Annotated in this window: 33 protein-coding genes and 1 pseudogene; 8 read left to right on the forward strand and 26 right to left on the reverse strand. The window is 68.0% G+C overall.

All coding sequences use genetic code 11. The features are described from left to right. The 19 genes and pseudogenes from VLK61_RS21510 to VLK61_RS21600 form a co-directional block, all read right to left on the reverse strand. Positions 1-499 (reverse strand): annotated as a pseudogene (locus tag VLK61_RS21510) (glycosyltransferase family 1 protein); the annotation flags it as partial. Then, the gene (locus VLK61_RS21515; protein ID WP_325423770.1) at positions 499-1,863 is read right to left on the reverse strand and encodes a hypothetical protein; all 1,365 of its coding nucleotides are present in this window, start codon (positions 1,861-1,863) and stop codon (positions 499-501) included. The pseudogene VLK61_RS21510 and the gene VLK61_RS21515, both read right to left, overlap by 1 nt. Before the next feature lie 198 nt (positions 1,864-2,061). Continuing rightward, the gene (locus tag VLK61_RS21520; RefSeq protein WP_325423772.1) at positions 2,062-3,126 is read right to left on the reverse strand and encodes a protein-glutamate methylesterase/protein-glutamine glutaminase; all 1,065 of its coding nucleotides are present in this window, start codon (positions 3,124-3,126) and stop codon (positions 2,062-2,064) included. Continuing rightward, positions 3,123-3,938: a CheR family methyltransferase gene (locus VLK61_RS21525; protein WP_325423774.1), complete on the reverse strand. Its 816-nt coding sequence runs from the start codon at positions 3,936-3,938 to the stop codon at positions 3,123-3,125. Before VLK61_RS21525 ends, VLK61_RS21520 begins: the two co-directional genes overlap by 4 nt. Positions 3,939-3,959: 21 nt before the next feature. Further along, entirely contained in the window at positions 3,960-4,448 is a 489-nt protein-coding gene (locus tag VLK61_RS21530) for a chemotaxis protein CheW (protein WP_325423776.1), read from the reverse strand. A 77-nt stretch (positions 4,449-4,525) separates the two neighbouring features. Further along, positions 4,526-6,655, reverse strand: coding sequence for a methyl-accepting chemotaxis protein (locus VLK61_RS21535; protein ID WP_325423778.1), 2,130 nt, complete (start codon positions 6,653-6,655; stop codon positions 4,526-4,528). Further along, entirely contained in the window at positions 6,652-8,877 is a 2,226-nt protein-coding gene (locus VLK61_RS21540; protein WP_325423780.1) for a chemotaxis protein CheA, read from the reverse strand. Before VLK61_RS21540 ends, VLK61_RS21535 begins: the two co-directional genes overlap by 4 nt. Continuing rightward, entirely contained in the window at positions 8,874-9,227 is a 354-nt protein-coding gene (locus tag VLK61_RS21545; protein ID WP_325423781.1) for an STAS domain-containing protein, read from the reverse strand. Before VLK61_RS21545 ends, VLK61_RS21540 begins: the two co-directional genes overlap by 4 nt. Positions 9,228-9,246: 19 nt before the next feature. Further along, on the reverse strand, positions 9,247-9,618 hold the full coding sequence (locus tag VLK61_RS21550) for a response regulator (RefSeq protein ID WP_325423782.1): 372 nt from the start codon (positions 9,616-9,618) through the stop codon (positions 9,247-9,249). 14 nt (positions 9,619-9,632) lie between these two features. Then, the gene (locus VLK61_RS21555; RefSeq protein ID WP_325423783.1) at positions 9,633-10,739 is read right to left on the reverse strand and encodes a methyl-accepting chemotaxis protein; all 1,107 of its coding nucleotides are present in this window, start codon (positions 10,737-10,739) and stop codon (positions 9,633-9,635) included. Between the two features lie 193 nt (positions 10,740-10,932). Next, on the reverse strand, positions 10,933-11,907 hold the full coding sequence (locus VLK61_RS21560; RefSeq protein WP_325423784.1) for a dipeptide ABC transporter ATP-binding protein: 975 nt from the start codon (positions 11,905-11,907) through the stop codon (positions 10,933-10,935). After that, positions 11,904-12,902 (reverse strand): ABC transporter ATP-binding protein, encoded by a 999-nt coding sequence (locus VLK61_RS21565; RefSeq protein WP_325423785.1) that lies wholly within the window; start codon positions 12,900-12,902, stop codon positions 11,904-11,906. The genes VLK61_RS21560 and VLK61_RS21565 overlap by 4 nt, the downstream gene beginning before the upstream one ends. Continuing rightward, the gene (locus tag VLK61_RS21570; RefSeq protein ID WP_325423786.1) at positions 12,899-13,807 is read right to left on the reverse strand and encodes an ABC transporter permease subunit; all 909 of its coding nucleotides are present in this window, start codon (positions 13,805-13,807) and stop codon (positions 12,899-12,901) included. The genes VLK61_RS21565 and VLK61_RS21570 overlap by 4 nt, the downstream gene beginning before the upstream one ends. Then, positions 13,800-14,810, reverse strand: coding sequence for an ABC transporter permease subunit (locus VLK61_RS21575; RefSeq protein ID WP_325423787.1), 1,011 nt, complete (start codon positions 14,808-14,810; stop codon positions 13,800-13,802). The genes VLK61_RS21570 and VLK61_RS21575 overlap by 8 nt, the downstream gene beginning before the upstream one ends. A gap of 25 nt (positions 14,811-14,835) precedes the next feature. Continuing rightward, the gene (locus VLK61_RS21580; protein WP_325423788.1) at positions 14,836-15,189 is read right to left on the reverse strand and encodes a DUF86 domain-containing protein; all 354 of its coding nucleotides are present in this window, start codon (positions 15,187-15,189) and stop codon (positions 14,836-14,838) included. Beyond that, complete coding sequence (locus VLK61_RS21585) at positions 15,182-15,490, reverse strand: nucleotidyltransferase family protein (RefSeq protein ID WP_325423789.1); 309 nt, start codon at positions 15,488-15,490, stop codon at positions 15,182-15,184. Before VLK61_RS21585 ends, VLK61_RS21580 begins: the two co-directional genes overlap by 8 nt. Before the next feature lie 29 nt (positions 15,491-15,519). Continuing rightward, on the reverse strand, positions 15,520-15,798 hold the full coding sequence (locus VLK61_RS21590; RefSeq protein WP_325423791.1) for a type II toxin-antitoxin system RelE/ParE family toxin: 279 nt from the start codon (positions 15,796-15,798) through the stop codon (positions 15,520-15,522). After that, positions 15,795-16,088, reverse strand: a complete 294-nt coding sequence (locus VLK61_RS21595; RefSeq protein ID WP_325423793.1) for a CopG family ribbon-helix-helix protein — start codon at positions 16,086-16,088, stop codon at positions 15,795-15,797. The genes VLK61_RS21590 and VLK61_RS21595 overlap by 4 nt, the downstream gene beginning before the upstream one ends. Before the next feature lie 73 nt (positions 16,089-16,161). Further along, entirely contained in the window at positions 16,162-17,772 is a 1,611-nt protein-coding gene (locus VLK61_RS21600; protein WP_325423795.1) for an ABC transporter substrate-binding protein, read from the reverse strand. A gap of 191 nt (positions 17,773-17,963) precedes the next feature. Here VLK61_RS21600 and VLK61_RS21605 point away from each other — a divergent pair, with 191 nt between their 5' ends. Beyond that, positions 17,964-19,046: a BMP family ABC transporter substrate-binding protein gene (locus VLK61_RS21605; RefSeq protein WP_325423797.1), complete on the forward strand. Its 1,083-nt coding sequence runs from the start codon at positions 17,964-17,966 to the stop codon at positions 19,044-19,046. Positions 19,047-19,219: 173 nt separating this feature from the next. After that, entirely contained in the window at positions 19,220-21,529 is a 2,310-nt protein-coding gene (locus VLK61_RS21610) for a putative bifunctional diguanylate cyclase/phosphodiesterase (RefSeq protein ID WP_325423799.1), read from the forward strand. On the opposite strand, the gene VLK61_RS21615 is transcribed toward VLK61_RS21610, so the two are convergent. Continuing rightward, positions 21,504-22,367: a dioxygenase gene (locus tag VLK61_RS21615; RefSeq protein WP_325423801.1), complete on the reverse strand. Its 864-nt coding sequence runs from the start codon at positions 22,365-22,367 to the stop codon at positions 21,504-21,506. The two genes, VLK61_RS21610 and VLK61_RS21615, sit on opposite strands and share 26 nt — an antisense overlap. Before the next feature lie 94 nt (positions 22,368-22,461). Here VLK61_RS21615 and VLK61_RS21620 point away from each other — a divergent pair, with 94 nt between their 5' ends. The 6 genes from VLK61_RS21620 (at position 22,462) to VLK61_RS21645 (ending at position 35,947) form a co-directional block, all read left to right on the forward strand. Further along, positions 22,462-25,035: an ABC transporter permease gene (locus VLK61_RS21620; RefSeq protein ID WP_325423803.1), complete on the forward strand. Its 2,574-nt coding sequence runs from the start codon at positions 22,462-22,464 to the stop codon at positions 25,033-25,035. A gap of 103 nt (positions 25,036-25,138) precedes the next feature. After that, complete coding sequence (locus VLK61_RS21625) at positions 25,139-31,369, forward strand: AAA family ATPase (protein WP_325423805.1); 6,231 nt, start codon at positions 25,139-25,141, stop codon at positions 31,367-31,369. Between the two features lie 86 nt (positions 31,370-31,455). Then, a complete protein-coding gene (locus tag VLK61_RS21630) occupies positions 31,456-32,481 on the forward strand; it encodes a sugar ABC transporter substrate-binding protein (RefSeq protein WP_325423807.1) in 1,026 nt (341 codons plus the stop codon). Beyond that, on the forward strand, positions 32,433-33,434 hold the full coding sequence (locus tag VLK61_RS21635; protein WP_325423809.1) for an ABC transporter permease: 1,002 nt from the start codon (positions 32,433-32,435) through the stop codon (positions 33,432-33,434). Before VLK61_RS21630 ends, VLK61_RS21635 begins: the two co-directional genes overlap by 49 nt. Then, positions 33,431-34,957: a sugar ABC transporter ATP-binding protein gene (locus VLK61_RS21640; RefSeq protein ID WP_325423812.1), complete on the forward strand. Its 1,527-nt coding sequence runs from the start codon at positions 33,431-33,433 to the stop codon at positions 34,955-34,957. Before VLK61_RS21635 ends, VLK61_RS21640 begins: the two co-directional genes overlap by 4 nt. Positions 34,958-34,966: 9 nt before the next feature. Beyond that, on the forward strand, positions 34,967-35,947 hold the full coding sequence (locus VLK61_RS21645; RefSeq protein ID WP_325423814.1) for an ABC transporter permease: 981 nt from the start codon (positions 34,967-34,969) through the stop codon (positions 35,945-35,947). Between the two features lie 16 nt (positions 35,948-35,963). Here the strand turns inward: VLK61_RS21645 and VLK61_RS21650 are convergent, their stop codons facing one another. From VLK61_RS21650 to VLK61_RS21675, 6 genes are all read right to left on the reverse strand, one after another. Next, the gene (locus VLK61_RS21650) at positions 35,964-36,212 is read right to left on the reverse strand and encodes a hypothetical protein (RefSeq protein WP_325423816.1); all 249 of its coding nucleotides are present in this window, start codon (positions 36,210-36,212) and stop codon (positions 35,964-35,966) included. Positions 36,213-36,266: 54 nt separating this feature from the next. Beyond that, positions 36,267-36,788: a chemotaxis protein CheW gene (locus VLK61_RS21655; RefSeq protein ID WP_414636841.1), complete on the reverse strand. Its 522-nt coding sequence runs from the start codon at positions 36,786-36,788 to the stop codon at positions 36,267-36,269. 83 nt (positions 36,789-36,871) lie between these two features. Continuing rightward, entirely contained in the window at positions 36,872-38,203 is a 1,332-nt protein-coding gene (locus VLK61_RS21660; RefSeq protein WP_414636842.1) for a methyl-accepting chemotaxis protein, read from the reverse strand. 83 nt (positions 38,204-38,286) lie between these two features. Beyond that, positions 38,287-39,840 carry a methyl-accepting chemotaxis protein gene (locus VLK61_RS21665; RefSeq protein WP_325423818.1) on the reverse strand — a complete coding sequence of 518 codons (1,554 nt, stop codon included), beginning with the start codon at positions 39,838-39,840 and terminating at the stop codon, positions 38,287-38,289. Then, entirely contained in the window at positions 39,837-41,411 is a 1,575-nt protein-coding gene (locus VLK61_RS21670; RefSeq protein WP_325423820.1) for a methyl-accepting chemotaxis protein, read from the reverse strand. The genes VLK61_RS21665 and VLK61_RS21670 overlap by 4 nt, the downstream gene beginning before the upstream one ends. Positions 41,412-41,504: 93 nt before the next feature. Further along, a partial coding sequence (locus tag VLK61_RS21675) for a chemotaxis protein CheA (RefSeq protein WP_325423822.1) occupies positions 41,505-42,459 on the reverse strand: 955 nt, incomplete at its 5' end.

The following is a 42,459-nucleotide window of genomic DNA, read 5'->3' on the forward strand; positions in this document are numbered from 1 at the left end:
TCGTCGTGATGCCGGAATCGCATGCGCGCAAGGTGGTGCCAAGGCTGCCGATGTAGTGGAACCAATGCACCCACGCAGCAGCATCATGTGTGGGCACGGCGAGCGTGTTCATGATGAGGTGTGCGAAGTCACTATTGAAAACGAAGTCGTCGATATCGAAGATGATCGTTCTGCCGCGAGCGCGGAACCGTGCAATCAGCGTGGCAACAGTGTGGTCATAGCCAGAACGGCAGATTACCAGGACGGTCGCGAGATCTGCGATTTCATCCACACGATCGAGATCGCTACGGAAGAAGTAGCTGGCGCCAAACTGGCCATCGCCATCTGACGTCAGGGCTTGGACCATGTTGTAAGCGCGATAGCGAAAGGTGCTGTTGTTGGCGCTTTCGTAGTAGTACGCTACACGCCGATGGCCTGCCGCAAGCATGCGCAACCGCTCTTCCAGCGGTTGCAGCCAAGGGTCAGCGTAGGCAACGCTCGGCGTTTGCAGTGCATGCATCATCGCGCTCCGGCGATCTGTTCGACGACCTCACCCAGGCTCACTCGCCAATCCCGTTGCAGGGTATTGGACTGATGGTTTGCCTGACGCTGCCGCGCATCGCGGGCCAGAGCCACGCCTTGCGCCAATGCGCGCACAAGATCTTCACAACTCGGCTCGCAGCAAATAATGTTGGCAGAGAGGTGACTAAGATCTTGCTTGAGCCCATGGCGATTGGTCACGACTACAGCACCGCTGGCTGCCATGTCCAGTGGTGGATAGCTCGGATGAGGCGTGTACATCAGGCTCAGACCCAGATCGGCACCGCCAAGGAGATCGGCATAGTCCCCCCAACTTAGGTTCTCGCGCTTGACTGGTATGCAATCAGTTCCGTACTGCAGGTCAGGAACGTCGCGGCCAACAAATATCAGTTCCCACTCCTTCGGATCGAGCACTCCACGCGCTACGGCGGCAGTGATGACTTCGTGGCCTAGGAAGAAGAGATTGCGAGGGTTCAGCGGTCGTGCGTAGAAGACAAAGCGCATCTTTGACCCCGGAGTCTTGGCCCTTGGGTAGTAGACCGAAGCAGGAAATGCCGGCTCGAAGCTGCAAGCTTGGCGCTGCAGATGGGACAAGCCATCATTGATCAGATGTTGCTTCAAGACTTGCGTGTTGATGACGAAACGGATGCCCTGGTTTCGAAACACGTTTTCACAGCTCAACCGGACGTCACCAAACAAGTAGAACATCCGCTCGTCCTCTTGCAACAGATAGACGATTTGGGCCGGAGGTATCGTCAACAACGCAGCCGCAGTCGTCCACCAGGATGTCGTGACGATAAGCTCATCAGGTAGCAAGTCGATTTCTTTGTTCGTGTCGCCGCGAGGAGCGAACACGAACTGGCTCTCCCCATCAAGTTCAATATTGTTGATACGCCAGAGTTGGTCGACGTTCGAAGGTGCCGGCGGCGCTGTCCGCGTGATGATTCGCAGGTCAGCGCCACGACGGTTCGCAAGCAACGCCGCCAGTATCAATGCGGTACCCGCGCCGCCGAAAAGGCTTCCGCGCGCGATGCTGTCGATGACCAGGGTCACGCGTTGACGGCTTCTTGCAGCGACCCAGTACGTCCGCAGTGGTGCAACAGCCTCGACGAGCTGCTCCGCCCCTTGGGGAGAGGGCATGAGTTGCGATGTGTGTTGCCTTGGTGGTCTGGCCATTGTTGCCAACGGTGGTTCAGCGATCTGAACTTCAGCAACCCCACCACGGCGTCTCTGGAGTTCAACGTGCAGGCGGATGATCGTCGCGCGCCATCCGAAGCGGCGCCAGTAGGAAGCTATCCGGCGTGCCGCATTGCCTGCGCGCGCCATTGTGTTGAGAATCGGCATGGGAGTCGTCATCGCTTGCGCGCATACCTCGAAGAGTGGGTTCGGCCACAGCGGTGGGCGTGAAGCGGCCAATCAGTGCGGGTATCGCGCTGAAATTGCATACACGATAGGGGTTGCGCAGCGCAAGGCGACGGGCGGTTACCGCCGAACCGAACCGCTGACACGAACGTGCAGAATTATCGCTGACGCAACGAGGGCTCACCCCCGCGCATCAAACCCCAGCACCGCCGCCGCCACCCGCCCGATCGGCAGCACCTCGTCCACCGCGCCGAGCCGGATCGCTTCCTTGGGCATGCCGAACACCACGCAGGAGGCTTCGTCCTGCGCCACGGTGCGCGCGCCGCGCTGGTGCAGCAGCTTCATGCCGCGGGCGCCGTCGTCGCCCATGCCGGTGAGCAGGATGGCCAGGGCGTCCGGGCCGGCGCAGTCGGCGGCCGAGCGGAACAGCACGTCGACCGATGGTTTGTGGCGGTTCACGTGTGGGCCGTCGGCCACGACTGCGAAGTACTGGCCCGCGGCCTTGCGCAGTTGCAGGTGGCGGCCGCCGGGGGCGATGAGCACCAGGCCACGTTCGAGCCGGTCGCCGTCGCGCGCTTCGCGCACCGTCATCGCACAGACCTTGTTCAGCCGCTCGGCATACATCGCGGTGAACTTCTCCGGCATGTGCTGCACGATGGCGATGCCGGGGCTGTCGGCCGGCAGCGCCAGCAGCACCGATTCGATGGCCTGCGTGCCGCCGGTGGAACTGCCGATCAGCACTGGCTTGTTGACCGACAGCGTGCGCCGGCCGGCCGGGGCGGGTGGCGTTGTGGGGCGTGCCGTCGAACGGGCGCAGCCGCTGGCGCTGGCCACCGCGGCGCGGGGCCGGGCCCGCGCCGCGGCCTTCAGTGTCTGCACCAGCTCGCGCCGCGTGTCTTCGAGGTACTGCTTGAGCCCCAGTCGCGGCTTGGCGATGACGGCCACCGCGCCAGCGGCCAGCGCCTCCAGGGCCATGCTGCTGCCGGCGCTGGTGAGCGTGGAGCAGATCACTGTGGGAATCGGCGCCTCGGCCATGATCTGGCGCAAGAAGCTCAGGCCGTCCATGCCGGGCATCTCGATGTCCAGCAGCAGCACGTCGGGCCGATGCTTGCGGATCGCCGGTGCGGCGATCAGCGGGTTCGGCGCGCTGCCGATCAGCGCAATCGTCGAGTCGTCCTGCAGCAGGTGCTGCAGCGCCTGCCGCACCACGGCTGAATCGTCGACGACGTAGACCTTGATCGTCATCGCACCCCGGTCTTGCGGAACGCGCCCGGGGCGATGACCTGCAGCGGCGTGCGGCAGGGCACGCGGCCTTCGGCGGTGCCGATGAACAGCAGGCCGCCGGGGCGCAGCTGTTCGAGCACGCGGTCGACCACGGCGGCCTTGGTCGGCGCGTCGAAGTAGATCAGCACGTTGCGCAGGAAGATGATGTCGAACGGGCCCAGCGGCTCGATGGCCTGGCACAGGTTCAGCTGGCCGAAGCGCAGCTTGCCCTGCAGCCGCGGGTGAATCTGCACCAGGCCTGCCGACTCGCCTTCGCCGCGCAGGCAGTGCCGCCGCAGCCGCTCGGGCGTGACATGGCGCAGCCGCTCCTGCGGGTAGATGGCCCGCTGGGCGCTGCGCAGCACACGGTCGCTGATGTCGGTGGCCAGGATGGACCAGCCGCTGTCGACGCGGCCCTGCTGCTGCAGGTCGGCCAGCAGCATCGCGACGCTCCAGGCTTCGTCGCCGAAGGACGCGGCGGCGCTCCAGACCTGCGGTGCGCGTTGCCGGGCTTGGCCGATCTCCCGTGCCAGCAAATCGAAGTGCGCCGGCTCGCGAAAGAAGTAGGTCTCGTTGGTGGTCAGCAGGTCCACCGCCATCTGGAATTCGCCGCCGTCGTCGGCACTGCGGATCAGCGCGGCATAGTCCTCGAAACTGTCCAGCCCCAGGTGGCGGAGGCGCGGGCTCAGCCGCGACAGCATCAGCGGCTTCTTGCTGTCGGGAAAGCTCAGGCCGATCGCCGCGTGCATCAGCCCGCCGATCTGGCGGAAGGTGTCGTCCCGCAGCGTGTGCATGGGGGCTCCGGTGCGGGCGGGTCAGGCCGCCAGAGCGTGCGGCGCCAATTCGCAGCTCGACTCGCACAGCTGCGCCATCTCGTCGATGTCCAGCGCCTTGTCGGGCTCGAGGATGATCACGAAGCGCTGGCCCAGCTTGCCCATGCCGCGGATGAAGTCGCGCCGCACCGAGCTGCCGAAGGCCGGCGGCGGCTCGATCTGCTCGGCGGCGATGTCGATCACCTCGCTCACCGCGTCGACCAGCAGGCCGAGTTCGACGCGTTCGCCGTCTCGCACCGCGTCGAAGATCACGATGCAGGTCTTTTTGCCGACGCCGGCCGTCGGCCGGCCGAAGCGCGCCTGCAGGTCGATCACCGGCACCACCGCGCCGCGCAGGTTGATCACGCCGCGCACGAAGTTGGGCATCAGCGGCACGGTGGTCACCGGGCCGAACTGGATGATCTCGCGCACGGTGCGGATGTGCATCGCGAACACCTCGTCACCGAGCGAGAAAGTGAGGTACTGGCTCATGAAAGTGGCTCCATCATCCTTGGCGCAAGTTCGTCCCCCGTTGAGGACAGGTCGTCGAAGGCGGCCGGTGCTAACACTCAATAAGGGCGGAAGTTGCCGTGCGTGCCAGTGGCCTTGGCCTGGGCTCCGAGGGCGGGCTTGGCCGTGCCGCGCATCGGCGAGTTGGGTGCACGCCGCTCGGTGAAGCCGGTCGACTCGGCCTTGCCGGCCTTGCGCTGCACCGTCGGCGCTTCCTGCGCGCCGCCGCTGAAGAAGGACACCGAGTGCTGCAGCTGCTCGGCCTGGGCCGACAGTTCCTCGGCGGTGGCGGCGAGCTCTTCGGAGGCCGATGCGTTCTGCTGCGTGGCCTTGGACAGCTGGCCCATCGCGCTGCCGATCTGCGTCACCGACTGGCTCTGCTCCTGCGAGGCCGCGGCGATCTCCTGCACCAGGTCGCTGGTCTTCTGGATCGAGGGCACGATCTCGTCCAGCAGCTTGCCGGCCCGCTCGGCGGTGGACACGCTGTTGCCGGCCAGGTCGCCGATTTCCTTGGCCGCTTCCTGGCTGCGCTCGGCCAGCTTGCGCACCTCGGCCGCGACCACCGCGAAGCCCTTGCCGTGTTCGCCGGCGCGTGCCGCTTCGATCGCCGCGTTCAGCGCCAGCAGGTTGGTCTGGTAGGCGATGTCGTCGACGATGCTGATCTTGCGTGCGATCTCCTTCATCGCGCCCACGGTCTGCGTCACCGCCTGGCCGCCGTCGCTGGCTTCCTTGCTGGCCTTGGTGGCCATGCTGTCGGTGACCTTGGCGTTGTCGCTGTTCTGCGTGATCGAGGCCGACATGGTGTCGATCGAGGACGAGGTTTCCTCCACCGACGCGGCCTGTTCGCTGGCCGATTGCGACAGCGACTGCGCGGTGGCGCTGACCTGGTTGGCCGCGCCGGTCAGTGCGTCGGCGGCGGCGCGCACTTCGTCGATGATGCCGGCGAGTTTGTCGCAGCTGCTGTTGGCGTCCTGCTTGACCTGGTCGAAGACGCCGTCGGCCTCGCGGGTGATGCGCTGCGTCAGGTCGCCCGCTGCCAACGCGGAAAAGACGCGTCCCACATCGTCGATGATGCCGGCCAGCGCTTCGCTGGTGGCGTTGGCATCGTTCTTCAGCTGGCCGAAGGTGCCGGCATAGTCCCGCGTGATGCGCTGCGACAGGTCGCCCGCGGCCAGCGCGCCGAAGCTGCGGCCGACGTCGCCGAAGATCACCGAGGTGGTTTCCATCAGCGTGTTGACGCCGCTGCACAGTTCGGCGATCGGGCCGCTCTTGCCTTCCAGCGGAATGCGCTGGGTCAGGTCGCCTTCCTTGGCGGCGGCGGTGACGGCTTGCGCCTGCGCGACGGCCTGGCGCAGCATGTTGTTGGCGTTGACCTCGGCGGTGACATCGGTGGCGTACTTGACGACCTTGAACGGCTTGCCGTTCATGTCCAGGATCGGGTTGTACGAAGCCTGGATCCAGACTTCCCGGCCGCCCTTGCCCAGGCGCTTGTACTGGCCCGCGTCGTATTCGCCGCGGTTGAGCTTGTCCCAGAACAGCCGGTACTCGACGCTGTTGGCGTAGCCCGGTTCGGCGAACAGGCTGTGGTGCTTGCCGCGGATCTCGTCCAGCGTGTAGCCCAGCGTCTTCAGGAAGTTGTCGTTGGCGCCCAGGATCGTGCCGTCGAGCTTGAACTCGATCACTGCCTGGGCCTTGCTCACCGCCTGCAGCTGGCCTTCGAAGTCGGCGGCGCGCAGCTTGGCCTCGGTGATGTCAGTGGCGTACTTGACCACCTTGACCGGCTTGCCGTTCTCGTCGAGCACCGGGTTGTACGACGCCTGGATCCAGACTTCCTTTCCGCCGCGGCCGATGCGCTTGTACTGGCCTGCGTCGTATTCGCCGCGGCCCAGCTTGTCCCAGAAGCTGCGGTACTCGTTGCTGGCACGGTCAGCCGGCTCGACGAACATCGAGTGGTGCTGACCCTGGATCTCGACCAGGGAGTAGCCCAGCGTGTCGAGGAAGTTCCGGTTGGCCGTCAGGATCTTGCCGTCGAGGCTGAACTCGATGGTGGCCTGCACCTTGTCGATCGCGGCCAGCCGCGCCTTCATGTCGGCCAGGTCGCGCTGCTGCGCACGCTGCGCCTGCAGCTCCTGTTCGGTTGGCTGGGGCGTGAACAGGCGCTGCAGCCAGGGGGTGCGATGGGTGGTCATGAGGGCTCCCTTACATGGTTGGTCTTGGCGGATGGGGCTGCGGCAGCGAGTTCGCCGAGCGCAGGGATGTCGAAGATCAGCGCTACCTCGCCATTGCCGAGGATCGACGAGCCCGAGATGCCGCGCAGGCTGCGGAACAGGCGGCCCAGCGGCTTGATCACGGTCTGGTGCTGGCCGTGCAGGTGGTCGACCATCACGCCGTAGCGGCGTGTGCCGGCCTGGATCACCACCACGCTGCTGCGTTCGGGCGCGGGCGAATCCAGCGCATACAGCGTGCGCAGGCTCACCACCGGCAGCACCTGGCCGCGCAACGCCACCACGCTGCGGCCGCGCGCGTCCAGCGCGGTGGCGGTGGGCCGGTTCTCCAGCACCTCGACCACGCCGTCCAGCGGCAGGATGAACTTCGAGCTGCCGACACCGACAAGAAAGCCGTCGATGATGGCCAAGGTGAGCGGCAGGCGAATCTCGATGCGCGAGCCCTGGCCGGGCTGGCTGTGGACGTGCACCGAGCCGCGCAGCGCCTCGAGGTTGCGACGGACCACATCCATGCCGACGCCGCGGCCGCTGAGGTTGGTGACCTTCTCGGCGGTGGAAAAGCCGGGCTCGAAGATCAGGTTCAGGATCTCGTCTTCCGGCGGCACCACGCCGCGCTCGACCAGGCCGCGGTCCCAGGCGCGCTGCAGCACCTTGTCGCGCTGGATGCCGCGGCCATCGTCGACGATGCGCATCAGGATGCCGCCCGATTCATGGCAGGCCGAGAGCGTCAGCCGGCCCTGGGCCGGCTTGCCGGCGGCCAGGCGCTCGGCCGGCGTTTCCAGGCCATGGTCCAGCGCGTTGCGCACCAGGTGCATCAGCGGGTCGGCGATGCGTTCGACCACCGACTTGTCCAGTTCGGTGTCGGCGCCGATGATCTCCAGCGCCACGTCCTTGTCCAGTTCGGCCGCGGTGTCGCGCACCACGCGGCGGAAACGCGAGAAGGTCTCGCCGATCGGCACCATGCGCAGCTGCAGCGTGCCGTTGCGGATCTCCTCGATCAGTTGGCCGATCTGCGCGTTGGCCTCGATCAGCGCGCCGCTGCGCGTCTGGCGGGCCAGCAGCGCGGCGCCGGCGCCGGCGATCACCAGCTCGCCGAGCAGGTTGATCACCGCGTCCAGCCGGTCGGCCTGCACGCGGATGTAGCGGTTGTCGTTGCCGGCCGGTGCCGCGGCGGCGGCCGCTGCCGCCCGCGGCTTGGCCTGTTTTTGCAGCGCGGCGGCCACCACCTGCTGGCTGAGGCCGCTCTTGGCCTGCAGGATCTCGCCCAGCGGCGGCGCCTGGCCGCCGGCATCGACGGTGGCCGACTGGGCCTGCAGCGCCTGCTGCAGCTGCGCGCGGGTGACGGCGCCGGCGGCGATCAGGATGTCGCCCAGGCGGATGTTGTCGGGCAGGGCCTCGATGCGCGCCGAGACTTCGTTGGGCCGCGGCTCGGGCTCGGTGATGCGCAGCTCGCAGTCGTCGCGCACGAAGCTGAAGGCGGCTTCGATCTCGCTGCGCGTGGCGTCGGTGTCCAGCGTGAAATCGAAGGCCAGGTGGCAGGACTCGGGGTCGATGCTGTCCAGTGCCGGCACGGCCGCGATGTCGCACACCGTGCGGCTGATCGTGCCCAGGTTGCCGGCGTAGTTCAGGATCGCCAGCGGGTCCATGCCGTTGCGATAGGTGTCGCTGCCGAAGCGCACCGAGATGCCCCAGCGCCGGCCACCGGTCGCCGGCGGGTCGGCGGTGTGCGCCTGCGGGGCCGTGGCGGCGTCCGGCGCCAAGTCGCCACTGGCGGCGCGCAGTCGCGACACCAGCGCGGCGCGGGTGGCTTCGTCGGTGGGCAGGGCCTGCTCGGCCTCGGCCGGGGTGCCCGCGGCCAGCGCCACCAGGCCGCGAATCTGATCCTTGCTCTGCAGCAGCAGCGTGCTGACTTCGGGTGTCAGCGCCACCTGGCCCTGGCGCACGGCATCGAGCAGGGTTTCGACATGGTGGGTGAAGCCCACCACCTCGTCGAGGCCGAACAGGCCGGCCGAGCCCTTGATGGTGTGCGCGCAGCGGAACAGCGTGTCCAGCAGTTCGCGGTCGTCCGGCGCGTCTTCCAGCTGCAGCAGCAGCAGCTCCAGCAGGTCCAGCTGTTCTTCGGCCTCGCTGATGAAGGCCGGCAGCGCGGCGGCGATGTATGCGCTGTCCAGGTAGTCGTTGCTCATGCGGCTGCTCCGGTCTGGCGTTCGGCGGCGAGCAGGTGCTCCGCGCCCAGCACGCGGCAGGCCGCGGCCAGCGGCCGGCTGGCGTGCACCAGCTGCAGTCGCCGCTTCTTCTGGCTCAGGGCCTGGGCCAGCGAGAGCAGCAGCTGCACGCCGGCAGCGTCGACCTGGTCGACGGCCGCGCCATCGACACGGAAGTCGGCCTTGCCGTCCGTGCTGGATGAGGTCTTGCCGTTGGCATCGGTGGTGGCCTTGCCGCCGCGCACCGCGCCGACCCAGTCCAGCCAGGTGGGCCGCAGCTCGCCGACGGCGTAGATCGTCAGCTCGGCGGGCAGGGTGAGAGCTTTGCGCATGGCGGATTCCAAACCGAGCCTAAGGCGCAATCAGCTTGGAGACGGCGTCCAGCAGCTGCGGCGGATTGAAGGGCTTGACGATCCAGGCCTTGGCACCGGCGGCGCGGCCCTGTTCCTTTTTCGCGTCCTGGCCTTCGGTGGTGAGCATGATCACCGGCGTGAACTTGTGGCGCGCGTGCTTCTTGACCGCCGCGACGAAAGCGATGCCATCCATCTTCGGCATGTTCACGTCGCTGACGATCAGGTTGACCTTGGCCGCCTTGTCCAGCTGGGCCAGGCCTTGTTCGCCGTCGCCGGCTTCCAGCACCTCGTAGCCGGCACGCGCCAGCGCCAGCTTCACCACGGTGCGCAAGGAACTGGAGTCGTCGACGATCAGGATGGTCTTGGGCATGAGGATATTCCGTATTAGAAGAATGTGGTGGCACTGCCGGCCTGCACTGTGGCGCGCCCGCTGGCGTGCACCGCAGCGCGGCCGCCGGGCTGGGCCAGCATGCGTTGTTCGTCGGTGGTGTAGCCCTGGCTGAGCAGGGCCTGCCATTCCTCAGGTCCGGGCGCGGCGCCCGTGGCCAGCGACTGCTGCAGCCGGCTGACCGCGCTGCCGATCGACTGCGTGACCTGGTCCACGATCTGATGCACGCGGTCCTGGAACTGGAACGCGATCATCAGCTGCTCCACCTGCAGGCGCACGGCCTGGCCACGCTGGCGCAGATCGGCAGCGCGCTGGTTCAGCTGCGACACCGCGCCGTCCACCTGCTGCACCACCGCGCTGATGGTGTCCTGCGAGCTGCGGATCACGCCGGCATCGTGCGCGCTGCGCTCGGCCGCCTGGCCCAGCGTGCTGCGCATGCGTTCGCCGAACTCGCCGACCTGGTCGCCGATGCGTTTGCCGGTGTCGCCCGATTCCACCGAGAGGCGCCGCACCTCGGCCGCCACCACCGCAAAACCGCGGCCGCTGGGCCCGGCGCGGGCGGCTTCGATCGCGGCATTGAGCGACAGCAGATTGGTCTGGCGGGCCAGCTTGGCCACGTCCTCGGCCATCGTGCCCAGGCTGGCCGAGGCGCCGCTGAGCGCGCGCACGGAGCCCAGGATCTGTTCACGCGATTGCACGAAACCCTGGAAGTTCTCGATCAGCCCGCGCAGCTGCGATTCGCAGTGCGCCAGCACGGTGGCGCGGTCGTCCAGCACGGCGTCGCCGGCGCCGCGGCCAGCGGCGGGCTCGACGATGGCATCCAGCTGTTCAAGGATCTGCGCAAAGCCGCCCAGCAGCTGCTCGGTGGCTTCGCGCATCTGCACCTGTGCCGTGCCCAGGTGGCTGGACCAGATGCGGCCGGCCTCGTCCAGCCGGGCGGCGATGGCGCCGGCCTGCGCTTGCTGCTGCTGCCGCAGCGCGGCGCCGGCCGAGCCGGGCAGCAGGCGCAGCAACAGCCGACCGGCAGCGGACCAGGCGGCGCCGGCCTTCGAGGGGCGGCTGTCGGCGAGGGCACGAGGGTCTTGCAGCAAGGCAGTGGCCATGGGTGTCATCGCAAAGTGAAGGCGGATGCGAGACGGGCCTGTCGGACCCGCTCAACTCAGGGCACAAAGCCCATCAGATGAGCGGTTATCGGACTGCGCAAAACGCTGCTGTAGGGCGGGTCATGCCGCCGGCTGCTGTCGTGATTCCTCGACCTGGCGTGTCAAGAACACCGGACAAGCCCGGTTGCCGTGTCTAGCCGGGATGGCGCAGCAGACAGGACACGCGCTGCGTTGCCGGTGCCTTCATCGGCAGCAACTCCGGCGTCTCGGTGCTGCAGCGGGCCACCGCTTCCGGGCAGCGCGTATGGAACGCGCAGCCGCTGGGCGGCCTGATCGGCGAGGGCAGTTCGCCCTGCAGGATGATGCGCTGGCGCCGGGCTTTGGCATCCACCGTCGGCGTGGCCGACAGCAGCGCCTGGGTGTAGGGATGTTGCGGTTCGGCGAAGACCTGCTCGCGCGGGCCTTGCTCGACGATGCGGCCCAGGTACATCACCGCCACGTCATCGGCCACATGCCGCACCACGCCCAGGTCGTGCGAGATGAACACATAGGCCACGCCCAGCGCCTGCTGCAGGTCGACCAGCAGGTTCAGCACCTGCGCGCGGATCGACACGTCCAGCGCCGACACCGGTTCGTCCAGCACCAGCACGCGGGGTTTGAGCATCAGCGCGCGGGCAATCGCGACGCGCTGGCGCTGGCCGCCGGAGAACATGTGCGGATAGCGGCTGAAGTGCTCGTCCCGCAGGCCGACCTGGCGCAGCATGTCGCGCGCGGCGTGTTCGCGGTGCGCGGCGTCCTTGTCGCCGTTGACCAGCAGCGGCTCCATCAAGGCATCCCCCACGGTCTGGCGTGGGTTCAGCGAACCGTAGGGGTTCTGGAACACGATCTGCACCGCGCGGCGCAGCTGGCGGCGCAGTGTGGCGTCGGCGGCCACCACGTCGGCGCCGTCGATCAGCAGCCGGCCTTCGGTGGGCAGCTCGATCATCGTCAGCAGCCGCGCCAGCGTGCTCTTGCCGCAGCCCGATTCACCGACCACGGCCAAGGTGCGGCCGGCCTCGACGCTGAACGACACGCCGGCCAGCGCGCGCACGGTGGCCGGCCCGGCGAACAGGCCGCGCCGTACCGCGTAATGGCGGTGCAGGTTGTCGGCGGTCAAGACGACGGTCATGCCGACGGCTCCGCTGACAGCGTGACGGCTTGCCCTTGCCGCAATGGCGTGATGCACAGTGCCCGGCCCAGGTCCGCACCCGCCGGCTTCGGGGCCACCGCGCAAGCCGCTTGCACGAAGGCGCAGCGCGGCGCAAACAGGCAGCCCGGCGGCCGGTCGAACTGTCCCGGTACCACGCCCGGAATGGCGGCCAGCCGCCGGCCGTGCGCATGTTCGGGCAGCGCGGCCAGCATTGCCGCGGTGTAGGGGTGGTGCGGGTCGGTGAACAGCGCGTCGGCGGCTGCGGTTTCCACCTGCCGGCCGGCGTACTGCACGATCACGCGGTCGGCGGTTTCGGCCACCACGCCCAGGTCGTGGGTGATCAGCACCAGCGCCATGCCGCTGCTCTTCTTCAGGCCCAGCAGCAGGTCGAGGATCTGCGCCTGGATGGTGACGTCCAGCGCGGTGGTCGGCTCGTCGGCGATCAGCAGGCGCGGCTTGCAGGCCAGCGCCATCGCGATCATCACGCGCTGGCACATGCCGCCCGAGAGCTGGTGCGGGAAGGCCGAGGCGCGGCGCGCGGCGTCGGGAATGCCCACCAGATCCAGCAACTCCATCACGCGCTGCCGGCGCGCCTTGCGGTCCATCTGCAGGTGCGTGGCCAGCGCCTCGCCGATCTGGTAGCCGACGGTGAAGCAGGGGTTCAGCGAGGACATCGGCTCCTGGAACACCATCGCGATGTCGCGGCCGATCAAGGCCCTGCGCTGTTTGGGCGTCAGCACTTTCATGTCCTGGCCGTCGAAGGCCAGGCGCTCGGCGGTGACGGTGGCCGTCCACGGCAGCAGGCCCATGATCGCCAGCATCGCCACCGACTTGCCCGAACCCGATTCGCCGACGATGGCCAGCACCTCGTCGCGCTCGACGACGACGTCGATGCCATCCACTGCCGTGAACGCGCCGCCCCGTGTCGCGAAGCGCACGCGCAAACCGCGGATATCCAGCAGGGGTGTGCTCATGACCGGCGCATCTTGGGGTCGAGCGCGTCGCGCAGACCGTCGCCGGCCAAGTTGATCGACACCACGGTGACCAGGATCGCCAGGCCGGGCAGCGTCACCAGCCAGGGGTTGGAGCGGATGAACTCGCGGGCGTCAGCCAGCATCGTGCCCCACTCGGCGGTGGGCGGCTGTGCGCCCAGGCCGAGGAAGCCCAGCGCCGCGGCTTCGAGGATGGCGTCCGACACGCCGAGCGCGGCCTGCACGATCAGCGGCGACAGGCAGTTCGGCAGCACCGTCGTGAACATCAGCCGCCACGGCCCGACGCCGGCCACGCGCGCGGCGATCACGTAGTCCTTGCCCAGTTCGGCCAGCGCCGAGGCGCGCACCAGCCGCACATAACGCGGCAAGTACACGATGGTCACCGCGACGATGGTGTTGGTCAGGCTGGGCCCGAGCACGGCCACCACCAGGATCGCCAGCACCAGGCTGGGCACGGCCATGATCAGGTCCATCAGCCGCGTGATCAGCACGTCCACGGTGTTGCCGAGGGACACGCAGGCCAGCCCCATCAGCACGCCGACGATGAAGGACACGCCCATCACCGCCACGCCGATGAACAGCGAGATGCGCGCACCGTGGATCAGCCGCGACAGCATGTCGCGGCCCAGGCTGTCGGTGCCGAGCACGAAGCGCGACGAGCCGCCTTCGGCCCACATCGGCGCGGCACGCACGGCCTCGCGGAACTGCTCGTTCGGCGCATGCGGCGCGATCAGGTCGGCCAGGATCGCCACCGCGACGATGAATAGCACGACGATCAAGCCGGCCAGCGCACCACGGTTCTCGCGGAAGCTGGCCCAGAACGCACGCAGCGGGCTCTGCGGCGGCGGTGAGGCCGTCACGACGGGGAGGGTGGTGGCGTCAGCCATGGCGGATCCTCGGGTTGATCAGGCCATAGGTCAGGTCGACCAGCAGGTTGACGCCGATCACGATCGAGGAGATCAGCATCACGCCGCCTTGCAGCGCCGGGTAATCGCGGCGGGAGATCGATTCGATCAGCCACTTGCCGACGCCCGGCCACGAGAAGATGGTTTCGGTGAGCACCGCGCCGGCCATCAGCGTGCCGACCTGCAGCCCGATGATGGTGACCACCGGGATCAGCGCATTGCGCAGCGCATGCAGGCCCACCACGCGCCAGGCCGGCAAGCCCTTGGCGCGTGCCGTGCGCACATAGTCTTCACTCAGCACTTCCAGCATCGCCGAACGCGTCATGCGCGCGATCACGGCCAAGGGAATGGTGCCGAGCACGATGGCCGGTAGCACCAAGTGGTGCAGCGCGTCCTTCACCGCACCCGCCTGGCCCGACAACCAGGCGTCGATGACCATGAAACCGGTGGTCGGCTCGAAGTAGAACTTGATCAGGTCGATGCGGCCGGACACGGGGGTGAGGCCCCAGCGTTCGGCGACGAACATGATCAAGAGCAGCCCCCACCAGAAGATCGGCATCGAATAACCGGTGACCGACAGGCCCATCAGCGTCTGGTCGAACAGCGTGCCGCGGCGCGCGGCGGCGATGGTGCCGGCGGGAATGCCCAGCAGCACCGCGAACAGCATGCCGGCCAGTGACAGTTCGATGGTCGCCGGGAACAACGCGGCAAACTCGGTCAGCACCTTCTGGTTCGTGGCCAGCGAGGTGCCGAAGTCGCCATGCAGCAGCTGCCAGGCGTAGTCGGCGAACTGCTTCCACACCGGCTGGTCCAGCCCCAGCTCATGGCGGAACATCGCCAGCCGCTCCGGGCTGATGCCGCGCTCGCCCACCCGCACCTCCACCGGATCGCCCGGCACCAGCCGGATCGCCACGAAGGTGACGAACATCAGTGCGATGAAGGTCGGGATGGTCAGCGCCAGGCGGCGCAGCAGGAAGCGGAACATGGGCCGACTCGAGTACCGGCTGGATTCAGCCGGCGCGCTCCAGTTGGCTCAACCAGAGCTGCAAGGTAGCGCGCAGTCCAGGCAAGTCGTCCTGTACCGTGCGGAAGACGGTTTCGTCGTCCACGGCGTCGTACCCGTGGATGATGCGATTGCGCAATCCCACTGCCAGGCGCGTCGCTGGGATCTCGTTGAACAGGGCATCGTGCTCCTTGACCAGCCGAGCGCAGGCCTCGCCCAGGATTTCGAGCTGACGTTCAACGCCAGAGCGCAGAAGCAGGTCAGCCTCGTACGACTCGAGCGATTTGCCGATGGCGAATGACATGGCGGCGTCGATCGCACCGAGCGCGTCAACCAACAGCTTCGGACGGCGGTCAAGCATAGATCGGTACGCGAGTGCGGGCCACTTCGGCCGCGAAGTACGGGTTGCGGATGTAGCGCGGATTGACCAGGTCGACATGGGCACCGAGCAGGGCCTCGAGCCCTTCGGCGAAGTCCACCAGACGCGCTGCACGCGATCCAGGCGCTGCCGGGTCGAGTTCGATCAGGAAGTCGTAGTCGCTCGCGCCTGGTTTGAATTCGCCCCGCGCGGCCGAACCGAACAGGGCCAGGCTGGCGACGCCGTGGCGACGGCACAGCTCCGCGATGGCGGAGCGGTAGGGTGCGAGGGGGAGCGGATCCATGGCCGGATTATTGACAGTGGCCGGGTGCGTCAGCGCCGACGTTCACGCGCCACGTGCCAGATCTGCAGCAGCTGGATTTCATCGGCGCGCAGGCGGTACGTGACGAGGTAGTTGCGGTGCACGATCAACTCGCGTGTGTCTTCGTAGGCGCCGGCCCGCCCAAGTAGCGGGAACTCTTCGAGCCGGCTCAGTTTGTCGACCAGCGCATCGGTGAAGGCCTGCGCCGCCAGGGGCTTGTCATCCGCGGCAATCTTGTCGGTCAGGCGCCGCAGGTCTGCCAGCGCCCGGCGGCTCCAGCGCAGCTTCATGCGCGGCGCTTGATGCTCGCCTTCTTGACCGGCGTCTTGACAACGGCATGTCGCTTCAGCACCGCCTGCACCTCTGCGTCCGTCGCGAACTCGCCGCGGTCGGCGGCCTCGACCGCCTGCTTCAGATCGGCGATCTGCGGCAGGCGACCGTCGAGATACTCGGCCAGGGCCTCCATCGCGACATGGCTCTTGCTGCGGCCGGTCATCTGCGCGTAAGTCTCGATGCGCTCTTTCAGCTCACCCGGCAGCCGCATGCTGACCTGGCTGTCCTTGGTGCTGGGGGTGTTCATCGCCGGCTCCTGCGGTGCAATGTGATGCAGTGTAGTGCATCACATCCCATCACATCACATCGGTGCCACCGGACTACTTCAACTCCACCCCATTGAACTGGTGCGAGCCGAACGGGCTCTGCTTGTAGCCGTTGACTTCCTTGCGCATCACCTCGTAGACCACCGAATGGGCGATCTTCATGTCAGGGGCGTCGTCATGCTCGATGACCTGCATCTCCTGGTACAGCTTGGTGCGCTCCTTGACATCGGCAATCGTGCGGGCCTTCTCCAGCCGGCCGTCGAATTCCTTGTTGCACCACTTGCTGAGGTTCTGGCCGCCGGGGCGGGCGGCGTCGCAGCCGCGCAGGAAGAAGAAGTTGTCCGGGTCGCCGTTGTCGCCGGTCCAGCCCAGCATGCCGGTGATGTGTTCACCCTGCTGCATGCGCTTGCGGTACTCGCCCCACTCGTAGGTCACCAGCTTGGCGTTGACGCCGACCTTGGCCAGGTCGGCCTGCATCATCTCGGCAATGCGCTTGGCGTTGGGGTTGTACGGCCGCTGCACCGGCATGTACCAGAGGTCGATCTCCAGCGGCGTCTTCACGCCGGCCTTGGCCAGCAGGTCCTTGGCCTTGGCGGCGTCGAAGGCATAGTCCTTCACCGTGTCGTTGTACGACCACAGCGTCGGCGGGATCAGGTTCTTCGCGGCCTGGCCGGCACCCAGGTAGACGTCCTTGATGATCGCCGCCTTGTCGATAGCCATCGACAGTGCCTGCCGCACCTCCTTCTTGTCGAAGGGCGGTTTCTGCGTGTTGAAGGCCCAGTACGCGATGTTCAGGCCGGGCTGGTTGATCAGCTTCAGGCTGGCGTCTTTCTGCATCTCCGGCAGGTCGGCCGGGCGCGGCGCGATGACGAAATGGCACTCGCCGGCCTTCAGCTTGCTGTAGCGCGCGGTGGGATCGGGCGTGATCGCGAACACCAGGTCGTCGACCAGGGCCTTTTCGCCGGCCGCGCCCCAGAAGTCCTTGTTGGCCTTGTAGCGGATCACCGCGTCCTTCTGGTACATCACGAACGAGAACGGGCCGGTGCCCACCGGCTGCTGGTCGAACTGCTCCTTCTTGTTGGCCTTGGCCAGCATGTCGGCATATTCAGCGCTGTGGATGCTGGCGAAGTCCATCGCCAGGTTGGCCAGCATCGTGACATTGGCGCGCTTGAGCGTGATCTTCACGGTCAGCGGGTCGACCTTCTCGATGGTTTGCAGATCGTCGGGCAGGCCCATGTCGGCAAAGTAGTCGTACTTGCCGCCGGAGATCTTGGCGTAGGGGTGGTCGGCCTTCCATTGGCGCTCGAACGAGAACAGCACGTCGTCGGCATTGAAGTCGCGGGTCGGCTTGAAGCCGTTGATGCCCGAGTGGAACTTCACGCCCTTGCGCAGCTTGAAGGTGAAGACCTTGCCGTCGGGCGAGACGGTCCAGCTCTCGGCCAGCGCCGGTTCGACCTGCGTCGAGCCGCGCGTGAACTGCGTCAGCTTGTCGTACACCGGGCGCGCGGCATCGAAGCTGGTGCCGGTGGTGTTGAGTGCGGGGGTGAAGTTCTCGGGTGAACCTTCCGAGCAATAGACCAGGGTCTTGGCCTGCACAGCCGGGATCACCAGCGCGACGGCCAAAGCGAGAGCGGCTCGGTTGAAGCCTTTGCAAATCGAAGTCATCGTGTGCCTCCTTCTAACGGTGCGCGAATGCTACGTCTGGATTCAGCATTGCAAGCAGCAGGCCAGCTTGGGGGTTTCCTTGAGTGATCCTGGGGATTCCCCTGATCGGCGACAATCGCCCTCTGCGCCGGATTCGTGCCCCCGAAGCCGGCGTTTGCCATTTCAACCCGGGGCCATGTCGAGGTACAACCATGTACAAAAACCTCAAGCGCGCCGGCCTGGCTGCGTTTGTCCTGGCCGTGTCGGCCATTCACCCTGTTGCACACGCCGCCCCGCTGCAGGCCTGCTTTGTCTATGTCAGCCCGGTGGGCCAGGCGGGCTGGAGCTTCCAGCACGACCAGGGCCGGCAGGCGATGGAGAAAGCGCTGGGCGAGCAGGTGAAGACGCGCTTCGTCGAAGCGGTGGCCGAAGGCGCCGACAGCGAGCGCGTGATGCGCGACCTGGCGTCGCAAGGCTGCGGCCTGATCTTTGCCACCAGCTTCGGCTACTTGGAGCCGGCGCTGCGGGTGGCGGCAGACTTTCCCGGCGTGAAGTTCGAGCATGCCGGCGGCTACAAGACCGCGGCCAACCTCACCACGTACAACGCGCGCTATTACGAGGCGCGCTGGCTCGCTGGCTACCTGGCCGGGCGCAGCAGCAAGAGCGGCGTGGCCGGCTACGTGGCGGGCTTTCCGGTGCCCGAAGTGGTGCAGGGCATCAATGCCTTCACGCTCGGCATGCGCGCGGCCAATCCCAAGGCCGAGGTCAAGCTGGTGTGGCTGAACACCTGGTTCGATCCGGCGCGTGAACGTGAGGCCGCGCTGGCGCTGATCAACCAGGGCGCCGATGTGCTGACCAATCACAGCGGTTCGCCGGCCGTGCCGCAAACGGCCGAGGAGAAGGGCGTTTCGGTGGTTTCTTACCAGAGCGACATGAGCAAGTTCGCGCCCAAGGCGCAGCTGGCCTCGGTCACGCACCACTGGGGCGGCTACTACACCCAGGTGGCGCAGGCGGTGATCGCCGGCCGCTGGGCGCCGAAGCCGGTGTGGGGCAGCATGAAGGAAGGCTTTGTGCAGCTCTCGGCCCTGAACCCCGCGCTGCCGGCGGCGCTGAAGGCGGATCTGGAGGCCAAGCGGGCGCAGATCGTCAACGGCACGTTCAAGCCGTTCTCGGGCCTGCTGGTGGATAACAGCGGGCAGACGCGGCTTGCGCAAGGCGCACTGGGTGACGCGCAGATCGCGGGCATGGATTGGTTGGTGCAGGGCGTGATGGGGGCGCTGCCGAGCGCGCGCTGAGCCGCGCCCAACGATTCACGGCAAATTTCGGTCTTGCTGTCAAGACTTGGCGCGAGGTGTCGATAACGGAGTCAGGCCCCAGCCCTTTCCAGACTCCATAGCCCTCGATGACAAGCACACCTCCACGCTCCGCGACGGCGACGCCCCGTTGTAGCAAGCGGGGTGGAGCGGCTGTGAACCGCCTGCGGCCTGTCGAACAGGACGAGTTCCTGGCGGCTGCGCCGCTGTTTCGTTATGGCCCGTGGGCCCTGATGCTGGTCGGTGCCGTGCTGAGCATGGCGGTGCTGATCGCATCGGTCTGGCGCGTGGAGGTCAGCCGTCAAAGCGAGTACGACAAGGCCTTCCGCTTCGCTTCCGCCAGCGCCAAGGCGGTGGATGCCACGGCCACGCAGGTGTTCGCACTGTTGCACCAGGCCACCTACTCGGTGCGTGTCGCGCAGCAGCATGCCGGCAGCGCCGACCGTCTGACGGCGCAGTTCGCGGCGGGTGTGGGTCTGCTCGACCGGCGCATCCGCGCCTTCGCGATCGACGGCGATGGCCAGGTGCGCGCCAGCAGTGCCGGCCCGGGCCTCGACGGCCCCCAGGCCAGGCGCATGTTGCTGCTGCTCAAGCAGCGCCGCGGCACGGCGCCGGGCGTGCTGCCGGCCGTGGCGCTGGACGGCAGCGGCCAGCTCGTCGTGCCGGTGGTCCATCCACTGGCGCTGCCGGGCAGCGTCTCGGCCATCGTCTACCTGGTCGATGCGGAGGTGTTCGCCGGCGTCTTCAGCAGCGCGCTCGATGGCCAGGCCGGCTGGCTGCGCCTGAGCGACGGCAACGGTGTCACCGTGCTCGATGTCAACCGCGGCATCGATCCGCGGCACGTGGGAGACGCCGCGCTGCAGCAGGCGCTGCGCGGCGCGACGCCGCTGCCGCCGGCGCGGGCGCCGCACAACACCCATCGGCTGCTGTTGGCAACGGCCGGTTCACCCACCGCGCTGCTGGCAGTGAGCGTGGGCTTGAGCGAGGCGGTGGCGATGAAAGAGCTCTCGGCACGCGTTACCACCACCTGGGCCATCGTCTTCGCTGCGGTGTTCGTGGTGATGAGCCTGGTCACCGTGACCAGCGTGGCGATGCGCAAGTTCGCGACCAAGGAAACCCATCTGCGCCGCCTGGCCACGATCGACATCCTCACCGGTCTGCCCAACCGCCGCAGCTTCCAGGAGCTGCTCGACAAGGCGGTGCTGAGCACGCAGCGCCGGCCGCAGGTGTTCGGGCTGGTGTTCGTCGACCTGGACAACTTCAAGGATGTCAACGACACGATGGGCCACGAGGCCGGCGATGCGCTGCTGCAACGGGTGAGCGAGATGCTGCTGGGCGCCGTGCGCGAGGACGACCGTGTCTGCCGCCTCGGCGGCGACGAGTTCACCGTGCTGCTGAGCAACTTGCGCGATGTCGATGAAGCGCGCGGCATCGGCCAGCGCATCCTGGACGCCTTGGCCGTGCCGCAACGCATCCGCGACCGCGAGGTGCAGGCGCGGGCGTCGATCGGCATCTCGCTGATGCCGCTGCATGCGACGACGGCCTCCGACCTGATGCGCTTCGCCGACACCGCGATGTACCGGGCCAAGCTCGGCGGCAAGGGCCTGTGCCTGGTCTACGACGACTCCATGGCGGTGCAGACCCTGGAACGGGCCGAGCGCACGCGCGAGTTGGCGCTGGCCATCGCGCGGGACGAGCTGTTCCTCGACTACCAGCCCAAGTTCAGCCTGCGCGATGGCGGTCTCACCGGGCACGAAGCGCTGGTGCGCTGGCGCCATCCCCAGCGCGGCGTGATCGGACCGGGCGAGTTCATCGCGCTGGCCGAGGAGGCCGGGCTGATCGTCGACCTCGGACGCTGGGTGCTCGAACGCGCGGTGCGCCAGCTGCGCGAATGGCACGACGCCGGCGCCGGCTGGCAGCACGTGGCGGTGAACGTCTCGGCGCTGCAGTTGCGCGACGGCGATTTCGCCCGGCATGTCAACGACGCGCTGGAGCGTCATGGGGTTCGCGGTGCGCAGCTGCAGCTGGAGCTGACCGAGAGTTCGCTGGTCGTCGATGCCGCGCAGGCGCGCGAGCTGCTGAGCAGTGTGCGCGCCTTGGGCGTGAGCATCTCGGTGGACGACTTCGGGACCGGCTACTCGTCGCTGGCGGCCTTGCAGCAGTTCGACATCGACGCGCTGAAAGTCGACCGCAGCTTTGTCAATGCGATCGAAACGCCCGCGGGCGAGGCGATCTGCCGGGCCATCGTCAGCATGGCGCACGCGCTGGAGATGCGGGTGGTCGCCGAGGGCGTGGAAACCGCCGCGCAACGCGACATCCTGGGTCGCCTGGGCTGCGACGAAGTGCAGGGCTTCCTGTGCGCGCGCCCGATGGCGGCCGACAAGGCGCTGCGCCTGATGCTGCAGGAAGCCGGCGCCGGATCGACGCGCTTGCGCAGGCTCATGCCGGCGCTGCGCGTGTCGTGAGCGGCGCTGCCAGCGCGGGTGCCGACGACCCGAACGCATACGCATCCATGCCCAGGCAGCCATAGGTCAGGCTGTCGTGGATGCGCTGCGGCGCAGCCGAGCGACCGCCCGCACCGGCCGTCACGAACCAGGGCAGCAAGTGTTCGTCCGTCGGGTGCATCAGCACCGCCTGCGGCGCCTGCCGCCGGTAGTCCAACAACGCGGACCAATCCGCAGCCGCACTGCGCTCGGCAAACCAGGTGCGGAAGGCCGCGCTGGCCGGAATCTCCGGCGCATCCAGCGCGGGCCGGCCGGCGGCGCCGAACAGCAGGCGCAAGTTGTGCGTGATGCTGCCGGTGCCCATCAGCCACACCCCTTCGGCGGCCAGCGGGGCCAGCGCCTCGCCCAGCGCAAACAGCCGGGCCGGTGACCAGTCGGGCGGAAAGGCCAGCGGCAGCACCGGAATGTCGGCCTGCGGGTAGGTGAAACGCAGCGGCGACCAGATGCCGTGGTCCAGCCCGCCTTCGTCGACGACATGCACCGTCACGCCGGCCTCCCGCAGCAAGCCGGCCACCCGTTCGGCCAGCGCGGGCGCGCCGGCGCTGTCGTAGTTCAGGCGGTAGAGCGCATCGGGAAAGCCGCTGAAATCATGCACCGTCGGGTGCCGCGCCGCGGCCATCAGCACCGGTTCACGTGCCAGCGAATGGGCCGACACCGCCAGGATCGCCCGGGGTCTGGCGGCCATGGCATCCAGCGCCGGGCCCAATTGACGCCAGAAGTCGCCGGCGGCGCCGGGCTCCAGCGCCGTCATCGGCGAGCCGTGGGAGAGGAAGACCGGGGGCAGGGTGCGCGTGTCCATGCCGTTCATTACAGCAGCGGGGTCTGCGACCGACATTGAAAGCCATTGCACGCATGGTTCAGCCGGCCTGGCTTGTGGTGTACCGTCGCGCCCCATGAAGCGTGATTCCTTGCCCGTGTCGATGTGGGGCCTGGCCTGGCGCCAGGGTTGGCGTGATTTCCGCGCCGGCGAACTGCGGCTGCTGATGGTGGCGGTGATGCTCGCGGTCGCGGCACTGACGGCGGTGGGCTTCTTCGCCAGCCGGCTCGATGCCGCTTTGTCGCGTGATGCGCGCCAGCTGCTGGGCGGCGACGCGGTGGTGGCCAGCGACCAGCCGGCGCCGCCCGGCATCGCCGCCAAGGCGCGTGAACTCGGGCTGCAGGCGGTGAACACCACGGCCTTCCCCAGCATGGCGCGCGCGCCGGACGACAAGGGCGGCGAAGCGCGGCTCGCATCGATCAAGGCGGTGACCGACGGCTACCCGCTGCGCGGCAAGATGCGCGTGAAGGCCGGCCCCGATGCGCCCGAGCAGGCGGTGGCCGCCGGCCCGCCGCGCGGCCGCGTGTGGGTCGACGTGGCGCTGGTGGATGCGCTGCAGCTGGCGGTCGGCGATGGGCTGCTGCTGGGCGAGCAGCGCTTCGTGATCGACCGCCTGATCGTGCTGGAACCCGACCGCGGCGCCGGCTTCTCCAGCTTCGCGCCGCGGGTGATGCTGCATGCCGACGACCTAGCCGCCACCGGGCTGGTGCAGCCGGCCAGCCGCGTGACCTACCGGCTGGCCGTGGCCGGCCCCGACGCAGCGCAGCCGGCGGTGCGCGAATTCGTGCGCTGGGCCAACGCCGAGATCGGCAGCGCCAAGCTGCGCGGCCTGCGCATCGAATCGCTGGAATCGGGCCGGCCCGAGATGCGGCAGACGCTGGACCGGGCGCAGCGTTTCCTGAACCTCGTGGCCCTGCTGGCCGCCCTGCTGGCCGCGGTGGCGGTGGCGATTGCGGCGCGTGACTTTGCCCAGCGCCATCTCGACGATTGCGCGATGTTGCGGGTGCTCGGCGCGCCGCAGCGCGCGATTGCCGGCGCCTATGCGCTGGAGTTCGGCGCGGTCGGGCTGCTGGCCAGCGGCCTGGGCGTGGCGCTGGGCTTTGCGGTGCATTTCGTCTTCGTGCGGCTGCTCGCCGGCCTGGTCGAGGCCGATCTGCCGGCGGCCACCTTCGGCCCGGCGGCATTCGGCATCGGTGTCGGCATGACGCTGCTGTTCGCCTTCGGCCTGCCGCCGGTGCTGCAGCTGGCGCGTGTGCCGCCGCTGCGGGTGATAAGGCGTGATGTGGGCGGCCTCAAACCCGCGTCGCTGGGCGTGCTGCTGGCTGGCACGGCGGGCTTCGCGGCGCTGCTGGTGGCGGCCTCGTCGGACCTGCGCATGGGGCTGATCGCGGTGGGTGGTTTTGCCGCGGCCATCGTCGTCTTCGCGCTGCTGGCCTGGGCGGCAGTGTGGCTGCTGCGCCGTGCCGTCGCCGGCACCAGCGCACCGCGCTGGTGGACCCTGGGCGCCAGCGCGCCACGCTGGCTGGTGCTGGCCACGCGTCAGCTTGCTGCGCGGCCGGCGTTCGCGGTCCTGCAGGTGTCGGCGCTGGCGGTGGGCCTGCTGGCGCTGGTGCTGCTGGTGCTGCTGCGCACCGACCTGATCGCGGCCTGGCGCCAGGCCACGCCCAAGGAGGCGCCGAACCGCTTCATCATCAACCTGCAGCCCGAGCAGGCCGATGCCTTCCAGGCCAGCCTCAAGGCCGCCGGTGTTGCGCGTTACGACTGGTACCCGATGATCCGCGGCCGGCTGGCGGCGGTGAACGGCAAGGACGTCGCGCCGGGCGCCTACGCCGACGACCGTGCGCAGCGCCTGGTCGAGCGCGAGTTCAACATCAGCCATGCCGCCGCGATGCCCGGCCACAACACGCTCAGCGCCGGCCAGTGGGTGGCCGATGAAGCGGATGCGCTGAGCGTGGAATCAGGCCTGGCCGAAACCCTGGGCCTGAAGCTCGGGGACACGCTGCGCTTCGACATCGGCGGGCTGAAGAAGGAAGGTCGCATCACCAGCCTGCGCAAGGTGGACTGGGGCTCGATGCGGGTGAACTTCTTCGTGATGTTCCCGACGGCCAAGTTGGAGGACGTGCCGGTCAGCTACATCAGTGCTTTCCGCGCACCGGCCACGCCGGGCTTCGACCGTGCGCTGTCGCGGCAGTTTCCGAACATCACCAACGTCGATGTTTCGGCCTCGCTGGCGCAGGTGCAGCGCGTGCTGGACCAGGTGATCCGCGCGGTGGAGTTCCTGTTCGGCTTCACGCTCGCGGCCGGCCTGGTGGTGCTGTTCGCCGCGGTGGCCTCCACGCGCGAGAGCCGTTCGCGTGAATACGCGGTGATGCGCGCGGTGGGTGCCGGCAGTGCGCTGCTGCGGCAGATGCAGCGCGCCGAGCTGCTGGGCGTGGGCGCACTGGCCGGCCTGCTGGCTTCGCTGGCCGCCGTGGCGGTGGGCGGCGTGCTGGCGCGCCAGGTGTTCGAGTTCAGCTGGGCGCCGTCGCCCTGGGTGCCGCTGGGCGGCACGCTGGTCGGCGCGGTGCTGGCGCTGATGGCCGGCTGGTGGGGCCTGCGCGAGGTGCTGCGCAGGCCGGTGATGGACACCTTGCGGCGCGCAGCGGAGTAGTTGCGCACGGTGTCCATGGCGCGTCGCACGCCGTTCGCGGATCCGTCCAGACCCTGAGTGGAATCCTCAGGATCATCGGTAGACTGCCAGAACGGGTATCCCGATGACCGTATCCACGACACCGCCAGGCTGGCAGCTCGAGACCGTGCGGCGGGACGCGGAGTTCGTGCTGTACAGGCTGCGGGATCCGGCGGCGGCCGAGGCCAGGCTGGCCAAGGCGCCGGCCGTTGAGCACGCCGGGTCCTTGAGGCTCGGGCGGCTCGAACATGAGCTGGACTTGAAGGCTGACCTGGATCCGCAGTGGGCGGTGTGTCCGCTGGAGCTGATCCGCTGGGACGGGCGCCCGCTGCTGCTGTTGGCCGACCCGGGCGGCGAGCCGCTGGATGGCCTGCTCGGCCAACCCATGGCGCTGACACCTTTCCTGCGCATCGCCAGCGCTTGGGCAGCCGCATTGGGGCAGCTCCACGAACGGGGCATCGTCCACAAGGACATCAAGCCGGCCAACGTGTTGTTCGATGCCATGAGCGGCCAGGTCCATCTGATGGGCTTTGGCATCGCCACCCGCCAGCCGCGTGAGCGCCAAGCCCTCGCGTCGCCCGAGGACGTGGCCGGCACGCTGGCCTACATGGCGCCCGAGCAGACCGGCCGCATGACGCGGTCCATCGATTCCCGCAGCGACCTGTATGCGCTGGGCGTGTCGTTCTACGAAATGGTGACGGGCGGGTTGCCGTTCACCACCACGGATCCGATGGCGCTGTGCCACAGCCACATCGCGCGGCAGCCGGCTGCACCCACCGAGCATGTGCCAGGGCTGCCCGAGCCGGTCTCGGCCATCGTCATGAAGCTGCTGGCCAAGGCGGCCGATGATCGTTACCAGACGGCCTTCGGCCTCGAGGCCGATTTGCGCCGATGCCTGGCGCAATGGGAAACGCAAGCCCGTATCGATGCGTTCCCGGTGGCGCTGCATGACGTGTCGGCCCAATTGCTGATCCCGGAGAAGCTCTATGGGCGGAAGGCTGAAGTCGAGGTCCTGGTACGCGCCTTCGACCGCGTGGCCGCCGACGGCTTGCTGGAACTCGTGCTGGTGTCCGGGTACTCCGGCATCGGCAAGTCGTCGATCGTGGGTGAGCTGCACAAGCTGCTGGTGCAAGGTCATGGCCTGTTCGCGTCGGGCAAGTTCGACCAGTACAAGCGCGACATCCCGTGCGCCACGCTGGCCCAGGCGTTCGGGGTGCTGGTGCGCCAGATCCTCGGCCAGAGCGAGGCGCAGCTGAGCCGGTGGCGAGACGCCATTCGGGCGGCGGTGGGCAGCAGTGGGCAGTTGGTCGTCCAGCTCATCCCGGAGCTTGAGCTGATCATCGGCAGGCAGCCGCCGGTTCAGGAGCTCTCGCCCCAGGATGCACAGAGCCGTTTCCAGACGGTGTTCCGGCGCCTGCTGGGGGTGTTTGCGCAGCCGGAGCACCCGCTGGTGCTGTTCCTGGACGACCTGCAATGGCTGGATGCGGCCACGCTGCGGCTGCTGGAGCAGTGGACGACCGAACCGGAGCTGCGCCACCTGCTGTTGATCGGGGCGTACCGCGATAACGAGGTCGACGCGCTGCACCCGCTGATGCGCACGCTGGACGCCATTCGCGGGGCGCGGCAGGTCCGGGTGCAGGAGATCGCGCTTGCAGCTTTCACGCCGGACGAGATGGCGCAGTTCGTTGCCGATACCCTGCATTGCACGCGAGACCACGCGCAGGGGCTGGCGCAACTGGTGCAGGAGCGGACCGGCGGCAACCCCTTCTTTGCGATCCAGTTCGTTTCGGCGCTTGTCGAACAGCGGCTCCTGGCGGTCGATCCGGTCGCATCGGCCTGGACCTGGGACCTCGACCACATCCGCGCAAAAGGCTTCACCGACAACGTCGTCGATCTGATGATCGACAAACTGAAGCGCCTGCCCGCCGTCGCACAAGAGGCCTTGAAGGTGCTCGGCTGCCTCGGTAGCAGCGCGGCCGTCGTCGACCTGTGCCTGATCCGTGGTGCCACGGAAGCGCAAATCCACGTCGCCCTGTGGGCGGCTGTTCGCGGTGGATTGGTCTACCGCTCGGATGGCGGCTACACCTTTCTGCACGATCGCATCCAGGAGGCCGCCTATTCGTTGATCCCGGACACCGAGCGCGCCTCGGAACACCTGCGCATCGGCCGGCTGCTGGCCTCCCGCACGGCGGCGCAGGAGTTCGAGCAGAAGATCTTCGAGATCGTGAACCCGTTCAATCGCGGCATCGCCTTGATCACCGCGCCCGCTGAACGAGAGCGGCTGGCCGAGCTCAACCTCATCGCCGGCCAGCGCGCCAAGGACTCGGCGGCCCACGCCGCGGCGCTGAAGTACCTCGCCACAGGCGGCGATCTGCTGCCACAGGACAGTTGGGAGCGGCGCTACGAGCTCAGCTTCGCGCTCGCCTTCCACCGCGCCGAATGTGAATACCTGACCGGCGATCTGGCCGCGGCCGAGGCGCAGCTGTCGGCGCTGGCGCAGCGCTGCACCAACCCGATCGACCTGGCGGCCGTCACCTGCGTGCAGGTGAACCTCTACACGACCATGGATCGCAGCGACCGCGCCGTCGAGGCCGGCCTGGCCTATCTGCGGCAGGTGCAGGTGCAGTGGCTGCCGCATCCGACCCGCGACGATGTGCGGGCCGAATTCGAGCGCATGTTCCAGTGCCTGGGCGAGCGCTCGATCGAGGCGCTGATCGACCTGCCGCTGATGACCGACGCCGATTCGCACGCGACGATGGACGTGCTCACCGCCATCCTGCCGCCGGTGTTGTTCACCGACGAGAACCTGCTCGGCCTGGTCGTCGGCCGCATGGCCAACATCAGCCTGGTGCATGGCCACAGCGATGGCTCATGCCTCGGCTACGCCTGGCTCGGCATGTTCCTGGGGCCGCGCTTCGGCCACTACGCCGCCGGCTACCGCTTCGGCCAACTGGGGCTGGACCTGGTGGACCAGCGGGGTCTGAGCCGCTTCAAGCCCCGCGTGTACCTGCATGTCGCGAACGTCGTCAACCCGTGGACGCAGCCGTTTCGCAGCGGCCGCGCATGGATACGGCGTGCCTTCGATGTCGCCAACGAAGGGGGCGACCTGACCTTCGCCGTCTACAGCTGCAACCATCTGATCACCAACCTGCTGGCCAGCGAAGAACCGCTGACCGAGACGCTGCGCGAGGCAGAGTCCGGCTTGGCCTTTGCACGCAAGGCCCGCTTCGGGTTGGTCGTCGACATCTTGATCGGACAGCTGCAGCTGATCCGCTCGCTGCGCGGCGCGGCACCGGGGCCCGCCGATGCGCCGTTCGACGAAGCTGCCTTCGAGCGCCATCTCACGGACGACCCCCGTCTGGCGATCGCGGCATGCTGGTACTGGGTCCGCAAGCTGCAGGCCTGCTTTCTGGCCGGCGAGGGCGACGCCGCGGTCGAGGCGGCGGGCAAGGCGGCGCAACTGCTCTGGACGTCGCCCTCGCACATCGAGGTCGCCGAGTACCACTTCTTTGCCGCGCTGGCACGGGCCGGACGCTGCGACGAAGCCCCTGTCGAGGACCGCGAGCCCTGGCTCGCGACACTGCGCGCCCACCATGCGCAGCTGGCGCAATGGGCCGAGAACTGCCACGAGAACTTCGACAGCCGTGCGGCCCTGGTCGGCGCCGAGATCGCCCGCCTCGAAGGACGTGACCTCGACGCGATACGCCACTACGAGGCATCGATTCGATCGGCGCGCGACAACGCCCAGCTCCAGACCGAGGGCGTCGCGCACGAACTGGCCGCCGCATTTCATCGGGCCCGCGGGGCCACGACCGCCGCCCGTGCCCACTTGGACGAGGCGCGCGCCGCCTTTGCGCGCTGGGGCGCCGAGGGCAAGGTCCGGCAGCTCGACGCGCGCCATCTCCAGCTGCGTGGCCCGCCGGCGCCGACCTTCAGCCCGGCTCTCGGTGGCGTGGGTGAGTTCGACTTGCTGTCGGTCGCCAAAGCCTCGCAGGCCATCTCCGGGCGGATCGTGCTCGATGAGCTGGTCGACACGCTGCTGCGCATCGTGATCGAGAACGCCGGCGCCCAGACCGGTCATCTGCTGCTGGTTCGCGACGGCCATCTGTGGCCGGCGGCCGAAGCCCATGTGCAACAGCATGAGGTACAGGTGCAGCTTCAGCTCGGGGCGGCCGACGAAGAGACCGCCTTGCCGCAGACGATCCTGAACTACGTGCGGCGCAGCAAGGCGTCGGTCTTGCTGTCGGACGCGGCGCAGTCGAACCCGTTTTCCACCGACCCGCGGCTGGCCGAGCGCCGGTCGAAGTCGGTGCTGTGCCTGCCGATCACCCGCCAGTCCACGCTGATCGGCCTGCTGTACCTCGAAAACAATCTGGTCACCCATGCCTTCACCGCGGAACGTTTGGCGGTGCTGGAATTGCTGGCCGCGCAGGCGGCGATCTCGCTGGAGAACGCGCTGCTGTATGCCGACCTGCAACAAGAGAACCTCGAGCGCCGACGCGCCGAAGCCTCCTTGCGCGAGCGAGACGGCCGCATCCGCCGCCTGGTCGAGTCCAACATCATCGGCGTGCTGTTCTGGAACCGTGCCGGCGACATCACCGAGGCGAACGACGCCTTCCTGAGTCTGGTCGGCTACAGCCGGCAAGATCTGCTGCAAGGCGCGGTGCGCTGGACCGACATGACGCCGGCGGACTACCGGGCGGCCGATGCGCGCGCAGCGGAAGAACTCCGGCGAACCGGCCTGTGCGCACCCTACGAGAAGGCATTCATCTGCCAAGGCGGCCGGCTCGTCCCCGTGCTGCTGGGCTGTGCCTTCCTGGAGGGTTCGCAAGAACATGGCGTGGCCTTCGTGCTCGACCTGACCGAGCGCAAGCAGGTGGAAGCTGAACGGCAGGCGCGGCGCGTGGCGGATCTGGCCAATCGAGCCAAGAGCATCTTCCTGACCACGATGAGCCACGAGCTGCGCACGCCCTTGAATGCGATCCTCGGTTTTGCACAGCTGCTGCTGGCTGAGCCACAGTTGGACGAGCACCAGGCGCGCCGCGTGAAGATCATCCAGCAAGGTGGCGAGCAGTTGCTGACACTGGTCAATGACATCCTTGACCTGTCGAGGATAGAAGCCGGCAAGGTCGACCTGCAGCCGCAAGCCCTTGCTCTTGACGAGTTCCTGCGCACCGTCATCGACATCATCCGCATCAGGGCCGAGGAGAAAGGGCTGCAGTTCAACTTCGACGGTGTGCCCGGGCTGGCCCGGGCCGTGATCGTCGACGAGAAGTACCTGCGCCAGATTCTGCTGAACCTGTTGAGCAACGCGGTGAAATTCACCGGGCAGGGACAGGTGAGTTTGCGGGCGCGCCACCTCGGCGTGAGCGACACCGTGGCAAGCCTGCGATTCGAGGTCGAGGACACCGGCATCGGCATATCGCCCGACGAGTTGGAGAGCGTCTTCATGCCCTTCGAGCAGGGTGCCGATGCGCAGCGCCGCTTCGGCGGTACCGGCCTGGGGCTGTCGATCAGCCGCCAACTGGTGCGCCTGATGGGTGGCGACATCCAGGTCGAGAGTCGCCTGGGGCAAGGCAGCCGCTTCTGGTTCGACCTTGACTTGCCGCTCGGCATGCTCGATGCCAAGCGCGACGCCATGCCCCACCGGCCGCCGATCACCGGCTACCGCGGTGAGCGCCGCACGCTGCTGGTGGTCGATGATGTCGAAGCCAATCGCACGCTGCTGGTCGACTTTCTGACGGCACTGGGCTTCAACGCCGTCGAGGCCGACAACGGCGAGGCGGGCTTGCGGCAGGCGCAGGCGCTGCGCCCCGATCTGATCGTGATGGACAGCGTGATGCCGGTGATGGACGGCCTGGAGTCGACGCGGCGCCTGCGGCAAGTGGATGAACTGAAAAACGTGCCTGTCATCGCCGTCTCGGCCAGCGCCAGCGCTGTCGACGAGCGCATGAGCCTGGCCGGCGGCGCCGACGCCTTCCTGGCCAAGCCGATCCAACTGGACAAGCTGCTGCACGAGATCGGCAGGCTGCTGCAATTGGCCTGGGTTCCCGATATGCCGGGCACAGCGGCACCCGTGCAGGCCCAGGCGCCTGGCCGGCTGATTCCGCCGCCGCCGCAGGAAATGAAGATCCTGTACGGCCTGGCCCAAACCGGCAACATGAGAACCATCCGTGCCCACGCAGACTTTCTCGGCACCCTGGGCGTGACCTACGGCCCGTTCGCACGGCGGCTGCGCGAATTGGCCGACGGCTACCAGTCGCAGGCCATACTGGAGCTGTTGAGGGCCTACATGGACCGCGAAGACCACCCGTGACAGGCGGGGTCCCATCAACGAGGATGACAAGCCCCATGAAGCACAGCTCGATGAGTCCGGCCACGAGGGCCGCATGCATTCTGTCGATGCTGACCACCACCGGGGTCGCGGCAGCTCCTTTGTGCGACAAGTCGGAGATCCGGCTGGTCAATACGATGCGGGAGATCGCGCAGCCCTATCACGCCAACCTGGACAAGGGCGGCCGCTTGTTCGCGAAATGGGCGGGACTCGAACAGCGCTACGTGCTGCAACTCAACCAGGGCGATTCCGACAAGCAGGTCTCGCTGATGCGCGGCTTGCTGAGCACCCGGCCGAAATGCACGATCTTCAATGTCGAACCGAACTCCGATGTGGCCGTGAAACCCATGGTCAACACGGCCAACCAGTCCGGCGCCTGGATCGTCACGCACTGGGCCCATCCGGCGGGCCTGCACCCGTTCAACGGCAATGATCAATGGATCGCCCATGTGGCCGTCAACAGCCTCGATGCCGGCGTGTCGATCTCGACACTGCTGGTCGATGCCATGGGCGGCAAAGGCGGCATCGTCGCGCTGCAAGGCCGGCTCGACACCGATCCCGCGCGCCAGCGCTTTGCCGGCCTGCAACAGGTGCTCAAAGGCCGGCCGGAGCTCAAGCTGCTCGATCACCAGACCGCCAACTGGGACCGCACGGCGGCCTTCCCGATCATGCAGACCTGGCTGGCCAAGTACGGCAAGCAGATCTCCGCCGTGTGGGCGGCCAATGACGACATGGCGCTCGGTGCCCTCGAAGCGCTGCGCGCCGCCGGCCTCGCCGGCAAGATCCCGGTGGTCGGCGTCGATGGCATTCCCGAGGCGATCGATGCGGTCGTCAAGGGCGAGATGCTGGCAACGGTGTCGAGCGACGCCTACTACCAGGGCAGCATCGGCCTGGCCATGGGGGTGTGCGTGCTCACCGGACAGGTGGCTTTGCCCAAGGCCTGGCCCCAGGAGAAGCGCGACTTCTACCTGAAGCTTCAAGTCATCACCAAGGACAACGCCGGGCGGCATCGCGGCGAGCCGCAAGTCGCGGACTACGCGCCGGAGTGGGATTGCGCGAATCTATGGCGTCGCAGCACCGGCAAGGCGTTTTGAATTACGCCGTCCTGCGCCCCTGGGGGCCGTGCCTGGCGCTGATCGTGCTGTGCATCGGCTTCGGCCTGGCCGAGCCCCGCTTCGCGACCACCGAGAACCTCTGGCTGATCGCCGACCGCTGCGCCATCCCGCTGATCCTGACGGTCGGCATGAGCTTCGTGGTGCTGCAGGGGGCCATCGATCTGTCGATCGAGGGCGTCATGGCGGCCAGCTCACTGGCTGTGGCCCTGCTGGTGCTCAACAGCCGAACCGGCCTTGAGCTCGGCCTTCTCGGCGGGCTGCTGGCCGTTCTGGCCGGTGCTGGCATCGGTCTTCTGAATGGCCTGGTGGTCACGCGCCTGCGCGTGCCGTCCTTCATGGCCACGCTCGGCGTCTGGTCGGCCGCCTTGGGGCTGGCGATGCTCTTGTCCGGCGGCCAGCCGCCGCTGATCCGCGACGCGTCGCTGCGCAGCATCGGCCTCGGGCGGACCGGCGTGGTGCCGAACCTGGCCATCATCGCCGTGCTGGTGCTGGCGCTCGGCGTGGTGCTGCAGCACTACACGCGCTTCGGCCGCTACAGCCTGGCCATCGGCGGTGCCGAGGACCTGGCCCGCCAGTCGGGTCTTCCGGTCGATCGCTACAAGCTGCTGGCGTTTGCCCTTTGCGGGCTGCTGGCCGGCCTGGGCGGGGTGGTGGAATCGGCGCGCATCGGGCTGGGCCATGTCGACATCGGTCTCGGGCAGATGTTCGCCACGGTCACGGCCGTGGTGATCGGCGGCACCTCGCTCAGCGGCGGGCGGGGCGGCGTGCTGCAGTCCGCGGTGGGCGCGCTGATGCTGGGTGTGCTGGCCAACGGCATGATCTTCGTTGGCGTCACGCCGGACATCCAGAAGGCGGTGCAGGGCGCGATCATCCTGACCGCGTCGCTGTTCGCCACATGGCATCTGCGCAGCCGCGGGCGCGTCGTCCAGTGAACAAGACGGTCCTGCGCGTCGAGGGCTTGCGCAAGCAGTTCGGCGGCACGCGTGCGCTGGACGATGTGTCGATCGAGCTTCGCGAGCGCGAGGTGCTCGGCGTGGTCGGCGCAAATGGCGCGGGCAAGTCGACGCTGCTGAAGGTGCTGGCCGGGCAGTGCCGGGCCGATGGCGGGCGCATCGTCCTGCGCGGCCGGCCCATCAGCCCGCGAAGCGGGGCGGATGCCAACGATGCGGGCATTGGCATGGTGTTCCAGGAACAGTCGCTGCTGCCCAATGTGAGCGTCGCCGAGAACATCCTGCTGGGCCATGAAGATGCGGCGCTGCACGCCGGCTTCTACCACTGGCGCACGCTGAACGCGCTGGCCGCGCGCCAGCTGGCCAAGCTGGGTTGCAGCATCGCGCCGGCGGCCAGGACGGACAGCCTGTCCTTCGCCGAACGGCAGATGGTCGAACTGGCCAAGGTCCTGGCGATCGAGGAGCGCACGCAGCACGAGCCGGTGATCCTGCTCGACGAGCCAACATCGATGCTGGACGCCGGGCAGATCGAGACCGTGCTGACGCAGATCGAGCGGCTGCGCGGGCGCGCATCGGTGGTGTTCGTGTCGCACCGGCTCGATGAAGTGATGCGCGTCTGCGACCGCCTCTATGTGATGAGCGACGGCTGCTGCGTCGCGCAGCGCGAGCGGGGCAGCTACCAGGTCGCCGATCTGCAGCAGCTGATGCTCGGCCGTGCGGTGAACGCCGAAGACGGCCCGCGCGCGGCGCCGTTGCCGACAAGCCGGTCTGCGGTGATGCTGAGCGTGCGTGCGCTCAGCCGCGCCCGCAACTACCACGCGGTGAGCTTCGACCTGCACGCCGGTGAAGTGCTCGGTCTGGCCGGTGGGGCGGGATCCGGGTGCGAGAGCCTGTGCCGCAGCCTGTTCGGCGCCGAGGCACCCGACAGTGGCGAGATCGTGCTCGATGGCAAGCCGGTCCGGCTCAATGAGCCGGCCGATGCGGTGCGCCTGGGCATCGGCTATGTGCCGGCCGAGCGGCGTCTCGAGGGCATCGTGGCCGGCTTGAGCGTGCGCGAGAACCTGACGCTGGCCCATCTCGAGGGTCTGCGTCGTGGCCCCTTCATCGACCTGGCCCGCGAGAGAGAACTGGTCAGCGGCTGGATCGATCGTCTGCGCATCAAGCCCACCACGCCGGAGATGCCGGAGACGCCGGCACACCACCTCAGTGGCGGCAACCAGCAGAAGCTGGTGCTGGCGAAATGGCTGATAACGGGCCAGCCGAAGCTGCTGATCCTCGACCACCCCTTGCGCGGGCTCGACGTCGGCGCCAAGACGGAGATCATGCGATTGATCCGCGAACTCGCCGGCAGCGGCATTGGCATCCTGCTGATCGCCGATACGCTGGACGAGCTCGTTGCGCTCAGCGACGCCGTGCTCGTGATGAAGGATGGCGGCGTCTCGGGCCGTTTCCCCGCCACCGGCACGCCGGTGAGCGAGCTTCAGATTTTGGAACGAATGGTCTAGGGCCTGTTCATGCGCGCCCCTGTTCGCTGGCTGTCGATCCTCGGGCCGTACGCGCGGTTCGTGCGGTATGCGCCGCTCGCGCCGCTCGGGGTGTTGTTCGCTCTGCTGGCGGCCGTGGGCTTGGTGCAGCCGACGTTTCTGTCGACCAACAACCTGGGCATGCTGGCCGGTGAATCGAGCGTGATCCTGCTCTTTGCCACCGGCCAGACGCTGGTGATCCTGCTCGGCGGCATCGACCTGTCGATGGCCGCGCTCGCCGCGCTGGCTTCGGTGTTGATCGCGCTCTCGCTGCCCACCCTGGGTGGTGCCGGCGTGCTCGGCGTGCTGGCGCTGAGCACCGTCGTCGGCGCCTTCCAGGGGTATGTGCACGTGCGCGCCCAACTGCCTTCGGTCGTCGTCACGCTGGCCGGGCTCGGCATCTGGTCGGGCCTGGCACTGGCCATTGCGCACACCACCCTCCCGGTGCAAACCGGCGAGGCTGCCGTCGCCTGGCTCGAGGGCAGCAGCTTCGGCGTCTCGCATGCGTTCGCCTTTGCCGTCGCGGCGCTCATCGTGCTGTGCGCGTGCCTGCGCTGGCTGCCGCTGGGCCGCTACGTGTACGCGATAGGGCTGAACCCGCGGGTGGCCCTGCTCAGTGGCATCCGTGTCGGGCGGGTGAAGGTCCTGGCCTTTGCGCTGGCCGGCCTGTTCTCCGGCCTGGCCGGCCTGGCGATGGTGGCGCGCACGTCCAGCGCCAGCCCGACCATTGCCGACAGCCTGCTGCTGCCCAGCATCGCGGCGGTGCTGATCGGCGGCACGGCCATCACGGGGGGCGTGGGCGGGCTGGGCCGGACCTTGATCGGCGTGCTGACGGTCACCGTGCTGCGGGTCGGCATCGCGGCGACCGGTGTCGACCCCGCCTATGAACCCATCGCCTATGGCGTGTTGGTCGTCGTGGCTGCGGCGCTCAGCGCGGATCGTTCGATGGGGCGGGTTGCCGAGGCGCGGTGACGGCGGAGAGTACGCGTCAGAACGATTCCCAGTCGTCAGCTTGCCCGGCGGCGCCGCTTGAGGCCGGCCGCGAACTGGCCCGGGCCTGGCTGATGGCGGCCTGGGCCGCTTCGGCCGGACGCGGTGGTGCGGCGGGTGCGGGGTCGCCCTGGCCGATGCGCTCAACGGCCTGCGCCTGGCTGCTCAGCCGTGTGCGGATCGAACGCACCAGGAACAACGTGCCGAGCCCCAAGCGCTGCACGATCGTCAAACCACGTCGCTTCATACTTCTCGCTCCAGTCAACCCGGGCAACGCACGGGCGGCCCGAGCCAGACCGCGTCAGGCGGCTTCGGTTTCCATCAGGCCCATGTCGGCGCTGCTCATCAGCGCTTCGATGTCCATCAGGATCAGCATGCGCTCGGCGACGCTGCCGATGCCGGTGATGTAGGAGGTGTCGATGGTGGCGTTGGTGCCGGGGGCCGGGCGGATCGAATCGCCGGACAGCTCCAGCACGTCGGACACCGAGTCGACCACCGCGCCGACCACGCGGCCGCGCACGTTCAGCACGATGACGACGGTGAAGTGGTTGTACTCGGCGCTGTCGCATCCCAGCTTCAGGCGCAGGTCGACGATCGGCACGATCACGCCGCGCAGGTTGACCACACCCTTCAGGAAGGCCGGTGCGTTGGCGATGCGGGTCGGTTGTTCGTAGGAGCGGATCTCCTGCACGCGCAGGATGTCGATGCCGTATTCCTCGGCGCCGAGGCGGAAGGTGAGGTACTCGCCACTGCGGGCGTTGGCGACGGCACGGCGGGCAGCTTCATGCTGGGCGATGCGGGTGCCTTCTTGAATCATTTCCATGGTGGCGTGTCCTTGGTGTTGAGCTGAGGCACCGACCGGCACCTGTCAGATTTATCGGCGGGTGGGGGCCGAACTTGAATGGCTTAGAAGCTTTCCCAGTCGCCACCCGCGTCGGCCGTGGCGGCAGCGGCCGGTTGGGCGGAGGCCGGCGCGGGTCGCATCAGCACGGGCTTGGCGGTCGCGGGCTTGGCGGGCGCTGCGGCAGCCTTGGGCTTGGCCTCGGCTGGCTTGCTCAGGGGTTTGCCGGCGGGTTGGGCTGCGGGTTTTCTGGCGGTCGCGGGCGCCGGCTTGGCGGTTGTCCTGATCGCCGGCTTGGCCGCTGCAGCCGGCGCGTCGGCCAGGCGGAACATGGCGACACCGTCCACCAGGCGCGAGGCCTGGTCCTTGAGGCTTTCGGCGGCAGCGGCGGACTCTTCCACCAGCGAGGCGTTCTGCTGCGTCATCTGGTCGAGTTGCACCACCGCGCCGTTGATCTGGCCGATGCCGGCGCTCTGTTCGGTCGCGGCGGCGGAGATCTCGCCGATGATGTCGGACACCCGCTGCACGCTGGCGACGATTTCGGTCATCGTGCTGCCGGCGTCCTGCACCAGGCGGGCACCGGATTCCACGCGTTCGACGCTGGCGCCGATCAGGGTCTTGATCTCGCGCGCCGCTTCGGCCGAGCGCTGCGCCAGGCTGCGCACCTCGCCGGCCACCACCGCGAAGCCGCGGCCTTGTTCGCCGGCACGCGCGGCTTCCACCGCGGCGTTCAGCGCCAGGATGTTGGTCTGGAAGGCAATGCCGTCGATGGTGCCGATGATGTCGGCGATCTTCTTCGAGCTGGTGTTGATCTCGTCCATCGTCGAGACGACCTGCGCGACGACATTGCCGCCGCGCTGGGCCACCGCCGCGGCGGAGGAGGCCAGCTGGTTGGCCTGCGCCGCCGAATCCGCGCTCTGGCGCACCGTGCCGTTCAGCTGGGCCATCGAGCTGGCGGCCGATTGCAGGCTGCTGGCCGTCTGTTCGGTGCGTGCCGACAAGTCCTGGTTGCCGGTGGCGATCTCGGAGGCCGCCGTGGTCACGCCGTCCGCGCCGTTGCGGATGGCGCTGATCGAGCGGCGCAGCTCGGTCTGCAGCGTCTGCAGCGCCTGCAGCACCTGGGCCGCATCGGTATTGCCTTGCACCGCGATGTCGGTCGACAGGTCACCGCCGGCGATGCGTTGCGTATGCGACGTGAGCGCCGCCAGGAAGCCGCGCATCACCACCGTCGCATCGACGAAGCTCAGCGCCGCCAGCACCGCGCAAGTGCTGCTGCTGCCGATGGTCAGCGCCGCCGGCCAGCCCAGCGACAGGCCGGCGATGACGCAGGCCTGGCCGCTCAACATCAGGGCCAGCAGCAGCACGGCACGCTGGGTGGAAGAAAGGAAGGACAGCATGGTGCGGCTCTTTCGGGTGGGAACGGCGTGGAGAAAACGGCGTGGAGAAAAAAGGAGGCAGCTCAGGGCGGCTGCGCTGAGGCTCAGGCGGTGGCCTGGAGCTTGAAGACATGCATTGCGTCGTTCAGCCGCTGGGCCTGTTCCTTCAGGCTCTCGGCCGCCGCGGCGGATTGTTCGACCAGCGCCGCGTTCTGCTGCGTGCTGTGGTCCATCTGGCCGATGGCTTCGCCGATCTGGCCGACGCCGGCCGATTGCTGCGAACTGGCCGCGCTGATCTCGCCGACGATCTGCGTCACGCGGCGGATTGAGGCCACCACGTCCTGCATCGTGCTGCCGGCCTGGTCGACCAGCTGCGTGCCATGCTCGACGCGTTCGACACTGGTGGAGATCAGCATCTTGATCTGCTTGGCGGCATCGGCCGAGCGCTGCGCCAGGCTGCGCACTTCGCTGGCCACCACGGCGAAGCCGCGGCCCTGCTCGCCGGCGCGGGCGGCTTCCACCGCGGCGTTCAGCGCCAGGATGTTGGTCTGGAAGGCGATGCCGTCGATGACGCCGATGATGTCGGAGATCTTGCGCGACGACTCGTTGATGCCCTTCATCGTCTCGACGACGCGGTTCACCACCTCGCCGCCGGAGACCGCCACGGTCGATGCGCTCAGCGCCAGCTGGTTGGCCTGCACCGCGCTGTCGGCGTTCTGGCGCACCGTGCCGGCCAGGTGGTCCATCGACGATGACGTCTGCTGCAGCGCGCTGGCCTGTTGTTCGGTGCGCACGCTCAAGTCGTTGTTGCCGAAGGCGATCTCGGCACTGGCCGTGGCCACGTTCTCGGCGTTCTGGCGCACGCCGGCGACGATGTCGCGCAGGCGGTGCTGCATCTTCGCCAGCGCGTCGAGCAGCAGGCCCATTTCGTCATGGCTGGTGGAGGCGATGGGCTGGCTCAGGTCGCCGTCGGCAATCTGCTCGGCCGTGCGCACGGCCTGCGAAGCGGCCCGCGTGAGCTTGGCCGACAGCACCCAGCCAATGCTCAAGGCCAGCGCCGCCATGATCAGCAGGCTGCCCAGCAGCACGGCCAGGCCTTGGCGGTAGGCCAGGCCGGCCGATGCGCTGGCCTGCGTGGCGGCGGCGGCATTCATCGCGATCAGCTTGTCCAGCGTGGCACTGGCTTCGTCGTAGAGCTTGGTCGCCGTGCCGCCGCCGAGCTGGCGGGCCTCGTCGGTGCGCATCTGGCGCATCATCGTGAAGAGCTCGGGGTTGAGCGCCTGCGCAGCCTTGAGCTGGCGGTCGAACTGTTCGTACAGCGCCTTGTCCTCGGCGCTGCTGAAGTCCTGGGCATAGGCCGCGCGCTGCTTGTCCAGCCGCGCCTGGCCACGCTTCATCTCGGCCTCGATGGCGTCCACGGCCATCGGGTTCTCGACCAGCAGCAGCTTCATCAGCGTGACCCGGCTGGCACCGAGCTCGGTGCCCAGGTCGCCGAGCTGCTTGACGCTGGGCAGCCAGACGGTGGCCAGGTCACTGGACTTCTCGTTCACCGCGCCGAGGCGGTGGATCGACAGCAGGCTCTGCGCCAGTGCGATCACCAGCACCAGAACAAAGCCGCCCAGCAGCTTGGCCCGGATGCCCAGATGGCGCTTGCTCACGCTGACTGCTCCAGCTTGAACACGCCCACCGCATCGGCCAGCCGGTGCGCCTGCTCTTTCAAGCTCTCGGCGGCGGCGGCGGATTCTTCGACCAGCGCGGCGTTCTGCTGCGTCATCTGGTCGAGCTGCACCACCGCGCCGTTGATCTGGCCGATGCCGCTGCTCTGTTCGCTGGAGGCGGCGGTGATCTCGCCGATGATGTCGGACACCCGCTGCACGCTGGCGACGATCTCGGTCATCGTGCTGCCGGCGTCCTGCACCAGGCGGGCACCGGATTCCACGCGTTCGACGCTGGCGCCGATCAGGGTCTTGATCTCGCGCGCCGCTTCGGCCGAGCGCTGCGCCAGGCTGCGTACTTCGCCTGCTACGACGGCGAAGCCGCGGCCTTGTTCGCCGGCGCGGGCCGCTTCCACCGCGGCATTCAGCGCCAGGATGTTGGTCTGGAAGGCAATGCCGTCGATGACGCCGATGATGTCGGCGATCTTCTTGGAGCTGGTGTTGATGTCGTTCATCGTAGCGACGACCTGCGACACCACGCTGCCGCCGCGCTGGGCCACCGCCGAAGCGGAGGAGGCCAGCTGATTGGCCTGCGACGCGGCATCAGCGCTCTGGCGCACCGTGCCGGTGAGCTGCTCCATCGAGCTGGCGGTCTGCTGCAGGTTCGACGCCGCTTGTTCGGTGCGCTGGCTCAGGTCGGTGTTGCCGGAGGCCACTTCGGCGCTCGCGGTCTGGATCGAATCGGCTGAAGCGCGGATCTGGCCCACCAGCTTGCGCAAGTAGTCCTGCATCGCGTTCAGGCTGCGCAGCAGGTCGGCGCTTTCGTCGCGGCCCTGGTCGTTGACCGGGTGGGTCAGGTCGCCGCTGGCAATCGCGCGGGCCAGTTCGTTGGCCTGGCGCATCGGGCGCAGGATGGAGGCCGAGTTGATCAGCGTCAGCGGCACCACCAGCAGGATGGCTGCGGCCAGCGCGGCGCCGAAGGTGGCGAGCGTGCGGTTGACTGAAGCGCGCATGTCCTCGCGCGCCGCATCGGCCAGCTTGGCATTGGCCTGGCGCAGGCTGGCCAGGCCTTGCTCGGCCGCCTGCATCATGGCCGCTGCCTTGGCGGAGACCTTGCTGATGGTGGTGGCTGAATCGTAGGCCGACGCTTCGATCTGCTTGAGCACCGGCTCGAAGGCCGTGGCATAGCCCTGCACCTGCTTGCCCACCTGCTCGATGGCCGCGCGGTCCAGGCCGTGCTCGGCGTCGCCCAGGCTCTTCACCTCGGCCAGCGTGAGCTTCAGCGAGGCCTGCCACTTGGCCTTCAGCGCGGTGATCGCCTCGGCCTTTTCGTAGTTGATGATCAGGTCTTTCTCGTGGCGGCGCAGGTAGGCGATCTGCTCACCCAGCGAGGCCATGTGGGTGTTGACCGTCAGCGTCTGCTGGGACACCTGGTCGCTCAGCGACTGGATGCGGAACATGCCGATCAGGCCTGCCCCGCCTACCATCACCAGCAGCAGCACCACCATGCCGATGGCACCGAGCATGCGCAGGCGAATCGTGAAGTTGCGCATCAGCTTGTCGACGGCGTTCATCGGGTACTCCGTTGTCTCATCGAGGGTTCGATCTGTCTCGCGGGCCGCTGGCGGCGCCCCCTCGGGGGGAGGCGCCGCAGGCGCTCCGGGGGGTCAATGCCGGGTCCGGCGCACGAGCGTGCCGATGTCCAGGATCAGCGCGACGCGGCCGTCGCCCATGATCGTGGCGCCCGACACATCGGGCACCTTGCGGTAGTTGGCCTCGAGGTTCTTCACCACCACCTGCTGCTGGCCGAGCAGTTCGTCGACCAGCAGCGCGACGCGCTGGCCTTCGGCCTCGACCACCACCATGATGTTGCTGACATGCTCGAAATCGAAGCGCGGCACATCGAAGACCTTCTCGAGGTCGATCACCGGCATGTACTCGTCGCGCACTTCCACCACGCGGCCGGTGCCGCCGATGGTCTTGATCATCTTCGGCTGCACCTGGAAGGATTCCACCACCGAGCCCAGCGGCAGGATGTAGCACTCTTCGCCGACACCCACGCTCATGCCGTCCATGATGGCCAAGGTGAGCGGCAGCCGCACCTTCACGCTCATGCCGTAGCCTTCGGCCGAATCGATGTCCACCGTGCCGCCCAGCGACAGGATGTTCTTCTTGACCACGTCCATGCCGACACCGCGGCCGGAGACATCGGTCACCACGTCGGCGGTGGAGAAGCCGGGCGCGAAGATCAGGTTCCAGCATTCGGCGTCGGTCATCGAGTCCGGTGCGTCGATGCCCTTTTCGCGGGCCTTCTGAATCAGCTTGTTGCGGTTCAGTCCGCGGCCGTCGTCGCGCACTTCGATGACGATCGAGCCGCCCTGATGCGAGGCCACCAGCGTGATCGTGCCGGTCTCGGGCTTGCCCTTGGCGACGCGGTCGGCCGGCAGTTCGATGCCATGGTCGCAGCTGTTGCGCACCAGGTGGGTCAGCGGGTCGGTGATCTTCTCGACCATGCCCTTGTCGAGTTCGGTGGCTTCACCCTGCGTGACCAGGTCGACCTTCTTGCCGAGCTTGGCCGCCAGGTCGCGCAGCATGCGCGGGAAGCGGTTGAAGACCATCGAC

Source organism: Aquabacterium sp. (assembly GCF_035476535.1).
GTDB lineage: Bacteria > Pseudomonadota > Gammaproteobacteria > Burkholderiales > Burkholderiaceae_C > Pseudaquabacterium.

What these genes read in the sequence shown, in the direction of transcription:
- VLK61_RS21515 (WP_325423770.1), bottom strand. Translation starts at nt 1,863, where the DNA reads ATGCCGATTCTCAACACAATGGCGCGCGCAGGCAATGCGGCACGCCGG.
- VLK61_RS21520 (WP_325423772.1), bottom strand. Translation starts at nt 3,126, where the DNA reads ATGACGATCAAGGTCTACGTCGTCGACGATTCAGCCGTGGTGCGGCAG.
- VLK61_RS21525 (WP_325423774.1), bottom strand. Translation starts at nt 3,938, where the DNA reads ATGCACACGCTGCGGGACGACACCTTCCGCCAGATCGGCGGGCTGATG.
- VLK61_RS21530 (WP_325423776.1), bottom strand. Translation starts at nt 4,448, where the DNA reads ATGAGCCAGTACCTCACTTTCTCGCTCGGTGACGAGGTGTTCGCGATG.
- VLK61_RS21535 (WP_325423778.1), bottom strand. Translation starts at nt 6,655, where the DNA reads ATGACCACCCATCGCACCCCCTGGCTGCAGCGCCTGTTCACGCCCCAG.
- VLK61_RS21540 (WP_325423780.1), bottom strand. Translation starts at nt 8,877, where the DNA reads ATGAGCAACGACTACCTGGACAGCGCATACATCGCCGCCGCGCTGCCG.
- VLK61_RS21545 (WP_325423781.1), bottom strand. Translation starts at nt 9,227, where the DNA reads ATGCGCAAAGCTCTCACCCTGCCCGCCGAGCTGACGATCTACGCCGTC.
- VLK61_RS21550 (WP_325423782.1), bottom strand. Translation starts at nt 9,618, where the DNA reads ATGCCCAAGACCATCCTGATCGTCGACGACTCCAGTTCCTTGCGCACC.
- VLK61_RS21555 (WP_325423783.1), bottom strand. Translation starts at nt 10,739, where the DNA reads ATGGCCACTGCCTTGCTGCAAGACCCTCGTGCCCTCGCCGACAGCCGC.
- VLK61_RS21560 (WP_325423784.1), bottom strand. Translation starts at nt 11,907, where the DNA reads ATGACCGTCGTCTTGACCGCCGACAACCTGCACCGCCATTACGCGGTA.
- VLK61_RS21565 (WP_325423785.1), bottom strand. Translation starts at nt 12,902, where the DNA reads ATGAGCACACCCCTGCTGGATATCCGCGGTTTGCGCGTGCGCTTCGCG.
- VLK61_RS21570 (WP_325423786.1), bottom strand. Translation starts at nt 13,807, where the DNA reads ATGGCTGACGCCACCACCCTCCCCGTCGTGACGGCCTCACCGCCGCCG.
- VLK61_RS21575 (WP_325423787.1), bottom strand. Translation starts at nt 14,810, where the DNA reads ATGTTCCGCTTCCTGCTGCGCCGCCTGGCGCTGACCATCCCGACCTTC.
- VLK61_RS21580 (WP_325423788.1), bottom strand. Translation starts at nt 15,189, where the DNA reads ATGCTTGACCGCCGTCCGAAGCTGTTGGTTGACGCGCTCGGTGCGATC.
- VLK61_RS21585 (WP_325423789.1), bottom strand. Translation starts at nt 15,490, where the DNA reads ATGGATCCGCTCCCCCTCGCACCCTACCGCTCCGCCATCGCGGAGCTG.
- VLK61_RS21590 (WP_325423791.1), bottom strand. Translation starts at nt 15,798, where the DNA reads ATGAAGCTGCGCTGGAGCCGCCGGGCGCTGGCAGACCTGCGGCGCCTG.
- VLK61_RS21595 (WP_325423793.1), bottom strand. Translation starts at nt 16,088, where the DNA reads ATGAACACCCCCAGCACCAAGGACAGCCAGGTCAGCATGCGGCTGCCG.
- VLK61_RS21600 (WP_325423795.1), bottom strand. Translation starts at nt 17,772, where the DNA reads ATGACTTCGATTTGCAAAGGCTTCAACCGAGCCGCTCTCGCTTTGGCC.
- VLK61_RS21605 (WP_325423797.1), top strand. Translation starts at nt 17,964, where the DNA reads ATGTACAAAAACCTCAAGCGCGCCGGCCTGGCTGCGTTTGTCCTGGCC.
- VLK61_RS21615 (WP_325423801.1), bottom strand. Translation starts at nt 22,367, where the DNA reads ATGGACACGCGCACCCTGCCCCCGGTCTTCCTCTCCCACGGCTCGCCG.
- VLK61_RS21620 (WP_325423803.1), top strand. Translation starts at nt 22,462, where the DNA reads ATGAAGCGTGATTCCTTGCCCGTGTCGATGTGGGGCCTGGCCTGGCGC.
- VLK61_RS21625 (WP_325423805.1), top strand. Translation starts at nt 25,139, where the DNA reads ATGACCGTATCCACGACACCGCCAGGCTGGCAGCTCGAGACCGTGCGG.
- VLK61_RS21630 (WP_325423807.1), top strand. Translation starts at nt 31,456, where the DNA reads ATGCTGACCACCACCGGGGTCGCGGCAGCTCCTTTGTGCGACAAGTCG.
- VLK61_RS21645 (WP_325423814.1), top strand. Translation starts at nt 34,967, where the DNA reads ATGCGCGCCCCTGTTCGCTGGCTGTCGATCCTCGGGCCGTACGCGCGG.
- VLK61_RS21650 (WP_325423816.1), bottom strand. Translation starts at nt 36,212, where the DNA reads ATGAAGCGACGTGGTTTGACGATCGTGCAGCGCTTGGGGCTCGGCACG.
- VLK61_RS21655 (WP_414636841.1), bottom strand. Translation starts at nt 36,788, where the DNA reads ATGGAAATGATTCAAGAAGGCACCCGCATCGCCCAGCATGAAGCTGCC.
- VLK61_RS21660 (WP_414636842.1), bottom strand. Translation starts at nt 38,203, where the DNA reads ATGCTGTCCTTCCTTTCTTCCACCCAGCGTGCCGTGCTGCTGCTGGCC.
- VLK61_RS21670 (WP_325423820.1), bottom strand. Translation starts at nt 41,411, where the DNA reads ATGAACGCCGTCGACAAGCTGATGCGCAACTTCACGATTCGCCTGCGC.